The sequence below is a fragment of the Streptomyces sp. NPDC007901 genome (assembly GCF_042959465.1).
Lineage (GTDB): Bacteria > Actinomycetota > Actinomycetes > Streptomycetales > Streptomycetaceae > Streptomyces.
In genome coordinates, this window is sequence record NZ_JBIBKW010000004.1 from 157,034 (window position 1) to 212,793 (window position 55,760).

Here is a 55,760-nt window from a genome sequence, read left to right on the forward strand (position 1 = left end):
AAGCGGGAGGTGGCCACCCGGTCGCGAGAGGTCTGGACGGCCGCGGAGAGGATGTTGACGTGCTGGTCGGACAGCACGCGGGTGACGTCCGACAGGAGCCGGGAGCGGTCCAGCGCCTCGACCTGGATGGCGACCAGGAAGACCGAGGACTGGGTGGGCGCCCACTCGACCTCGAGGATGCGCTCGGGCTCACGGGACAGCGACTCGACGTTGACGCAGTCGCTGCGGTGCACCGACACACCGCTGCCGCGCGTGACGAAGCCGATGATCGGGTCGCCGGGGACCGGCGTGCAGCAGCGGGCCAGCTTGACCCAGACGTCGTCGACGCCCTTCACGACCACGCCGGGGTCCTGGTTGCTGCGCCGCTTGCGGCCGCGGGTGCGGGACGGCGGGACCGCCTCGTCGATCTCCTCGGTGGCCGCCTCCTCGCCGCCGAGCGCCTGCACCAGCTTCTGCACGACGTTCTGCGCGGCCACATGGCCCTCGCCGATCGCCGCGTACAGCGAGGAGATGTCCGGGTAGCGCATCTCGTGCGCGAGGGTGACCAGGGAGTCGCCGGTGAGGATGCGCTGGATCGGCAGGTTCTGCTTGCGCATGGCGCGGACGATGGCGTCCTTGCCCTGTTCGATCGCCTCGTCCCGGCGCTCCTTGGAGAACCAGGCGCGGATCTTGTTCCGGGCGCGCGGCGACTTGACGAAGCCGAGCCAGTCCCGGGAGGGGCCGGCGCCGGGCGCCTTGGAGGTGAAGACCTCCACCAGGTCGCCGTTGTCGAGCGTCGACTCCAGCGGGACGAGACGGCCGTTGACCCTCGCCCCTATCGTCCGGTGGCCGACCTCCGTGTGCACCGCGTACGCGAAGTCGACGGGGGTGGCACCGGCCGGGAGCGCTATGACGTCGCCCTTGGGGGTGAAGACGAAGACCTCGTTGCGGGACAGGTCGAAGCGCAGGGACTCCAGGAACTCGCTGGGGTCCTCGGTCTCCTTCTGCCAGTCCAGCAACTGGCGCAGCCACGCCATGTCGTTGAGGTGGTCGTCCTTGCCCTTGCCGGCCTTGGGCACGTCGGTGCGGACCTTGGAGGCGCCGGCGACGGCCTCCTGCTTGTACTTCCAGTGCGCGGCGATGCCGTACTCGGCGCGGCGGTGCATGTCGAACGTACGGATCTGGAGTTCGACGGGCTTGCCGTTGGGCCCGATGACCGTCGTGTGCAGCGACTGGTACATGTTGAACTTGGGCATCGCGATGTAGTCCTTGAAGCGCCCCGGAACCGGGTTCCAGCGCGCGTGGACGGTGCCCAGGGCCGCATAGCAGTCGCGGACGGTGTCCACCAGGACGCGGATGCCCACCAGGTCGTAGATCTCCGCGAAGTCCCGGCCGCGGACGATCATCTTCTGGTAGACGCTGTAGTAGTGCTTCGGCCGGCCGGTGACGGTCGCCTTGATGCGGGCGGCGCGCAGGTCGGACTGGACCTCGTCGGTCACTATGGCCAGGTACTCGTCGCGCTTGGGGGCGCGCTCGGCGACCAGCCGGACGATCTCGTCGTACATCTTGGGGTAGAGGATCGCGAAGGCGAGGTCCTCCAGCTCCCACTTGATGGTGTTCATGCCCAGGCGGTGGGCGAGCGGCGCGTAGATCTCCAGGGTCTCGCGCGCCTTCTTCTCCTGCTTCTCGCGCTTGAGGTAGCGCATGGTGCGCATGTTGTGCAGGCGGTCGGCGAGCTTGATGACCAGGACGCGCGGGTCCTTGGCCATGGCGACGACCATCTTGCGCACGGTCTCGGCCTGCGCGGCCTCGCCGAACTTGACCTTGTCCAGCTTGGTGACGCCGTCGACGAGCAGCGCGACCACATCACCGAAGTCGCGGCGCAGGTCCTCCAGGCCGTACTCGGTGTCCTCGACGGTGTCGTGCAGCAGGCCCGCCATCAGGGTCGCCGGGTCCATGCCGAGCTCGGCGAGGATCGTGGTGACCGCGAGCGGGTGGGTGATGTACGGGTCGCCGCTCTTGCGCTTCTGGCCGCGGTGCCAGCGCTCGGCGACCTGATAGGCGCGCTCGATCTGGCGCAGGGTGGCGTTCTCGATCTTGGGGTCGTTGCTGCGGACTATGCGCAGCAACGGCTCCAGGACCGGGTTGTACGGGTTCGCGCGCTGCACGCCGAGGCGGGCGAGACGGGCGCGGACGCGGTTGGAGGAGCCGGAGCGCGCGGGCTGGCCGGTGTTGGGGCGGGCGGCGGGGCGCTCGGGAGGGGCCGGTTTGGGGCGCGAGGTCTCGGCCGACTTCTCGGCGGGCGCGGACTGGGCATGCTCGACCGGCCCACGGGTGTCGTTCTTCGTCTGCGACACGTTCGGCGCGGGCTTGGCCGCGGGCGCCGAGGCGGGCTCGGGCTTGGCGGCTGTCAGTGGCTGGGCCTCGTCTGGCAAGAGGGCTCCTCGTGCGCGATCCGGGTCCCCCGGTCAGGTTCCGGAGACCCCATGGTAGCGATCCTGGGCCGTGTCATCTCCTGCAGGCCGGACCGGAAACCGTATACGGGAGAAACACGCGAGGCTGCAGCGGGATTCCACAGGGGTGTCCGCCGGGTGGCCGAGGGCCCTCCGAACACGCGAACGCCCGCCCCGGGGGGGCGGGCGTTCTGCCGGTCGTACGGTGTTCAGACCTGCAGGAGTGCCTCCAGCGGCGCTCCGTCCAGGGCCGGCTCCAGGCGGCCTCGGCCACCGAGGAAGCCCAGCTCCATCAGGACCGCGACCCCCGCGACCTCGGCGCCGGCCCGGTGGATCAGCTGGATCGCGGCCTCGGCGGTGCCGCCGGTGGCGAGCACGTCGTCGACGATCAGGATCCGGTCGTCCTTGCCGAGGTCCTCGGCGTGCACCTCGATCTCGGCCGAGCCGTACTCCAGCTCGTAGGACTGGCGCAGGGTGGCTCCGGGGAGCTTGCCCGCCTTGCGGACCGGGATGAAGCCGAGGCCGGCGCGGACGGCGACCGGGGCGCCCAGGATGAAGCCCCGGGCCTCCAGGCCGACGACCTTGGTGGCGCCGGTGGCCGCGGCGATCCCGGCCAGTTCGTCGGTGAGCGCGGTGAACGCGGCCGGGTCCGCGAGCAGCGGCGTGATGTCCTTGAACATCACGCCCTGCTCCGGGTAGTCCTCGACGTCCCGGATGCGGCTGAGCAGCAGCTCCTTGACGTCGGTCATCGGCGCTTCCCCGAGGGCCGGCCACGGCCGCCCCGGGTGCGGGACGCGGGCTGGTTGCGCGGGCCGACGACGGCCGCGGCGGCGTCCTCGGGCTCATCGACACCGCCCCGGGCCTCGGCCATCTCCTCCTCGGCGGCGGCCTGGGCCCGCTTGGCGAGGACGCGCTTCTTCAGGGCCTTCATCTGCGGCTCGGCCTCCTTGAGGTCGGCGACGAGCGGCGTGGCGATGAAGATCGAGGAGTAGGCACCGGCGGCGAGACCGACGAACAGCGACAGCGAGATGTCGTTGAGCGTGCCCGCGCCGAGGAAGCCGCCGCCGATGAACAGCAGGCCCGCGACCGGCAGCAGCGCGACGACCGTGGTGTTGATCGAACGGACCAGGGTGCCGTTGATCGACCGGTTGGCGATGTCGCTGTAGGTGAACCGGGTCTGCTTGGTGATGTCCTTCGTCTGCTCCTTGAGGCTGTCGAAGACGACGACCGTGTCGTAGAGCGAGTAACCGAGGATCGTCAGCAGACCGATGACCGTACCGGGCGTGACCTCGAAGCCGACCAGGGCGTAGATACCGGTCGTGATGGTGATGTCGTGGATCAACGCGACCAGGGCCGCGACCGCCATCCGCCACTCGAAGGCGATCGCCAGGTAGATCACCACGAGGACCATGAAGATGCCGAGGCCTTCCCAGGCCTTGTTGGCGATCTGGTCACCCCAGCTCGGGCCGACGAGGTCGGCGGCGATCGACTCGGTGGACATGTTCATGTCCTTGGCGAGCTCCGCCTTGGTCGCGTCGGACTTGGCGGTGTCCATGCCCGCGATCTGGATGCGCAGACCGCCCGTGCCGAGCTTCTGCACGACCGCGTCGTGGCCGGCGGCCTCCTTCGCGTAGGTCTCCGCCTGGGACACCGAGACGCTGGTCTTCGGGGTGGTGAAGACGGCACCGCCCTGGAAGTCGATGCCCATGTTCAGGCCGCGCACCGCCAGGCCGACGATGGCCGTGATGGTGATCAGGATGGAGATGCCGTACCAGATCTTGCGCTTGCCGACGAAGTCGTAGCTGATCTCGCCGCGGTGGAGTCGGGCGCCGAGGTTGCCGAGTTTCGACATCGCTCACGCTTCCTTCGGGTCGACAGGGCCGGCGACGGGACCGGCGGGACGGCGGGTGCGGCGCAGCGGGGGCTTGGCGCCCAGGCCCTTGGGGTCGAGCCCGGACCACTTGTGGCCACCCGCGAAGAACTGACGCCGGGCGAGGATCGTCATCAGCGGCTTGGTGAAGAAGAAGACGACGACGACGTCGAGCACGGTGGTCAGACCGAGGGTGAACGCGAAGCCCTGGACCTTGCCGACGGTCACGATGAACAGCACGGCGGCGGCCAGGAACGACACGAAGTCGGAGACCAGGATGGTGCGCCGGGCGCGCGGCCATGCCCGCTCGACGGCGGGGCGCAGCGTGCGGCCCTCGCGGATCTCGTCCCGGATGCGTTCGAAGAACACGATGAACGAGTCCGCTGTGATTCCGATCGCGACGATGGCACCACAGACGGCCGGCAGGTTCAGCGCGAAGCCGATGGCCGGGCCCAGCAGGGCCATGAGCACATAGGTCAGGACCGCGGAGACCAGCAGCGAGGCGATCGCGACGAGCGACAGACCCCGGTAGTAGACCACCAGGTAGATCACGACCAGCGCGAGGCCGATGGCACCGGCCAGCAGACCGGCGTGCAGCTGCTCACCGCCGAGCGCGGCGGTCACGGTGGTGACGCTCTGCTCCTTGAAGGAGAGCGGGAGCGCGCCGTACGACAGCACGTTGGCGAGGCTCTGGGCCTCCTCCTGGGTGAAGCTGCCGGAGATCTCCGCCTGGCCGCCGATGATGGACTGGCTCACGTACGGGCTGGAGACGACCTCGCCGTCCAGGACGATGCCGAACTCGTTCTGCGGCTGGGAGTTCTTGGCCAGCTCGCCGGTGACGTCCGCAAACTTCTTGGATCCGGTGCCGGTGAAGGTCATCTGGACCTGCCAGCCGGAGGCACCCTGCGTGTCATAGATGGCCTGGGCCTTCTTGACCTCGGTGCCGTCGACGGCGGCCGGGCCGAGCACGTACTTGTACCAGACGCCGGAGATCTTGCCGCAGGCGATGGTCGTGTCGGTCGGCTTGGCCGTCTTGCCGGCCGTGGCGCGCTGCGCGGCCTTGGAGCAGTCCAGCGCGGTGTACTGGGCCTCCAGCTTCGAGGCGGCGGCGGAGGCGCTCGCGGAAGCCGAGGCGTCGGCGGAAGGGCTCGCCGAGGCGGACGGCGTGGAGTCGGCCTTCAGGGCGTCGGTGACGGCCCGGCCCTGCGAGGTGGCGGAGGACGACGGGGACGCGGAGGATGATCCGGTCGCCTTCTCGGACGCCGACGCGCTGCTCGACGGGGACGCGCTGGGCGAGGCGCTGGAGCTGCCGCTGGAGGACGCGCTCGGGGAGGCGCTCGACGCGGCGCCGGCGCTGGCCTCGCTGGCCAGGACCGGGCGGAAGTACAGCTTCGCGGTGGTGCCGACCTGCTGACGGGCTTCCTCGGAGTTGGTGCCCTTGGGGATGTTGACGATGATGTTGCTCGTCCCCTGGGTCTGCACCTCCGCCTCGGAGACACCGAGGCCGTTGACACGGCGGTTCATGATGTCGACCGCGGTGTCCATGTTGGCCTTGTTGATCGCGGACCCTTGGTCGGCCTTCGCCTGCAGCGTGATGCTCGTGCCGCCGGCGAGGTCGATGCCCAGACGCGGAGTGGTGTGCCCCGAGGCGAACATCCCGCCGGTGAGCGCCACGATGGCGATCAGGATCAGGGCCAGCGAGCGCCCTGGCTTGCTCTGGGCGCTCGCGCTCCGGCCCCTCTTAGGTGCTGCCACCTTCTCGTACTCCCTCTCGGGCCGCCGCGCGCCTGGTCGGCGCGGTCGGCCATGACTGGTGTCGGGATCCCGTGCGAGAAACAGACGCGCCCGGGGTGCGGGGTGCGCGCAGGGCGCGCGCACCACCCCCCGGGTCGCGGCTACTTCGCGTCGGTCTCGCCGTCGGTCTTCTTCGGCTCTTCGCCGGCCTTCGCCTCGACGGTCCCGGCCTCCTCGACCTTGTCCTCGACCTTGTCCTCGGTCTTCGCCTCGGCGGTCTCCTCGGCCTCGTCCTTCTTGCCGAGGTCGACGGCCTTGTCGTCGGAGGCGGCGGCAGCGTCGGCCGACTCGTCGTCGGTCTCGGTGAGGGAGGAGGCGTCGTCCGGGACGACGGCGGCGTCGGACTTCAGGTCGTGCTCGACGCCGTGGACGATGCGGTTGTACTCGTCGTCGGTGAGGACGGAGCCGATCGCGTTCTTCGCGAAGAGAAGCTCGACGCCCGGGCCCGCGTCGAGCAGGACCGTGTCGTCGTTCACTTCCTTGACCGTCGCGTACATGCCGCCGATGGTGCGGACACCGCTGCCGGGCTGCACCTCGTTCCGCATGTTCTGGGCCTGCTGCTGCCTCTTCTTGTTCGACCGCGTCAGCAGGAACATGGCCGCGATGAGCACGATGAGCGGGAGGAGGGTCAAGGTATTCACGGGACGGAATTTCCTTCGCGCAGCCGCGGCGGTGAGCGGCCTGGATGATGGGGGCGTGGTCGGCGCCGCCCGCAAAGGCGGCATCGGCGGAGTCTAAGCGAGTCCGCGTGCATGGAACAACGCTCAGCATGGCACCTGGGTTCCTGCGCCCGCCAATACCCCGCCGTCACGAAGAGATCACGTCTGCCGCCGGGCCCTGGTGGGCGGGCGGCGACCCGTCCACCGGCCCCGCCGCAGGGGTGTCAGGTGCCGAACAGGTCCTGCTGGCCGGTTCCGCCCGCCGCACCGCGCGGGGCGGTCAGGCCCAGGTGGGCCCAGGCGGCGGGAGTGGCGACGCGGCCGCGCGGGGTGCGGGCGAGCAGGCCCTCGCGGACCAGGAAGGGCTCGGCGACCTCCTCGACCGTCTCGCGCTCCTCCCCCACCGCGACCGCCAGCGTCGACAGGCCCACCGGGCCGCCGCCGAACAGCTTGAGCAGGGCCTCCAGCACGGCGCGGTCGAGCCGGTCGAGGCCGCGCTCGTCCACCTCGTAGACGGCCAGCGCCGCGTGCGCGATCTCGCGGTTGATCAGCCCGTCCGCCTTGACCTGCGCGTAGTCGCGGACACGGCGCAGCAGACGGTTGGCGATACGGGGCGTGCCGCGCGAGCGGCCGGCGATCTCGGCGGCGCCGGCGGGGTCGATCTCGACGTCGAGGAGGTTGGCCGAGCGATGGACGACCCGCTTCAGCTCGGTGGGCTCGTAGAACTCCATGTGCGCGGTGAAGCCGAAGCGGTCGCGCAGCGGCGGCGGCAGCAGGCCCGCGCGCGTGGTGGCGCCGACCAGCGTGAACGGCGGCAGCTCCAGCGGGATCGCGGTGGCACCCGGGCCCTTGCCGACGATGACGTCGACGCGGAAGTCCTCCATCGCCATGTACAGCATCTCCTCGGCCGGCCGTGACATGCGGTGGATCTCGTCGAGGAAGAGGACCTCGCCCTCCTGGAGGGAGGAGAGGATCGCGGCCAGGTCGCCGGCGTGCTGGATGGCGGGGCCGGAGGTGATGCGGATGGGGGCGCCCATCTCGGCCGCGATGATCATCGAGAGGGTGGTCTTGCCCAGGCCGGGCGCGCCGGAGAGCAGCACGTGGTCGGCGGTGGCGCCCCGCGCGCGTGCGGCGCGCAGGACCAGGTCGAGTTGCTCGCGGACCTTCTCCTGCCCGATGAACTCGCCCAGGTCCTTGGGGCGCAGCGCGGCCTCGACGGCCTGGTCCTCACGGTCGGCGACGGCGCCCACCAGCCGCTCCGCGTCGACGCCGGTGTCGGTGTCGGTCGTGTCGTCCCAGTTCATAAGTGATGTGCCTCAGCGGTGGTGGGGTCAGCGGGCGCGGTTGAGGGTCTGGAGGGCGGCCTTCAGGAGCTGGCCGACCTGCGGGGTGCCGCCCGCCGCCTCGGCCTGCGGGGTCACGGCGGTCACGGCCTCCTCGGCCTCCCGGGTCGCGTAGCCGAGGCCGATCAGGGCCGCGTGCAGCTGGTCGCGCCAGCCCTGGCTGATCGGCGCGCCGATCGCGGGGGCGCCGACGGGCTCGCCCAGCCGGTCCTTCAGTTCCAGCAGCAGCTTCTGGGCGCCCTTCTTGCCGATACCGGGCACGGCGATGAGCGCCTTCTCGTCACCCGTGGCGACCGCGCGGCGCAGGGCGTCCGGGCTGTGCACGGCGAGCATCGCCTGGGCGAGTCGGGGGCCGACGCCGCTCGCCGTCTGCAGCAGCTCGAAGATCTGCTTCTCGTCGTCGTCGACGAAGCCGTACAGGGTGAGCGAGTCCTCCCGTACGACAAGGGAGGTGGCGAGTTTGGTCTGCCGGCCCATGCGCAGCCCGGACAGGGTGTTGGGCGTGCACTGGACGGCGATGCCGATCCCTCCGACCTCGACGACCGCGGAGTCCGGGGCGAGGGCGGCGACCGGGCCGCTGACGAAGGCGATCATGTCGTACGGCCTTTCGTTGCGTTGGCTGCGTGCAGGGCGACGGCCTGCTGGAGTCGGTTCTGGGCGGGGGCGCGCCAGATGTGGCAGATGGCGAGCGCGAGGGCGTCGGCGGCGTCGGCGGGCTTGGGCGGGGCGCTGAGCCGGAGCAGCCGGGTGACCATGGCGCCGACCTGGGCCTTGTCGGCGCGTCCGGAGCCGGTGACGGCGGCCTTGACCTCGCTGGGGGTGTGCAGGGCGACGGGGATGCCGCGGCGGGCGGCGCACAGCATGGCGACGGCGCTGGCCTGGGCGGTGCCCATCACGGTCCGTACGTTGTGCTGGCTGAACACCCGCTCCACGGCGACGCATTCGGGCCGGTGCTCGTCCAGCCACTGCTCGATGCCCTGCTCGATGGCGACGAGGCGATGGCCGAGTTCGGCATCCGCCGGCGTCCGCACGACCCCCACGCCGACCATGGTGAGCGGCCGCCCGGCGACGCCCTCGACGACCCCGACACCACAGCGGGTCAGCCCTGGGTCCACCCCCAAGACGCGCACGCGCCCCCTCCCTTCGGTCACCTGTTTGTGCAGGCTATCCGGTACCACCGACAACGGCCGACATGACGAAGGGCCGACGGGTGTGTCCCGTCGGCCCGTTCGGTCCGTTCAGCCTGGTGCGGCCCGATGCGGCCCGATGCGGCGTTACGCGTCGACCTTCTCCATGACCTCGTCGCTGACATCGAAGTTGGCGAAGACGTTCTGCACGTCGTCGCTGTCCTCGAGGGCGTCGATCAGCTTGAAGATCTTCTTGGCGCCCTCCTCGTCCAGCTCGACCTGCATGGTCGGGACGAAGTTGGCCTCGGCGGAGTCGTAGTCGATCCCGGCGTCCTGGAGGGCGGTGCGGACGGCGACCATGTCGGTGGCCTCGCTGAGCACCTCGAAGGACTCGCCCAGGTCGTTGACCTCCTCGGCACCCGCGTCCAGGACGGCGCCCAGGACGTCGTCCTCGGACAGCTCGCCCTTGGGGACGATCACGACGCCCTTGCGGTTGAAGAGGTACGACACCGAGCCCGGGTCGGCCATGGAGCCGCCGTTGCGGGTCATGGCGACGCGCACGTCGGAGGCGGCGCGGTTGCGGTTGTCGGTGAGGCACTCGATGAGCACCGCGACGCCGTTCGGGCCGTAGCCCTCGTACATGATCGTCTCGTAGTCGGCACCGCCGGCCTCGAGGCCGCCGCCGCGCTTGACCGCGGAGTCGATGTTCTTGTTCGGGACCGACTGCTTCTTCGCCTTCTGGATGGCGTCGTAGAGAGTCGGGTTGCCCTCGATGTCGACGCCGCCCATGCGGGCCGCGACCTCGATGTTCTTGATCAGCTTCGCGAAGAGCTTGCCGCGCTTGGCATCGATCACGGCCTTCTTGTGCTTCGTCGTAGCCCATTTAGAGTGGCCGGACATCTGCCTGTCTCCTTCGCGTAACCCATCCAAACAACGAACGCCAGAGATCCTACTAGGACTCCGTGGCCCGGTTGGCGTGCACCATGTCGACGAACAGGGAGTGCACACGGTGGTCGCCGGTCAGTTCCGGGTGGAACGACGTGGCGAGCGCGTTGCCCTGGCGGACCGCGACGATGTGGCCGTCGTGCTCGGCGAGCACCTCGACGTCGGCACCCACGGACTCGACCCAGGGGGCGCGGATGAACACGCCCTCTACAGGATCGCCGTCCACGCCGCGTACGTCGACCGCCGCCTCGAACGACTCGTTCTGGCGCCCGAAGGCGTTGCGGCGCACGATCATGTCGATGCCGCCGATCGTCTCCTGGCCCGAGCGCGGGTCGAGGATCTTGTCGGCGAGCATGATCATGCCCGCGCAGGTGCCGTAGACGGGCATTCCGGCCCGCACGCGCGCGCGGAGGGGCTCCATCACGCCGAACAGGACGGCCAGCTTGGAGATGGTGGTGGACTCGCCGCCGGGTATGACCAGGCCGTCCACCTCGGCGAGTTCCTCGGGGCGCCGGACCGGCCTGGCCACGGCGTCGGCCGCGGCCAGGGCGACGAGGTGTTCCCGTACGTCGCCCTGGAGCGCGAGCACTCCGACCACGGGAGTGGTCATCACCAGCCCCGGTTCGCGTAACGCTCGGCCTCGGGGAGGGTGTCGCAGTTGATGCCGACCATGGCCTCGCCGAGGTTGCGGGACGCGTCCGCGATGATCTTCGGGTCGTCGTAGAAGGTGGTCGCCTTGACGATGGCCGCGGCGCGCTTGGCCGGGTCGCCGGACTTGAAGATGCCGGAGCCGACGAAGACGCCCTCGGCGCCGAGCTGGCGCATCAGCGCGGCGTCGGCCGGGGTGGCGACACCACCGGCGGAGAACAGCACCACCGGCAGCTTGCCGAGCTCGGCGACCTCCTTGACCAGCTCGAAGGGGGCGCGCAGCTCCTTGGCGGCGGCGTAGATCTCGTTGTTGTCGCAGCCGCGCAGCTTGGCGATCTCGCCCTTGATCTGGCGCAGGTGGCGGACTGCCTCGACGACGTTGCCGGTGCCGGCCTCGCCCTTGGAGCGGATCATGGCCGCGCCCTCGGCGATCCGGCGCAGGGCCTCACCGAGGTTGGTGGCGCCGCAGACGAAGGGGGTGGTGAACGCCCACTTGTCGGAGTGGTTGACCTCGTCGGCCGGGGTGAGCACCTCGGACTCGTCGATGTAGTCGACGCCGAGGGACTGCAGGACCTGGGCCTCGACGAAGTGGCCGATCCGGGACTTGGCCATGACCGGGATGGAGACGGCCTCGATGATGCCCTCGATCATGTCCGGGTCGGACATCCGGGCGACCCCGCCGTCCTTGCGGATGTCGGCCGGGACCCGCTCCAGGGCCATGACGGCGACGGCGCCCGCGTCCTCCGCGATCTTCGCCTGCTCCGGCGTGACGACGTCCATGATCACGCCGCCCTTGAGCTGCTCGGCCATGCCGCGCTTCACGCGGGCGGTACCGGTCTCGGGGGCCTGGTTGTCGATGGTGGACACGGGTGACCTCGCTGAAGTGAAAGAGGGTTTCTGCGAACACCGAGGAAACGCGAGCGGACCAGTCCACAGCAAGGGCCAATGGGAAGCCGGTGGATCGTTTTGCCCCTAGGCGGCCCGCTCGACCAGTGCGGCCGGCGGCTCGTCGTCCATTTCGAAGGCCAGCGGGAAGGCGGCGTGTCCGGCCAGCCGGAACCACCTGACCTTGCGGTGCTCGCGGAGCCGGCGGGCCGCGCCGACGGCGTCGTTGTGGAAGCGGCGGGCCATCGGGACCCGGCGCACGGCCTCGGCCAGCTCGGTCGCCGCGGCCTCACCGCCGGGCGCCTCACGGACCTCCTCCACCTGCTGCGGGTCCTCGAAGACCACCCGCAGCGCCTGGCTCAGCTCGCTCTCCGCGACCTCCCGCTGCTCCTCCTCGGCCTGCCGGGCGGCGTGCGCGGCCTCGTACAGCACGATCGAGGAAGCAGGATCCAGCACCCCCGAGGTCGCCAGCTCCTGAGCCACCGAGGCACGCCGCAGCAACTGGGCGTCCAGGGCGGCGCGGGCCGCGTCGATGCGCGAGTGCAGCCGGTCGAGCCGACCTGCGGTCCAGCTCAGATAGAGGCCGATCACCACCAGGGCGGCGAGGATCCAGAGGGTCCAGATGAGTGTCGCGGTCACGAGCGGAACGCTATAGGAGACGCCAGCAGCAGCGCCCCGTCAGGGGCGCTGGGGGCACCCCCGGCCGAAGGCTGGGGGAGGAACTGCGCGACCAGCCACGACGGCGCCGCAGCCGTGAGACGGCCTACGCGGCCCTCCCAGCGCAGCGCCTAGTCCCGCGCCAGCCCGAACCGCGCCCGCAGCCCCGACCGCTCGTCCGCCGCCACCGCCGCCGCGCCCGCCGTCACCGTCTCGTAGACCGAGAGGATGTCGGCGCCCACCGTGGACCAGTCGAAGCGCCGCACATGGACGCTGCCGCGTTCCCGCAGCTCGGCCCGGCGCTCCGGGTTCTCCAGCAGCCGTACCGCCGCCTCGGCCAGCGCGTCCGCGTCCTCGTTGGCGAAGAGCTCGCCGGCCGCGCCCTGGTCCAGGACCTGGGCGAAGGCGTCGAGGCCGGAGGCGAGCACAGGGGCGCCCGCGGAGAGTGCCTCGACCAGGATGATGCCGAAGCTCTCGCCGCCCGTGTTGGGCGCGATGTACAGGTCGAGGCTGCGCAGGAAGCGGGCCTTGTCCTCGTCGCTGACCATGCCGAGGAACTCGACGCGGGAGCGCAGCTCGGCGGGGAGGGACTCGACCGCGGCCTCCTCGTCGCCCCGGCCGGCCACCAGCAGCCTGGTCTGCGGGCGGGCGGCGAAAATCTTGGGGAGTGCCTTCATCAGGACCGGCAGGCCCTTGCGGGGCTCGTCGATCCGGCCGATGAAGCCGATCGTGTCGCCCTGCCACTCGGGGCGCGGTTCGGCCTTGGCGAAGAAGTCGACATCGACACCGTTGGGGATGACCACCGCGTCCCCGCCGAGGTGCTCCACCAGCGTGCGGCGGGCGTACTCGCTGACCGCGATCCGGGCGCTGATCTTCTCCAGGGCGGCCTGGAGGATCGAGTACGCGGCGATCATCGCGCGGGAGCGCGGGTTGGAGGTGTGGAAGGTCGCCACCATCGGGCCCTGGGCCGCCCAGCAGGTCAGCAGGCCGAGGGACGGGGAGGTCGGCTCGTGGATGTGGACCACGTCGAACGCCCCGTCGTGCAGCCAGCGGCGCACCCGCGCGGCGGACAGGAACCCGAAGTTGAGGCGGGCCACCGAGCCGTTGTACGGCACCGGGACCGCACGCCCTGCCGAGACGACGTACGGCGGCAGCGGGGTGTCGTCGTCGGCGGGGGCGAGCACGGAGACGTCGTGGCCGAGGCGGATGAAGTACTCGGCGAGATCGCGGATGTGGAACTGGACGCCACCCGGGACGTCCCAGGAGTAAGGGCAGACGATGCCGATCCTCACGACGGTCCCTTCGCGGGGTCGAGGTCCGCGAGCCACAAGCGCTGCAGCATGTGCCAGTCCTCCGGATGGTCGGCGATCCCGGTGGCGAAGGCGTCGGCCAGCGCCTGTGTCATGACAGACGTCTTCGAGGCCCGGTCACCTGACTCGGGTACGTCGATCGGGGCGTGCACCCGGCCCTTCATGACGGGGGTGTCGTCGTACCAGAGCGTGACGGGCAGGAGGATCGCGCCGGTCTGCTGGGCCAGCAGGGCGGGTCCGGCGGGCATCCGCGCGGTGTCGCCGAAGAAGTCGACCTCCACCCCCGACGCGGACAGGTCGCGGTCGGCCACCAGGCAGATCAGGCCGCCGTCGCGCAGCCTGCGGGCCAGGGTGCCGAAGGCGGTGCCGCCGCTGTGCGGCAGGACCTCCATGCCGAGGCCCTCGCGGTAGGCGACGAACCGGTCGTACAGCGTCTCGGGCTTGAGGCGCTCGGCGACCGTGGTGAACGGGGTCTTCAGCTCGGTGGTGACCCAGGCGCCGGCCAGGTCCCAGTTGGCCAGGTGCGGCAGCGCGATGATCACGCCCCGGTCCGAGGCCAGGCCGTCGGTGAGGTGGTGGACGTCCTTGACGTCGAAGCCGCCCCGGACGCGCTCCTCGCTCCAGGCGGGGAGCCGGAAGGACTCCATCCAGTAGCGCAGGTACGAGCGCATGCCCGCGCGGGAGAGCTCGCGCAGCCGCTCGGCGCTCGCGTCGGGCACCACGCGCGCGTAGTTGGACTCGAGCCTCAGCACGCCCTTGCCGCGCTGCTTCCAGGCGAGGTCGGCGAGGGAGTTGCCCAGGCGCACCGCGACCGGCTCGGGGAGCTTCTTCACGGTGCCCCAGCCGAGTCCGTACAGGGCGTCGGTGAGCCGGTCGGCGGCGCTCACTGTGAGGCCTCGCTCCCGTGCGACGCCTTCTCGCGCTCGGCCGCCGCCTCCGCCTCGGCGGACTCGCGACGGACCGTGACGACCCGCTGGATCAGGGTGATCAGGCTGCCCACGGCGACCACCCACAGGGCGATCGGGAGCAGGATCTGGATGCCCGGCACGCCGAACTTGTGGAACCCGGCGAGACCGGCCGCCACCAGCGAGATCACCAGGCGCTCGGCACGCTCCACCAGACCGTTGACCGCCACCGGCAGCCCGATCGACTCGCCGCGCGCCTTGGTGTACGACACCACCTGGCCGCTGGCCAGGCAGAAGATGGAGACCGCGCACAGGACGTTGTCGTTCCCGTTGCCCGCGTACCAGAGGGCGAAGCCGCCGAAGATCGCGCCGTCGGCGACCCGGTCCAGGGTGGAGTCCAGGAAGGCGCCCCAGCGGCTGGTGCGGCCCAGCTGGCGGGCCATGTTGCCGTCGACCAGGTCCGAGAACACGAACAGCGTGATCACGATCGTGCCCCAGAAGAACTCGCCCCGGGGGAAGAACACCAGCGCGCCCGCGACCACTCCGGCCGTGCCGAGGAGCGTGACCGTGTCCGGGCTCACGCCCCGGCGGATGAGAAACGCGGCGAACGGTGTGAGGACACGCGTGAAGAATGCACGCGCGTACTTGTTCAGCATGGCCTTCCCGACGGTCGTAGCGCCGTGCGGCCCCTGCTGGCCACCCCGGCTGGCCCATCGTAGCCACGCGCGCGTGTGTGCGACGGGCGGGCACTCGCAGACGGCACCGGCGGCCCTCCGTGACGGGTCCCGCGGGGCACGATCGCGTCGTCCGTATGGACGCACCGTGACGGGAGTGGAAAGCTCGAATAACCGCGGGCGTCATCGGAGCCGCCACCGCACGCGGCCCGCCATGCTCGCCCGCGCCCACAGAGACCTCACCGTGCACGGGAGGCATAGCCATGGGCGACAAGACCAAGGAACACCCCGGAGCCGCCGGCAGGGCTACGGCGGCCGACCACCCCGCGTCCGTACGGAATGTGGTGCTGGTCGGCCACTCCGGATCGGGCAAGACCACCTTGGTGGAGGCTCTCGCGCTGACCGCGGGAGCCGTCAACCGGGCGGGCCGTGTGGAGGACGGCGGCACCGTATCGGACTACGACGACATCGAGCACCGGCAGCAGCGCTCCGTACAGCTGTCGCTGGTACCGGTCGACTGGAACGGAATCAAGATCAATATCCTGGACACCCCGGGATACGCCGACTTCGTCGGTGAGCTGAGGGCCGGTCTGCGCGCGGCGGACGCGGCCCTTTTCGTCGTCTCGGCCTCGGACGGGGTCGACGGCTCGACCCGGATGGTGTGGGAGGAGTGCGCGGCGGTCGGGATGCCGCGGGCGATCGTCGTCACGCACCTGGAGGCCGCCCGCGCGGACTTCGCGGAGATGACCCGGGTGTGCGCCGAGGCGTTCGGCGCCGACGACCCCGACGCCGTGCTCCCCCTCTACCTGCCGCTGCACGGCGCGGCGGGCCCGGACGGGCACGCGCCCGTGACCGGACTGGTCGGGCTGCTCACCCAGAAGCTGTTCGACTACTCCTCCGGGGAGCGCAAGGAGTCCGAGCCGGGCCCCGACCAGCTGCCCGACATCGAGGAGGCCCGCAACCGGCTCATCGAGGGAATCATCTCGGAGAGCGAGGACGAGACCCTCATGGACCGCTATCTGGGCGGCGAGGAGATCGATCTCAAGACCCTGATCGAGGACCTGGAGCGGGCCGTGGCCCGCGGGGCGTTCTTCCCCGTCCTGGCCGCCGCCCCGGCCGCCGACGGCGCCCGCCAGGGGCTCGGCACGGTGGAACTCCTCGAACTGGTCACGGGCGGGTTCCCGACCCCGTTCGAGCACCCCACACCGGGCGTCACCACCCTCGACGGCACACCCCGCGAGATCAAACCGTGCGACACCGGCGGTCCGCTGGTCGCGGAGGTCGTGAAGACCGCGTCCGACCCGTACGTCGGCCGCGTCTCACTGGTCCGGGTCTTCTCCGGCACCCTGCGTCCCGACGAGACCGTCCATGTCTCCGGGCACGGCCTCGCCGACCGCGGCCACGAGGACCACGACGTCGACGAGCGGGTCGGCGCCCTGTCCACCCCGTTCGGCAAACAGCAGCGCGCGGTCACCCATGTCATCGCCGGTGACCTCGCGTGCGTGGCGAAACTCGGCCGGGCGGAGACCGGGGACACCCTGTCCGGCAAGGACGACCCGCTGCTCATGGAGCCCTGGGAGATGCCCGACCCGCTGCTGCCGCTCGCCATCCAGGCGCACAGCAAGGCGGACGAGGACAAGCTCTCGCAGGGCCTGTCCCGCCTGGTCGCCGAGGACCCGACGATGCGGCTCGAACAGAACCAGGACACCCACCAGGTGGTGCTGTGGTGCCTCGGCGAGGCGCACGCGGACGTCGCCCTGGAGCGGCTGCGCAGCCGGTACGGCGTCCAGGTCGACGTCGTACCGCACCGGGTGTCCCTCCGGGAGACGTTCGCCGGCAAGTCCGGCGGACGCGGCCGGCACGTCAAACAGTCCGGCGGGCACGGACAGTTCGCGATCTGCGAGATCGAGGTGGAACCCCTGCCCGGCGGCTCGGGCATCGAGTTCGTCGACAAGGTGGTCGGCGGCGCGGTGCCCCGGCAGTTCATCCCCTCCGTCGAGAAGGGCATCCGGGCCCAGGCCGCCAAGGGGGTCGCCGCCGGCTACCCGCTGATCGACGTGCGGGTCACCCTGCTGGACGGCAAGGCGCACTCGGTGGACTCCTCCGACGCCGCCTTCCAGACGGCCGGGGCGCTCGCCCTGCGGGAGGCCGCGGCCGACGCGAGGATCCATCTCCTGGAGCCGGTGGCCGAAGTGTCCGTACTGGTCGGCGACGACTACGTGGGCGCGGTGATGAGCGACCTGTCCGGACGGCGCGGCCGGGTGCTGGGCACCGAGCAGACCAGCGGCGGGCGCACCCTCATCAAGGCCGAGGTGCCCGAGTTCGAGATCGGCCGGTACGCGGTGGACCTGCGCTCGCTGTCGCACGGGACGGCGCGTTTCAGCCGCTCCTACGCCCGGCACGAGCCGATGCCCCCGCAGATCGCCGACCGGATCCGTGAGCAGGCGAAGGAAGCCTCGTAGGTGCCCTCATAGTCGACAACAACGGTGTTCGGCGGGCGGCTTCGGCCGTCCGCCGACGGTTGTCGGTGGCTGGGGATACTCTGAGTACTTGATCAACAGGTGTGCGGAGTACGGAAGTCGGGAAAGCCGCAGAAGCGGGACGGCGGCAAGTGGGGGCGGGAATGAGCTTCGAGGACTTCTTCGGGCCGCAGGTGCCCAGGCCGGGCGGCGAGGCGCAGGCCCCGACCTACGCCCTGGCCTCGGCTGCCTATCGGGACACGCCGATGGAGGAGATCAAGAAGGCCGACAACGAGTGGCACCAGTCCGCGGTCAACGAAGGCCGCAAGTGGGCGAAGATCTTCCGGCCCAACTTCGGTGAGGCGTACTCCCAGGCCGTCATCGACCGCATGCTGGGCGTCGGCCGCAAGCCGCTCATCCAGTCCTTCGGCAGCGAGCCCCAGGTGGTCGTCGAGCACTGCCTCGCCGCCAACCGCATCCGCCGGGAACGCGACCAGCGGCTGACCGCCATCATGTTCCTGTGCGGGGTGCTCTTCCTGCCCGGCCTGCTGATCTGTCTGCTCGTCTTCCAGCTCCGGGCCACCATGCTGAAGGCCGACAACAAGCGGGTCTCCGGGCTCGGCAGCGCCCTGCTGGCCGCGGTCGGCGTGCTCGCGGTGATCTTCCTGATCCGGATGCCGCTCACCGGCCTCTGGGGCTGGTACGCGCGCGGCTGCATCGTGCTCCCGGTCGTCGGCTGGTACCTGGCCAAGCGGCTGTGCGAGAGCACCGCGACGAACCTGCGCGAGGCCTGGGGCGGTCTGCTCTCCGGCGGCAGCGTCGGCGCGAAGGTCCCCGAGGCGGTGCCGACCAGCCCCGACCAGGCCGCGGCCGAGCAGCTGCGCCAGTCCTTGGCCCGGCTCAGCGCCGAGCAGCAGTCCAACACGGTCTTCTACGCCGGCTCCAAGGGCATACTCGGCATGGGCACCCGCTGGGGCTCCTGGCACCTCGCGGAGGAGCTGGTCCCGCTCGACCCGGTCAAGGGCATCCACGAGTTCCGCGCCTGGACGGTGGTCCGGGAGATCGAGAAGGAGCTGAGCGTGCTGCACCGGCAGCACCTCAAGACCGGCGGCTTCCCCGAACCGCAGGTCAGGCACTGGATCGTCAGCCATGTCGGCGAGGGTGCCAAGGCGGTGTCCCGGCCCGAGGGAACCGACTACAAGGTGGGGCCCAAGGACGTCGAGGACATCTGCAACAACAACCACTTCGACAAGGGCGACCGGCACTACCTGGGCGTGCAGTGGCCGCACCTGTGGAACGGCGAACTGATCATCACGATGATGGCCACCGTGACCGTGCTCAAGGAGACCCTCCGTATCGAGGTCACCGGACACGCCCTGGGCCCGGTCAACGGCCTGTTCAGCGGCAAGCCCGAGGCGCCCACCAAGACGGTCGCCAAGACCGTGCGGTTCTGGGAGACCCGGACCGTCAAGCTGCCGCTGGTCACCCCGGACGAGGTGGTCCGGCTCGCCGCGCGGGCGACGGTCAGCTGGTACCCGCCGCTGCTGAAGTGGCTCGGCGGTTCCATAGGCCTGCCCGAGCCGTTCGGCCTGCGGCACGCCTGGGCCGACCAGCCCTGGAACCACCGCTTCATGGCCGACGACGCGCTGCGCGCGGCCACCCCGATACTCCGCGCGGTGCACCGGGCCGCGCTCAGCGTGCTCAGGGAACACGACGTCGACACCGACAAGTTCACCTCGCGGGCGGGCGCCCTCAGCGGCTCGGTCCAGGAGGCGTCACCCAAGAAGGCCGACAAGTACGACGCGTGAGCCTCCGGCGGTCCGGCCGAAGAGGTGGGTGCGGGCATCGGCCCCTGGGGGCTGCCGCCCCCAGACCCCCGCTTCGGCCTGGACGGCCTCGTCCTCAGACGCCGGACGGGCTGGTCGAGGTCACGCAGGCCAAGCCTCGGCCAGCATCTTCCTGGTGTCCGCCAGCAGCTGCGGCAGCACGCGCGTGTGGCCCACCACCGGCATGAAGTTGGTGTCGCCGCCCCAGCGGGGCACGATGTGCTGGTGCAGGTGGGCCGCGATGCCGGCGCCCGCCACCGTGCCCTGGTTCATGCCGATGTTGAAGCCGTGGGCGCCGGACGCGCTGCGCAGGGCCGTCATCGCCTGCTTGGTCAGCTCGGCCAGTTCGACGGTCTCCGGGCCGGTCAGGTCCGTGTAGTCGGCGACATGGCGGTACGGCACCGTCATCAGGTGGCCGCCGTTGTACGGGTAGAGGTTGAGCACCGCGTAGACATGCTCACCACGCCGGACGATCAGCCCGTCCTCGTCGGACTTGGCCGGGATCGAGCAGAAGGGACAGCCGTCGTCGGCCCCGGGGCCGGTCGGCTTGTTCTCACCCTGGATGTAGGCCATCCGGTGGGGCGTCCACAGGCGCTGGAACGCGTCCTGCGTCCCCACTCCGATCTGCTGCTCCGGCTCACTCGTCATGCTAGGAAGCATATGGCTTCGCCCGTTCGCGGCGTGTCGCCGGGGCCAGCACAAACCGCTCGGCGGCGAAGCTGGGCGGATGGACGACGACAGCCGGCTGAACCGCTGGGACCGACGGACCGACCTGCCGCTCGGCATCGCGTCGCTGGTCTTCCTGGGCTCGTACGCGGTCCATGTGCTGGAGCCGAACCTGCCCGATGCCGTACACGCCACCCTGCTGTCACTCACGTACCTGACCTGGGCGATGTTCGCCGTCGACTACGCGGTGCGCTGGCGGCTCAGCCGTGAGGGTCCGGGGTTCGTACGACGGCACTGGCTGGACACCGTCGTCCTGGTGCTGCCCCTGCTGCGGCCGGTCCGGGTCGTGCGGACGTACGAGGCGATGCAGCGCCGGCACGGTGAGCCCCGGATGGGGCTGCACGCGCGCGTGGCGGCCTACTCGACGCTGTCGATCTCGCTGCTGGGCTTCTCCGGCGCCCTCGCCGTCTACCAGGCCGAACGCTCCGCCCCGAACGCCGACATCCGGACCTTCGGCGACTCCCTCTGGTGGACCTGCTCGACCCTCTCCACGGTCGGTTACGGCGACTACGTCCCGGTGACGACCCTGGGGCGGTTCATCGCCGTGGGGCTGATGGCCTGCGGTCTGGCCCTGCTGGGCACGGTCACCGGATCCTTCTCGTCCTGGATGCTGCAGCGGTTCTCGGGGAGCGAGAACGACGGAAGGCCCCCGGAGCACTGATCTCCAGGGGCCCCGCGCGACCGAGTGCGATCAGACCTGGGCCCGCTCCTCGACCACCTTCACGATCTTGGCGATGGCCTCGTCGAACGGGATGCCGTTCTCCTGCGAGCCGTCGCGGTAGCGGAAGGAGACCGAACCGGCCGCCATGTCCTCGTCGCCCGCGATGACCATGAAGGGCACCTTCTGCTTCTGGGCGTTGCGGATCTTCTTCTGCATCCGGTCGGAGGAGCCGTCGACCTCGACCCGCAGGCCCTTCTTCTTGGCCTCGGCGGCGAACTTGTGCAGGTAGTCGACGTGCGCGTCCCCGATCGGGATGCCCACCGCCTGGACCGGCGCCAGCCAGGCCGGGAAGGCGCCCGCGTAGTGCTCCAGGAGCACCGCGAAGAACCGCTCGATGGAGCCGAACAGGGCGCGGTGGATCATCACCGGGCGCTGCTTGGAGCCGTCGGCGGAGGTGTACTCCAGGTCGAAGCGCTCGGGCAGGTTGAAGTCGAGCTGGACGGTCGACATCTGCCAGGTGCGGCCGATGGCGTCCTTGGTCTGCACGGAGATCTTCGGGCCGTAGAAGGCGGCGCCGCCCGGGTCGGGGACGAGCGGGAGGCCCTGCTTCTCGGCGACCGCGCGGAGCGTCTCGGTCGCCTCCTCCCAGACCTCGTCGGAGCCGACGAACTTCTCCGGGTCCTTGGTGGAGAGCTCCAGGTAGAAGTCGGTGAGGCCGTAGTCGCGCAGCAGGTTCAGGACGAAGGTGAGCGTCTTGTCGAGCTCCTCCGCCATCTGCTCCTTGGTGCAGTAGATGTGTGCGTCGTCCTGCGTGAAGCCGCGGGCCCGGGTCAGGCCGTGCACGACACCGGACTTCTCGTACCGGTACACGGTCCCGAACTCGAAGAGACGCAGCGGCAGTTCACGGTAGGAGCGGCCGCGCGCGTCGAAGATCAGGTTGTGCATCGGGCAGTTCATGGGCTTGAGGTAGTAGTCCACGCCCTCGTCGAGCTGCATGGGCGGGTACATGCCGTCGGCGTACCAGTCCAGGTGCCCGGACGTCTCGAAGAGCTTCCCCTTGGTGGCGTGCGGGGTGTAGACGAACTCGTAGCCCTCCTCCTCGTGCCGGCGGCGCGAGTAGTCCTCCATCACCCGGCGGACGATGCCGCCCTTGGGGTGGAAGACGGCGAGGCCGGAGCCGATCTGCTCCGGGATGGAGAACAGGTCCAGCTCGTTGCCCAGCTTGCGGTGGTCGCGCTTCTCGGCCTCGGCGAGGAAGTCCAGGTACTCCTTCAGCTCGTCCTTGGACGGCCAGGCGGTGCCGTAGATGCGCTGCAGCATCGGGTTCTTCTCGCTGCCGCGCCAGTAGGCGGCCGCGTTGCGCATCAGCTTGAACGCCGGGATGAGACGGGTGGAGGGCAGGTGGGGACCGCGGCAGAGGTCCTTCCAGCACAGCTCGCCGGTCTTGGCGTCCAGGTTGTCGTAGATCGTCAGCTCACCGGCGCCGACCTCGACGTCCGCGCCGTCGTCGCTCGACGCCGAGCCCTTGAGGCCGATCAGTTCGAGCTTGTACGGCTCGTTCGCCAGCTCCTCGCGGGCCGCCTCGTCGGTGACCACGCGGCGGGAGAACCGCTGCCCGCGCTTCTGGATCTCCTGCATCTTCTTCTCGACGGCCTTGAGGTCCTCGGGCGTGAACGGCTTCTCCACGTCGAAGTCGTAGTAGAAGCCGTCCTTGACCGGCGGGCCGATGCCCAGCTTGGCCTCCGGGAAGATCTCCTGGACGGCCTGCGCCATGACGTGCGCGGTGGAGTGGCGCAGGATGTTGAGGCCGTCCTCGGAGGAGATCTCGACGCCCTCGACGGTCTCGCCGTCCCGTACCTCGTAGGCGAGGTCCTTGAGCTCTCCGGCCACCCGGGCGGCGATGATCGAGCGCTCGCCGGCGAAGAGCTCGGCGGCCGTAGTGCCCGTCGTCACCACGCGCTCTTCCCGCTCGGAATCGCGTTGGATGATCACACGGACGTCTGACACCGGTCTCTCCTGACTGAAGGTGGATGCGGGCGCCGTACCGGAGCGCACGCCATACCGGATCGTACCGACCCGGCCCCACCGACTGCGAAACGGTTACCGACAGTCGGCCCTCAGTCGCAGTCGTCGCCGCTGCACGCCTCCTCGAAGAAGTCGAGGTTCTCCTGGAGCGACTTCATCAGCCGGTCCCGCTCCGCCTCCTCCACCTGCACCGGTACGACCCCGGAGGCGCCGGACAGCCGCCGGAAGCCGCCGCGGCTCTCCAGCCGCCCGTGCACCCGCACCGGGAGTCCGACGATGTGCGCCTGTCCGGCGATCCGGTAGTCCTCCTCGTCGAGGATGACCCGGACGTAGGGCACGTCGGCCCCGGCCAGCACCCGCAGCCGCACGGCTCCCTCGCCGCGCGGTTCGGAGCGGCGCATCCGGACCACGGTGCCGGTGACGCGGACGGCCACCGAGGGTTCGTCGCGCAGATAGCGGGCGCTCGCCTCGCGCAGCACGGGCAGGTCGCCGGGCGAGAACTCGACGGGCTCGGCGGTCGACGCGCAGTCGTCGGGAACCCCGGCGCCGGGCGCCCACTCGACGGAGACACGGGCGCCTTCGGTGCCGCGTACGAGCGTGACGAGGGCGTCGGTCAGTTCGCGGCTGACGCCGGCCTCGACGGCCCCGTCGAAGGCGTCCATGCCGCCGGTGGCCCGCTGGTAGTCGATGGCCTCGCGGGCCGCGTACAGCGCCTGGTGGAGGCGTACGGCGAGCGGCCGGCCGTTGCCCACGGGCACGAAGGCGGTCAGGCCGCGCCCGCCCTCCGCCGAGCCGACGAGGACGGAGTCCAGCAGCGCGGCGGCGGCACGCTTGTGCCGGGCGCCGTAGTAGCCGGCACGCGCGCGGGTGGCGAGCGCGCCGGCGAGGAGGGTCTGCCGGGCGGCGGTGCGCAACTGCTCCTCGGCCGTCCAGGACGCGGCGTCGGCGGGTCCGCTCGGCACGTCACGCCACCAGCGGATCTCGTCGCTGGGCACGGCGAGTCCGACCAGCACCTCCCGGGCGGCGGGCGTGCCGCTGCGCACGAGAGCGGTGAGCGCCTCCCCGAGCAGGTCGTCGCTGTCCGGGAAGGCGCGGCTCTCGGGTACCAGCAGGCTGGTGCCGGTGTTGCCCGGCCCGGGTGGGGTCCAGCGGCCGTACCGGCCCGGCGCTCCCCCGCGCCGCTGCCAGCCGTGCCGGCGCAGCAGGGCGCCGAGCACGACGGGGTCGACCTCGGCGGGCTCGGGGGGATGGTTCCAGTGGGGCCCGTGGAGATCGTCGGGATGCGGGCGGACCTCCCGCAGCTGCTCCTCGTACGGACGGTGCCTCATGGCCTGCCTCCCGTCCCGACCCGCGTCATGATCTCGCAGAGCGCCCGGTCGTCGAAGATGCGCGAAGTCGGGATCCGCACGGTGGTCCGGTGCCGGCCGGTGATCGGCTGCCCTGCCAGGTTGACCCAGTAGCAGCAGTGGCGCAGATCGAGCCGGTCGTGGCTGGCGCGCAGCCAGTCGTCCTGGGAGCGCGGCACCAGCATCACCACCAGGATCTTGTGCACCGACACCGGTGTGCGGGCGAGCTTGCGCAGGTGGTCGTTGTCCAGCGTGAAGGAGAAGAAACGCCCCGGCGGGTTGGGCGCGATCTGGTACGTGCACTTGAGCTGCACCTTTATGGTCACCTCGTCGTCGACGGTGTGCCCGGGCGAGCCGTGGCTGACGTGCCAGTCGATGCCGTTGTCCGGAAACGGCTGCGACAGCGAGCAGCCGGCCGCCGCCGCGACGGCATGCAGATAGCCCACCTGCAGTGTCTCCATGCAGGCGGTGGTCGCGAGTGTGCCGCGATGGGGGCCCGTGCGTTCGGGCAGCAGCCCGCCCCGCTCGGGCTGCGCTATCGCCATGACCAACAGCCTTCCCAGCCAAAGAGTTTCCCGTGGCGGGCCGCTGAACTGCAAAGACCCGCACTCCTGTTGTGTCCTTCCGGCGTACGCCGCAAACGGCCCGGGTATCACCAAACAGGCAGAAGACGGAACGTCACCTGCCGTGGGTGAACGAGGAGTTGTGTAGGCATGACGTGCTGGTACGAGGGGCCCCTGGCCGCTTTCGACACGGAGACCACGGGCGTTGACGTCGAGACCGACCGCATCGTGTCGGCCGCCGTCGTCGTCCAGGACGCCCCGGGCACCCGGCCGAGGGTGACCCGCTGGCTGGTGAACCCGGGCGTGCCGGTGCCGGAAGCAGCGACGGCGGTGCACGGGCTCACGGAGGAACACCTGCAGCGCAACGGCCGTTGGCCGGCGCCGGTGATGCATGAGATAGCCGAGGAACTGGCCGAGCACGCGGCGATGCACCGCCCGCTGGTGGTGATGAACGCGCCGTTCGATCTGACCCTGCTGGACCGCGAGTTGCGCCGCCATCGGGCGTCCTCGCTGGACCGCTGGTTCGAGGCGAGCCCGCTGCTCGTCCTCGACCCCCGGGTCCTGGACAAGCATCTGGACCGCTACCGCAAGGGCCGCCGCACCCTGACCGACCTGTGCGCGCACTACGAGGTCACCCTCGAGGGCGCGCACGACGCGGGCGCCGACGCGCTCGCGTCACTGGAGGTCGTACGGGCCCTGGGCCGCCGTTTCGCGACCCGCCTGGAGCGTCTCTCCCCCGCCGAGCTGCACACCCTGCAGACGACGTGGCACGCGGCGCAGGCGCGTGGCCTCCAGGCGTGGTTCACGCGCAGCGGCACACCGGAGACGGTGAACCAGGACTGGCCGCTCAGGCCGGACCTGCCGACGGCGGCGTGACCGGCGACGCGAAAAAGGCCGGTCTGCGCAGGCAGACCGGCCTTCCCGGTGGTGGGCGATACTGGGTTCGAACCAGTGACCTCTTCGGTGTGAACGAAGCGCTCTTCCACTGAGCTAATCGCCCGGGAACGCAGTGAACAATACAGGGACCGGCGCGTTTCGTTCAAACCGCTTCCAGGTGCCCGAGCAGTCCGCGCCGCCCGGCCCCCATCATCAGCCGGTGGTTGGCGCGGAAGAACGGCCGTCCGGGCACGGCCAGTCGCCGCAGCAGCGGCTTGTTGACGTCGACGACCTGGTCGTAGCGGGCGAGCGTGCCGGTGCCGTCGGCGGCGACCGTCCAGCGGGCCCAGCCCTCGATGTCCCCGGTCATGGCGATCTCCAGCAGGCCGGCCTCGGGATCGCGCCGCGTCTCGCGCGCGGTGAAGGTCATGTCGTACGGCAGGACCGAGCGGATGGTGATGACGCCCGTGGTGTCGTTCAGACGGCTCACCGAACGCACCTGGGGCCACCAGTCCGGATAGTCCTCGACGCGTTCGAGTGCCCGGTAGACGGCCGCGACCCCGTAGGGCAGCTGCCACAGGCTGAGAAAACGGTAGTGGGTCCAGTCCATGGGCGGAGTCTGCCCGGGCAGGCGATCTGAGTACGCGTACTCATGCCCCTATGGAGTGACCTGGACCACACTCACCGTACGAGCGCCGCCGCCCGTGCGACGGCGCTCGCCCTCTCACCTGCTACGAGGGCATCCTGTCGCCGAGCAGCGCCAGGTTCTCGATGGCGGCGAGCCCGTAGAGCGCGGTGTCGTTGGAGGACACCCAGCTCGCCTCGCTGCCCGCGACGAGGGTGACCGGCCCGGAGAGCGGCTCGGTCTTCCACGGCGAGGACTCCAGGTACCCGTCGGAGCTGTAGAACTTCGTCCACGCGCGCTTGGCCAGCGTCTCGTCGCCGGTCTGTACGGCGGCGTAGGCGTCGAGCCGCGAGTGGCCCTGGAAGAGCAGCAGGGTGCCGAAGTTGGAGCCGTAGCGTGCCGCCTGTTCGGCCTTGGTGGCGTTGAAGTAGCGGCAGTAGTCGAAGTAGACCTCGTTGAACTTCGGCATGTCGACCAGGTGGATGAGTTCCGCGCAGAGTTCGTTGAGGCCGAAGACCGCGGAGAGGTGGGAGACCGAGACGACCGGGGTGGCCGCGGTGGCGAACTTGCCGGTGTCGAGGTCGTAGAGGCCACTGCCCTGGACGAAGCCGTTGGGCTGGGCGGCGATGCCCTCCATGGTGGACAGGACGCGTGCCTTGGCCTTCTCCCACTTGGGGCCCTTGCGTTCCCACTCGGTGAGCCAGGCCGACACCAGGCCGCTCCAGTCGGTGCCGAAGCCGATGGACAGGGCGTGCCGGTCGGGGGTGTAGGGGTCGGTGCGGACCTTGCGCAGGGGGTCGAGGACGAGGAAGGTCTCGTCGGAGTCGACGTTGGCGGCCATGAGGTCGCCGACGCGTTCGTCGGCGGTGAGGAAGTAGTAGAAGCGCCGGTAGGTGGTGTTGGAGATGCGCTGCTGTTTGGCGCTGTCCGCGAAGTGCTGCACGCCGTGCCGGGTGCCGAGGCCCGCCCACTGGCCGATGTGGTAGACGTCGACCTCGCCGGTGTGCCGGGTGAGCGCCTCGGCGAACCGGAAGATGTCCGAGCGGCCGCTTCTCAGGTACGCGTACCAGAGCCACAGGTCCGGCGAGAGCTCGGAGTTGTCCCAGGCGTAGCCGCCGACGTCGTACCGCCACTGGTGACGCACGGTGTCGTAGGTGTGCATGAAGTCGCCGTAGTCCCAGAAGCCGTACCAACGGCGTTGCTCCACCTGGTCCTTGTAGTAGGTGAAGAGGAAGTCCAGGTGGTCCTCGATCTTCGCCTTGGCGGCGGTGGTGCGGTCGGGCTCGGAGAACAGGCCCGGGCCGAAGACCTTGGCCTTGATCAACTGCTTGGGCGGGGCGGCGAGTTGCGGGAGCACCCGGACCGCGTCGACCTGGTCGGCGAGCGCCTCCGGTGTCGGTGTCGTCTCGTTGGCCCAGAACAGCAGTTCCGAGGTACGGGCGATGCCGTAGGGGGTGCCGAACTCCGGCTCGTAGTCCTCGTAGGTGATGTTGAGGCCTTCGAGCTGCTCGGCGTAGGTGTCCTGGCCCATGCCGTCGTGGTAGAAGCGCAGGTCCATCGGCTGGGCCTCGGGCGACCAGAGCCAGAGGGTGACCTCGGCCGCGTCGGTGTGGGCGTCGCGGATGTCGAGCTGGGCCGGGAACTTCTCCCAGAAGTCCCTGAGCCCGAAGGAGAATCCGCCGCTCGCCCCGCCGACGTACCCGAATCCGGAGGCCCGCCTGCCGCCGCCGGCCGCGATCCAGCCGTACCCCTTCCTGGTGCGCTTGCGCAGGGTGAAGCCGTCGGCGGAGAGCTGGGAGAGGGTGTAGTCGCCCCAGTGCGGGATGTACTGGAGGCGGGTGGTGACGCGCTGGTCCCAGGTGGCCGGGTCGGGCAGCTTCTGGCCCGCGTACTGGGCCGCCTGCACGGCCGCGCCCGGGTCGCGGCGCAGTCCGGTGATGCCCTGGACGGCCTCCCGCAGCAGGCCGGTTCCCTCACCGCCGATCCGGATGTGCCGGTCGTAGGCCTCGTCGCGCATCGGCACGCTGAAGCGGACGCCGAGACCGCGGATGAAGTCGCCGCTGGCCTTGCCCGGCTCCTGGGTGCCGTCGTAGGTGATCGTGTGGACCATGCGGAAGGAGTCGGCACCCGCGTAGAAGTAGAGGCGGATCGAGAACGGCAGCCAACTGCGGCTTCCCTTGCGGTGCTTGCCGTCGATGCGGACGACCGCGCGGACCGGGCCGTCCCCTTCGACGGTGACGGAGTCGATGGCGCCGTCGAAGCGCTCGGTCTTGACGGTGCCCTGGTCCTCGTCCTCGACCTCGGGCTGCCGGATGAGGACCAGCCGCCCGTTCCTGGCGATCTCCGTGGAGCCCCGGGTGACGGACTTGATGATCGTGGAGCCGTTCTTGCCGATCTTCACGGCGATCACGCCGGTCGACACGTCGATGGTGCCGCCACTCTTGTCGACGGTGACCTTCTTGTCCGGTACCACCGCGTCGCCCGCCGCGAGCGTGAGCTTTCCGCTCCCCGAACTCACCGCGTGGGCCGTCCACTTGAGGGAGCCGTCAGGCCAGTAGGCGATCGGCCAGGACTGGACGGGCACGTCCTTGCCGTCCGCGTCCGTCAGCGCGAAGGTCTGGTCCTCCTGGAACGCGCCCATCGGCCAGGGCACGCCGACGGTCGAGCCGGGCGCGGCGCCGAGACCGCCGTCCTCCAGCCAGTCCAGGGTCACCGGGTCCGCGTCGGCGGCCTCGGTTCTCGGCGCGGCCTGCGCGCCCTTCGCCCCCAGCGCCCAGCTGAACTGGGCGGCGGCGCCGGCGACCGCGGCCGCCTTGAGGAGGGACCTGCGAGGGATGGGAGACATAGTCCGCCTTTCCTTTCCGTGCACATGCGGGTGTGGTCAGGGGCATGACAGAGCGAGGCGCGGCGCCGGCCGGGCGCCGCCCCTGGTGCGGGGCCGGTCAGTGGCGGCGCCGGTGGCGCTCCTCCACGGCGACGGCCGCCGCCGCGACGGCACCGAGCACGGGTACCGCCAGCGGCGCGACGAGCAGGGCGGAACAGATCACGAGGACCGCTCCCCCGACGAGCAGGAACGATCCGCCGGGGTCGAGGACGGTACGGCGGCCGGCCGCCGCGAGCAGGGTGCGCCAGCGGTCGCCGGGCGCCCAGACGGCCGCCGCGCGCAACCCCGCGACCGCGAGGCCGATCACCGCGAACAGGCCGACGGCCCCCATGAGCGGCCCGCCGGGCAGCCCGGCGCGCACCGCCTGGATGTCCACCCAGGCGACCGCGACCGCGCCCCAGCCGGCGAGCCCGACGAGCGCGCCGCCGGGCAGCGCGGCCCGGAAGTCGCTCACGAACTCCCGCCAGCCACCGCCCACCTGGCCGGTGCGGCGGCGCAGATGCCGGGCACCGGCGGCGAAGGCGGCCGGGTAGGTGACGACCCCCAGGGAGGCGACGGCGATCCACACCCCGGTGAGCAGACACTCGGCGAAGACGCCGAACCGGTCCGAGAGGGGCGTCGGCTTCACTCGCGCGTCGTCGGCCATGGCTTCAGCCCTTCAGTCCGGAGGTCGCCATTCCGTCGATCAGATAGCGCTGGAAGGCGAGGAAGAACAGCAGCACGGGCAGCAGCGCGACCAGGGACATGGCGATCATCCCGCCGTAGTTGGCGGCCACGCCGTCGGAGTCGCGGAACATCATCAGGCCAAGGGAGACCGTGTACTTGCCGGGCTCGTTGAGGTAGATCAGCGGGCCCATGAAGTCGTTCCAGGCGTTGATGAAGGTGAAGATCGCGCTGGTGATGAGGGCGGGCCGGCACAGCGGCAGCACGATCGACCAGTAGATACGGAAGTGCCCGCAGCCGTCGAGCCGGGCGGCCTCGTCGAGCTCCCGGGGCAGGTTCCGCATGAACTGCACCATCAGGAAGACGAAGAAGGCCTCGGTGGCGAGGTACTTGCCGATCAGCAGCGGGACGTAGGTGTTGATCCAGCCCAGCTTCTGGAACATCACGTACTGCGGGATCAGCAGCACGTGATACGGCAGCAGCAGCGTGCCGATCATCAGGGAGAAGAGCAGGTTGCGGCCGGCGAACCGGATGCGGGCGAAGGCGTAGGCGGTGAGCGAGCAGGAGACGAGCACGCCGACGACGGCGCCGACGGCGTAGAACAGCGAGTTCTGGAAGAAGGTCCAGATCGAGACGTCCGCGATGCCGTCGGCGAGCCCCTTGAAGTTGTCCAGGATCGGGTGGGACGGGAACAGCGTGAGGCTGTTGATGATGTTCTTGCTGGGCTTGAAGGACGCCCCGACGACCCAGACGACCGGGTAGAGGATGACGGCGAGGATCAGCAGGGCGCCGAGATGCCAGCCCAGGGAACCGCTCCGACGGCGGCTCAGCAGGGACGGTTTGGTGGTGGTCGCGCTCATCGGGCGTCCTCCTCGTAGTGCACCCACTTCTTCTGGGACCAGAAGAGGACGGCCGTCACCAGGGCCACCGCGAGCAGCAGCATCCACGCCATCGCGGAGGCGAAGCCCATCTGCGCGTTCTTGAAGCCCTGCTGGTAGAGGTAACAGGTGTAGACGAGCGTGGCGTCGGCCGGGCCGCACTGGGTGTTGGAGACGACGTACGCCGAGCCGAAGATCTGGAAGGAGTGGATGGTCTCCAGGAGCACGTTGAAGAAGAGCACCGGGGAGATCATCGGCAGGGTGATGTTCCAGAACTTCCGCAGCGGCCCGGCCCCGTCCATCTCGGCGGCCTCGTACAGCTCCTTGGGGACCTGCTTGAGTCCGGCGAGGAAGATGACCATGGGGGCGCCGAACTGCCACGCCGTCAGGGCGACCAGGCAGTAGAGGATCCAGTCGGGGTTGCCGACCCAGCCGCCGACATGGAAGCCGAGGAAGGACTGCGTACGGTCCACGACGGCGCCGTCGGAGAAGAGCGACCGCCAGACGAACCCGACCGAGACACTCGCGCCGATCAGCGACGGCGCGTAGAAGGCGGCCCGGTAGAAGGCCTGGCCCCGGCGGTTCTGGGCGAGCAGCAGGGCGACGCCGAGGGCGAGCAGCAGCTTGATCGGGGTGCCGATGATCACGTACTTCGCGGTGACCTCGACCGACTTCTGCCACCGCGGGTCGTCGAACATCCGGGTGAAGTTGTCGAGGCCGACCCACTTCGGCGTGTTGAAGAGGTTGTAGTCGGTGAAGGCGAAGTACAGCGAGGCCACCATGGGACCCGCGGTCAGCAGGAGGAAGCCCGCGATCCACGGGGACATGAAGAGGTAGCCGGCGAGGTTCTCCCGGCGGCCCCGCCGCCGCGCGGTGGCGGGGGCGGCGGGGTGTGCCCGGCGGGCGGCGGGAGCGGTGTCCTTGACGAGCGTCACGGCGGTTCCCATCGGACTGGTCAGGCCTGGAAGGCGGCCTCGGACTCGGAGAAGAACTGCTTCACCGCATCGGAGACCTTGGTCTTGCCCTGCGACATGTCGCCGCCGATGCGCAGGAATGCGGCTTCGATGGTGTCGGCGCCGGAGGGGTGCGGGGTGATCGTGCCGAGGACACCGGCCTTGGCGGTGTCGTCCTCGTACTGGGCGATCTCCTTGCTGACCGTGTCGGTCGGCTTGAACGCCGCGTACTGCTCGGTGCTGGCCAGGATGCCCCGGTCGTAGCCCATGATCGTGCCGACCTCGGGGTCGTGGACCATGAAGTCGATGAACTGGGCGACCTCCTTCGGGTGCGCGGTGCGGGCGGAGGCGCTCAGCATCAGGGAGGCGAGGTACTGGCCGGTGTGCGTGCCGTCGGTGGTGGGGATCGGGCCGAGGCCGTAGGTGCTGGTGCCCTCCGCCGAGTAGCGGACCGTGAAGTTGTCCCAGGTGAACTCGGAGGCCGCGTGGCCGGCGGAGAGGGAGGACTTGGGCTGGTCCTGGGCGACGATCTTCGGGTCGGTGACGATGCCCGCCTTGACCCTGCCGTAGCCGTCCTGCCACCACTCCGTCAGGTCGGCCTGGTCGAAACCGAGTCCCTCCTTGGTGAAGAAGGCCTTGCCGTTCTGGCGGAGGTACAGGTCGTACAGGTACATGATGGAGAAGTAGCCCGTGTCACCCGCGATCTTCGTCTTGTCGTGGATGGTCTTCAGGGCCTTGAAGTACTCGTCCCAGGTCCAGCCGATCTGCGGGTCCACGCCCGCCTTCTCGAACACCTTCTTGTCGATGACCAGCGCCATGGTGTTCGAACCGACCGGGACACCGAGTTGCTTGCCGTCGACCTCGCCGACCTTGGTGACGCCCGCCCGGAAGTGATCCAGGCTCAGGTTGCCTGCCTTTACCTGGGAGTTGAGGTCGAGCAGAATTCCTCTCTTGTCGTATTTCCGAAGAAATCCGACGGCATTCTGGAAAACGTCCGGGGGATTTCCGCCGGCGGCCTGCGTCTGGAACTTCTCCCAGAACGATTGGTAGTCCTGGAAGTCCGTCTTCACCTTGATCTTCGGGTACTTCTTCTCGAAGAGCGCGATGGTCTGGTTGATCTTCTTGGCGCGTTCGTCGGCACCCCACCACGAGTAACGGATCGTCACCGTGCCATCCCCGGAGCCGCTGCCGCCACCGCACGCGGTCGTCGCTCCCAGGCCGAGCGCGGCCGCCGAGACACCGGCCGCCTTCAGGATGGTCCGCCGCTCCACATTCCTGCTGGTTCCCACAGTCGGGCCCCTCCCCGCAGCGTCGCCGCCGCCTGCATGAATCGTTTCAAGTAAGCGCTTGCTGGCACAAGTTACGGAGGGCCCGGTGAGGCGTCAATGATTCGGACAGGATTTTCTTGCGGGCGGGGGCGGCGGAGCGGTGCGGCGCCGCATCGGCGCGGCGACCGGGAGGCCCGTGACGTCGCAGGTGAGGGCAGCACGGTCGGGTGACCGAACGTCAGGCGGCCGGGCCGGAGCCGGGGTTACGGCTTGGCTTCGTCGAGCGGTTCACGCCGGGGTGGGCCGACGGCAGGGTGCGGGAAAGATCCGACGCGAGGCGGCCGAGGGGGTTCCGGCAGACCGCACGGATCCACGACCGCGGCGAAGATCCGTCAGCTCGTCACGACGAAGATCCGTCAGCCCGGTGCGGGCCGGCGCCGACGATCTCGGCGACTCCGGAACGGACGAGAGACGGACACCTCCGACCACTACAGCCGGTACACCCCGCCCCGCTCGCCGAACCCCGACGGCAGCCACCCCTCGACCACGGACCGTGTCCGCGCCCCCTCCCCCAAGGTCCCGGAAACGACTGCGGCCCACCCGCTGTCTCGCAGGTGGGCCGCAGTTCCGGGTGGGCGATACTGGGTTCGAACCAGTGACCTCTTCGGTGTGAACGAAGCGCTCTTCCACTGAGCTAATCGCCCGGACGCAGGAAGAACATTACCCCATGTCAGGGGGTGCTCCCGACCGGTCGCCGGGGCCCGCGACCGACGGCCGGGTCACTCCTCGATCTTCCACGGCATCACGACGCCGAACTTGGACAGGTAGACCCCGACCAGGCCGGCCACGACCACCAGGCCGATCGTCGTCAGCGTGATGTTGCGGCGGCGCACCTTGGGGTCGAGGGCCTTCTGGGCCGCCTCCGTGACCTTGCGTTTCGTCCAGCGGAGCACCAGCTGCGCCCAGACGAACTCGGTCGCCCAGATCGCCATGCCGCCGAAGATGACCACCCAGCCCGGTCCGGGCAGCGGCAGCAGGACGATGCCCACGGCCACGACCGCCAGGCCGACCGCGAAGACCCCGACCTGCCAGCTCAGGTGCAGCACCCGGCGCGCCTTGATGAAGCCGGGCGCCCTGGAACCGAGCCCCCGCTCGTCGCGTGCCCCGTCCGTCGTCGTCCCGTCCACCTCGCTCCCGTCCGAGGCCACGGCGACCTCGCCCGGTTCGTTACTCCCCGTATTCATACGACCAAACCCTACCTGAGCGATTCCGGTCACCGGAATGGTCGTAGATCATGCTCAGCTTCTCGGCCGGAAGAGTTACGTAAACACACGCAAAACACTCAGAGGGGTTTACAACGGCACCGTAGGTGGCATGTCGATTTCGCCGACGTGCGAATCCCCGAGCGCACACTGAGCGAAAGGCCCTGGCGCTTATGAACACCACGGTCAGCTGCGAGCTGCACCTGCGCCTCGTTGTGTCGAGCGAGTCCTCCCTGCCTGTCCCCGCAGGCCTGCGGTACGACACGGCCGACCCCTACGCCGTGCACGCCACCTTCCACACCGGAGCCGAGGAGACCGTCGAGTGGGTGTTCGCCCGCGACCTCCTCGCCGAGGGGCTGCACCGCCCCACCGGCACCGGCGACGTCCGCGTCTGGCCGTCCCGCAGCCACGGTCAGGGCGTCGTGTGCATCGCCCTGAGCTCCCCGGAGGGGGAAGCTCTGCTCGAGGCCCCGGCGCGGGCCCTGGAGTCCTTCCTGAAGCGAACAGACGCCGCCGTGCCGCCCGGCACAGAACACCGGCACTTCGATCTCGATCAGGAGCTGTCGCACATTCTGGCGGAGAGCTAGGCCGCCGCCCCTGAAAGCCGCCCGGCGCCGTCCACTCGGGGAGACGGCTCGGGCCTAGACAACCGCATACGGCAGCACCGGCGCCGCCACCGTGTTCGGTCACGGGGCGGCGCCGGTGTGTCCATGTGCCCCGGGAACCTCCGCGGGGCCCTGGCCGTTCTACGGGACAGCCATCAGTGGGGCAGGGCACGGCGCGGGGCCGCCGTATGTCGCTACCATCGGCCACCATCGGCGGGCGCCCGCCCGACCCCCAGGCCAGGGAGCGAAACGTGCTGATCACCCACGACACCCGGTGTTCCCTCGACGCTGTGGTGGATCTGGTGAACACCGCGCCGGAGGACGACACGGCGGTGGACGGGCTGCCCGATGTCCCGGCCCTCCAGGATTTCGTACGAAGCCACGACATGAGCGATGTCGGTGTGCTGTCGGAGTTCGATCTGTCGGCGGTGCGCAAGATCCGCGGACGGTTCGCGGGGATCTTCGCCGCCCCGGACGCCCGGACCGCGGCCGGGATGATCAACGAGCTGGTCGCGGCCGCCGGCACCACCCCCCAGCTCACGGACCACGACGGCTACGACTGGCATGTGCACTACTTCGCGCCCGGCGCCTCGGTGGCCGACCACCTCGCCGCCGACTGCGGGATGGCACTCGCGTTCTTCGTCGTCGCCGGGGAGCAGGAGCGGCTGCGGCGCTGCGAGGCCCCGGACTGCCGGCGCGCCTTCGTCGATCTCTCCCGCAACCGTTCGCGCCGCTACTGCGACAGCCGGACCTGCGGAAACCGCCTGCATGTCGCCGCGTACCGGGCGCGCCGCAAGGAGGCGGCGGGCTGATCGGCGGGATGCCGACGCCTGCCCCGGCGGATGGCGCCGGGACGGGCGGGTACGGCTCACAGCCACAGCAGGTCGTGCAGCGCAGCCATGAGGAGCAGACACCCGATCACCGCAAGGAAGATCATCAGCGGTGGCTGGGAAAGGGCGAAGAGGCACCCGCGCGGCTCGTCCTTCGGCGGCGCGGCCTCGCTCTGTTTCGTGTCCAGCATCTCGCGGCGATGATGACCTAGAAGGCGCCCGCCGCGCGATCAACACGCCCGCAATGGGCGGTAGTTCGCCGAATTCCGCGATGTCCGTTTCGCTTCCGCTCGCCCGCTGAACGGTTACGTGCGTGCCGCGGGCGCACTGTGTCGTTTCAATGCCTTATGTGAATGTCATATGCCGTGCTTCTTGAGGATGGCCTCGATGTCGCTGAAGTCGTCACCCGAGGTGCCCCCGCGGGGCGCCGCCGCGGGCTTGGCCGCCGGACGGGTGGCAGGGCTCAGCGAGGGGGCCGAGGCGGTGGGGGCGACGGCGTCACGCTGCGCACCCCGGGCGGCCGCCTTGCGCTCGGCACGGGTGCCACCGCGCCGGCGCTCCACGGCACGGGTCGTGGAGAACAGGGCCCAGGCCACGCCGAGCACACCGAAGCCCGCCCAGGCGGTGGGGCTGAACGCGGTGTCGGCGAGCCAGCCGACGACTCCGGTCATGACCAGGCCGACGGGCACGAGCGAGTAGGCGGCGATACGGGCGGCCGCCAGATACCGCTTGCGGTACGCGGTGACCACGGCGATGCCCAGGCCGGCCGCGGACACGGCGGAACAGACTGTCTCGGCGATCATCCGGTCCTCCTGGCGGGCTGGGTCGGGCATGCGGAGCCTCGGGCGCGGCACGCGTGGTGCTTCGCCCCTTCCATCGTGCACCGCCCGGCCCGTGCGATCCATGCCCAGGCCCGACAATCAGGGCGATCTCGGGGTCCTCTCCGGGTCGTCTCCACCCCAGGTACGAGCCCCCGCCCCATCGGCCGTCGGCCGCCGCCCACCGTCTCGATTGGGTGGCCGGAGCCCGGCCTGGAAGACTGGCGTTCATGAACGACTCCTCCCCCGCCCCCGGCACCGCCGGCGCCCCCGTCCTGGACGTCTGGTGCGAACTCCAGTGCCCCGACTGCCGCAGCGCCCTGGACGACGTCCGTGCCCTGCGGGCCCGGTACGGCGACCGGCTGGAGCTGCGGCTGCGCCACTTCCCGCTGGAGAAGCACAAGCACGCGTTCGCCGCCGCGCAGGCCGCCGAGGAGGCGCTGGAGCAGGGGAAGGGCTGGGAGTACGTCGAGGCGGTCCTCGGCCGGGTCGAGGAGCTGGACCGCCGGGGCGAGCCGTTCCTGGTCGAGGTCTCCCGTGAACTCGGCCTGGACGCCGAGGAGTTCGACACCGCGCTGATCGACGGCCGGCACATCCTGATCGTCGACGCCGACCAGGCCGAGGGCAAGGCCATCGGCGTGACCGGCACCCCGACCTATGTCATCGGCGGCGAGCGCCTCGACGGCGGCAAGAGCCAGCAGGGCCTGCGGGAGCGCGTCGAGGAGATCGCGGACCGGCTGCTGGCCGGGCAGGACTGACCGGAGCCCGGGATCAGGCCTCGTTGCCGGTTCAGGTCTTCGTAGCCGGCGCAAGCCCTCGTACCCGGCCCACGCCCTCGTACCCGGCGCACGCCCTCGTACCCGGCTCAAGCCCGCGCAGCCGGCTCAGTTCCTCGCGGCCGGCTCACGTCCTGGTGGTCAGATCAGGTCCTTGTAGAAGGAGTGCGACGTGGTGACGTACCCCAGCGAGTCGTAGAGCCGCTCGGCCGGGGTGTTGCCCGCGAAGACGTTGAGACCGAGGACGCTCCCGCCGGAGGCGATCACCTGGTTCTCGGCGAGCAGCATGAGGGTGCGGCCGTGCCCATGGCCACGGTGGGCGGCGTCGGCCTCGACGTCGTACACCCACGCGCCGTTCTCCCGGAAGGCCACCCACAGGACGCCGACGCGGGTTCCCTCGTGTTCGAGGACGCTGAACCGCATGCCCTCGGTGGCGTGCCCCCGGGGCAGCAGCTTCTCGTGGCCGATCCGGGAGTTCTCGTAGGCCTCGGCCTCGGGCACGCCGTATCCAATCCACATGCGCGCGTAGTGCTCGGACTCGTAGGCGAGCCATGCCTCGAACTCGGCCTGGGTCATGTCCCGGCCCCGGCTGCCCGCCGGCAGCGCGTGCGGGGTCTCGCCGAGCTGCTTCTCCATGCCGCGGTTGCGCAGGACGTAGCCGAGCGCCTGCACGAGACGCAGGGCAGGCTCCGCGGCGGCGGGCACGTACGCCTCGATCTGCCGGCAGCCCCAGCCGCGCGCCACCTCCTCGGCGGCGAGCGCGGCCACCGTGCCCCGGCCCCGGCGGCGGTCGGGCTCCTCGACCCGCAGGTCGACGATGCGGGCCACCCGGGCACCGAGGTTCGGCGAGGTGCCGAGGTGGAGGGTGCCGACGGGCCGGCTGTTCACACATACCTGGAAACGGCGGGAGGGCGCCCCGTCGGCGTCGCGCTGGAGCGGCTCGGTCGGCCGCAGGGTCGTGGTCATCAGGGGTGTTCTACCCGTGGAGGGGCCGCGCAGCAGCCCATTTTCACGGCAGCCCCTACGGCTCCAGGTCCTCGCCCGACCGCTCGTCGAAGATGCGCATCGCCTTGGCGGTCACCGGGCCCGGGGTACCGGGGAGTTCACGGTCGTCGACGCGGTGCACGGCCTGGATGTCGCGCAGGGTGGAGGTGAGGAAGATCTCGTCGGCCCGCTCCAGGACGTCCAGCGGCAGATCGGTCTCCTTGGCGCCGGTCCACTCGACGGCCAGGGCGCGGGTGATGCCGGCCAGGCATCCGGAGGCGACCGGCGGGGTGTGGATCTCACCGTCGAGTACGACGAAGACGTTGGAGCCGGTGCCTTCGCAGAGCTGCCCGACCGTGTTGGCGAACAGGGCCTCGGAGGCGCCGTGTCGGTTCGCGCGGGCCAGGGCGACGACGTTCTCGGCGTACGAGGTGGTCTTCAGGCCGGTGAGGGCGCCCCGCTCGTTGCGGGTCCAGGGGACCGTGATCACGGCGGTGGAGTCGGCACGGCGGCTGGTCTCGCCGAGGGCGACCACCAGGGTGGGCCCGCGGTCGCCGCGGTCGGAGCCGAGGGGCCCGTGGCCGCCGGTGTAGGTGATGCGCAGCCGGCCCAGCGGCATCGGGTTGGCGGCGAGGACCGCCGCGCAGGCCCGGCGCACCTCGTCGTGGTCGGGGTCGGGCAGGCCGAGGCCCCGCGCCGAGCGGGTCAGCCGGTCGAGATGGCGGGTGAGCGCGAACGGCTTGCCGTCCGTCGCCTTCACCGTCTCGAAGATGCCGTCCCCCACGGTCAGCCCGTGGTCGAAGACGGAGACACGCGCGGACTCGGCGTCCTGCAGCTCGCCGTCCAGCCAGATCCTCACCCGAGGCCCCCTTCGTTCACGTCGTACGTACCCGACGCTACCGCGAGCAGCCGGGCGGCCTTCAGTTCGGTCTCCCGCCATTCACCCTCCGGGTGGGAACCCCAGGTGATCCCGGCGCCGGTGCCGAACCGGAGCATGCCCTCGTCCCGGTCGATCCAGAAGGTACGGATCCCCACGGCCAGCTCGCCGACACCCCGGTCCGCGTCGACCCAGCCGATACCGCCGCAGTACGGGCCGCGCGGCGCGGTCTCCAGGGCCTCGATGATCCGCAGCGCGCTGGACTTCGGCGCGCCGGTGACCGAGCCGGGCGGGAACGCGGCGGCGAGCAGCTCGAGCCAGCCGGCGTCCGCGCGGAGCTCGCCGCGGACCGTGGAGACCAGATGGACGAGCCCCGGGTGCTTCTCCACGGCGCACAGGTCGGGGACGGTCACCGTGCCGGTGGCGCAGACCCGCCCGATGTCGTTGCGGACCAGGTCCACGATCATCACGTTCTCGGCGTAGTCCTTCTCCAGGAGGTCCGCCTCGGTGCGGCCGGTGCCCTTGATGGGTCCGCTCTCGACGGTCCGTCCCGTCCGGCGCAGGAAGAGTTCGGGTGAGGCGGTCGCTATCTCCACGCCGTGTCCGGGCAGGCGAATCGTTCCGGCATACGGCGCCGGGTTGCCGCGGGCCAGCAGTGCGGTCAGGGCGTCCACGTCCGCGTCCGGGGCGACCGGCGCGGACAGCACCCGGCAGAGGTTGGCCTGGTAGACCTCGCCGGCCGCGATGTGCGCCCGGATCCGGGCCACGGCCGCCTGGTACGCGGCACGGTCCAGGGACGATGCCCAGTCACCGGCCGCCGGGCCCCGCCACTCCCCCGCCACCGGCGCGGGCACCGGCTCCTGCCGTACGTCGGCGAAGCGGGCACAGGTCAGCCGGCCCTCGAAGTCCGCGCACACGGCCCAGAACCCGGTGGAGTCGAGGGCCGCGGGATCGTCGGTGACGTCGAGGAGACCGGTGGCGACCTGGTCGCCGAACCGGGCGAGGGGAGGGAGACGGAGCACGTCGTCGAGTCTATGGCGGGTGTCCTGGGGGTGGCCCGGGCATGTCGCCGAGGGGGTCCCGGCCACGTAGTCGGCCGGGTCCGGCGCAGCACGCTGCGTAAACGCGTTTTTGTGCTGGCCGGGGAATCCGCTAGAGTTCAACACGTCGCCGGGACGCGAGAGCGGACCGAAACGACAGGCGGACGTAGCTCAGTTGGTAGAGCGCAACCTTGCCAAGGTTGAGGTCGCGAGTTCGAGCCTCGTCGTCCGCTCGAAGGAAACAGGGGTCTTCCCGATCCCCTACACTCCTGGTGGAGTGGCCGAGAGGCGAGGCAACGGCCTGCAAAGCCGTCTACACGGGTTCAAATCCCGTCTCCACCTCCAAGGACGATTAGCTCAGCGGGAGAGCGCTTCCCTGACACGGAAGAGGTCACTGGTTCAATCCCAGTATCGTCCACTGGATCTTGGTCTGACGATCGAGCATCCGACCCCGCGCGATTAGCTCAGCGGGAGAGCGCTTCCCTGACACGGAAGAGGTCACTGGTTCAATCCCAGTATCGCGCACGCAGTGCCCGTGATCTTCGGATCATGGTCCCGAGGACGATTAGCTCAGCGGGAGAGCGCTTCCCTGACACGGAAGAGGTCACTGGTTCAATCCCAGTATCGTCCACACGATGAAGAAGCCCCGGCCGTCTCGAACGGCCGGGGCTTCTTCGTGCGCCGTGGCGGCGGGTGGGCGGGCGGACCGGTGCGCCCGCCCGCTCGCGACGGGCCTGCCGGGCGCACCGGGCTCAGACCGGACTCAGCTGGAGAAGAGCATGTGCGCCCAGCTCTTGTTGTGGTGCCCGCCGTGGTGACCATGACCGCCGTGGTGGCCGCCGTGGTGCGGGGCGCCCCAGGCCGGCGCGGGCGGCGCCGGGTAGGCCTGCGGGGCCGGCGGGACGGGCTGCGCCCACTGGGCCTCCATCTGGGTCAGCGCCTCCAGCTCGCCGTAGTCGAGGAAGATGCCCCGGCAGCCGCTGCACTGCTCGATCTGGACGCCACTGCGGTTGTAGGTGTGCATCGGCGCATGACACTTCGGACACTGCATGGTCGGCTCAACTCCTCGCCGGTCAAAACTTCTTCGCGGTTCTCCCAGGACAGACTCCGTCCGCGCCCGGTCGGTTGCACCCTACTTCGGGAATTCGAGGGTCAACCGGGCGGGGATCAAGGTCATTCGGCGGAGTGGTACGGGATCACCGTGGGTCATTCCGGGGCCATCCGGGCACAAGCATCGATCAGGGACTGCTCGACCTCGTCCAGCGGGCGGTCCGCCGCGATCGCCTTCGCGAGATAGCGGGCGGACGTCTGGACGGTGAGGGCACGGGCCGGGACGTCCAGGGCGGGCCAGGGGTCGCCGTCCCCCGGTACGGCCGGGCCGCCGGCCGCGCGGTAGGCGGCGAGGAAGCGGATCCAGTCCTCGGGCGGGAGCAGGCCGCAGGCGTACCAGGAAGCGGGACGCGCGAGGTCCCAGGCGGGGACGCCGACGCCGAGGTCGTCGACGTCGATGAGCCGCCAGGGTCCGTCGGGCGCCGGGTGCCGGACCAGCTGGCCGAGGTGCAGATCGCCGTGGCACAGGGCGGGGGTGCCGGGCATCGGAGCCTCGGCACGGGCCCAGTCGGGCAGGGCGGACCAGGCGCGCAGGACGGGCGGGGCCGCGGGGTGCGGGGGTGAGGCGGCCAGCGTCTCGCGCAGGCGGGCCATCGCGTGGGCGGCCTTGGCGGGGCCGCGCATGGGGGGTGTGCCGGGAGTGGGCGTTGTGCGGTGGAGACGGGCGAGGAGGGTGGCGGCGGCTTCCCAGGGGGCCTCGGCCGGGTCGCCCTCCGGGTCGACCGGGGCGCCGTACGGCCAGAGGGTGACCGGGCGGGCGCCGGCCAGGGTGGCCGGGGTGGGCGCGAGCGGGGCGAGGAAGACGCCGGGGAGGAGGGAGGCGGTGGCGAGGCGGAGAGCGAGGGCGGCGGGGTCGGTGCCGGGGGCGTGGGCCTTGGCGACGGTTTCCGCGTGGCGCAGGACCGTGGTGTCGGGGCGGTGGGCGAGGGTGGTGGTGCCGCAGGCACAGGGGGTCGCCGGGCCGGGGTGGGCGGCGGCTCTGATCTTGGCGGTCAGTTGGGGGAGTACGTCTGCGGTCGTCACGGGGCCTCGGGGTGCGGTTCGCTGCGGTGGTGAGGTGAGCGTACGTGGGTGTCGTGGACCGGGGTGGGGGCTGGGGCGGGGGGCGCTTACCGGCGCCGGCAGGGTGCCGCCCTGGGGGCACCTCCCAGGCCCTTAAGGCACTGGGGGAGGCACGACTGCCCGCGGCTGGACAGGAGAGACGGCTGTGGAGCGCCCCTTCAGGGGCGCTGGGGGTTCCCCCCGGCCGAAGGCTGGGGGAGGAACTGCGCGACCAGCCCCCACCCGCCCGCGGCCGAACATCCACGCGGCCCTCGTTCACACCGCCCCGCGCACGCAAAAAGCAATGCCGGCGCAGCTCCCCAGCTGCGCCGGCATTTGTGCCGTCCGCCGCACCCCCGTCCCCACGGGGTTTCATGGGTGGATGTCCCCGCCCGGACCGCTCTTCCGGGCCTGGGGTCGCCGCTCAGCGCCCCAGCATCACTCCCACGGACGACGCCTGTGTGGCCACCGTCTCCCAGCCGTCGAAGACGAGGAGGAGCAGGGCCGCCAGGGGGAGGGCCATGAGCGTCGCCACCAGTGGGTGGCGACGGCCCTGTCGGCGGGGGCGGGTGGTGTGTGTCCGCTGTGCCGTAAGGGCCATGGTCCCTCTCCTGACCGTTCTCAGTTGTCTTGGCAGCGGCGGGTGTCTGACCTCGGGGGACGAGTGCTGCACCCGCCGCTTGACCTCAAATCTAGGCGCGCGGCGCCCGGCGGACGTCATGCCCTCGTATCGAATCGCGGGCCTCCGAGAGGATGAGCCATGACCTGCGGTCTACTCCCCTGGGTGGAGACGGTGGCCCGGTCTCGTCCTACGTCTCGGGGTCTTCCCCGAGGGGGTGCCCGGTCCTTCCCTGTTTTTCCGAGCTGTCCTCACGGGGCACCGGCTGCTCGACGAGGGCCAGGACCCGGGTGGCCATGAAGCGGGCGGTACGGACGACGGTCCCGTTTCGCGTGACTTCGCTCACTTCCACCACCCCTCGCCGTACCGCCGTCTCCACCCGGCGGCCCGCCCTGCTCGCCACCACCTCGTACGTGCGGGTCGTGTCACCGGCGTCGACGACTATCTCCACTCGGTCACCCTTCACAGCTTCAATCCCCCTTCTGTGACGGCTTGTTGGAGCAGACGGGTGCTCAAAGGCGCCGAATACGGCGCCTTCCTGACCACTCCTCAAGTCTCGCACCCGGCACTGACAATCCATCGGGCCGAGAGGGCGCGGCCTCTGCGCACGGGCGGCCCGGTAAACGTAAGCTGTGCCACGTCAAACGGACCGGGCAGCGGGGATGAACATGGCGATGATGCGCCTGAGGCGCGAGGACCCGCGCGTCGTCGGCTCGTTCAGGCTTCACAGAAGGCTCGGCGCCGGTGGCATGGGCGTGGTCTACCTCGGCTCCGACAAGAAGGGGCAGCGGGTCGCGCTGAAGGTGATCCGGCCCGATCTGGCGGAGGACCAGGAGTTCCGGTCGCGTTTCGCCCGCGAGGTCTCGGCGGCCCGCCGGATCAGGGGTGGTTGCACGGCACGGCTGGTCGCGGCGGACCTGGAGGCCGAGCGGCCGTGGTTCGCCACCCAGTACGTGCCCGGGCCCTCGCTGCACGACAAGGTCGCCGACGAGGGCCCGCTGCACGCGGCCGAGGCCGCGGCGGTCGGGGCCGCGTTGTCCGAGGGGCTGGTCGCGGTGCACGAGGCCGGGGTCGTCCACCGGGATCTCAAGCCGTCCAACATCCTGCTGTCCCCCAAGGGCCCGCGGATCATCGACTTCGGCATCGCCTGGGCCACCGGGGCCTCCACGCTCACCCACGTCGGTACGGCGGTGGGCTCCCCCGGCTTCCTCGCCCCCGAGCAGGTGCGCGGGGCCGCGGTCACGCCGGCCACGGACGTGTTCTCGCTCGGCGCGACCCTGGCGTACGCCTCGACCGGTGACTCGCCCTTCGGGCACGGCAGTTCCGAGGTGATGCTCTACCGCGTGGTCCACGAGGAGCCGCACCTGCACGGCGTACCGGACGCGCTCGCGCCGCTGGTGCGGGCCTGCCTGGCGAAGGACCCGGAGGAGCGGCCGAGCACGCTGCAGCTCTCGCTCCGGCTGAAGGAGATCGCCGCGCGCGAGGCGCAGGGGCTGCCCGCCGTGCGGCCGCCGGCGCCGCGGGCCGCGGAGGCGGACCGACCCACCGGGCGGCTCGCCGAGACCTACCCCGAGCCGCAGCGCACCCAGCGGCGGACGCAGGGCACGCCGGTACGCGGCACCAACCCGCCCTCGCGGGGCGGCAGCGGTCCGCGGGTGAACGGCGGTGTGCCGTCACGGCCGGGCGGTGTACGCCCCACGCCCGCTCCGCACGGCAACGGCAACCGGACCGGGAACGGCAACCGGACCGCCTCGCGCGCTGGTGGCGGGCGTCCGGCGCCGCGTCCCACGGGTACCGGACGGCGGCCTGCCAATCCGCGGCTGCTGCGCCAGCGGCTGTTCGTGTTCGTCGTGGTGACCCTGCTGGTGGCGCTGGGCATCGCGCTGGCCCAGGGCTGTTCCGGACCGGCGCACGGGATGGGTGTCGAACCCGGTGGCGCCGTGTCCGGTGGTGCCGCACCCGCGAAGACCGTGGCCCTGCGGGAGTAGCGGGCCCTACGCCTCGGGGCGGCCGGCGGTCACCGCGTAGAAGGCGACCGCGGCGGCCGCGCCCACGTTGAGGGAGTCGACGCCGTGGGACATCGGGATGCGCACCCATTCGTCGGCGGCGACCAGGGCCTGGGTGGAGAGGCCGTCGCCCTCCGCGCCGAGCATGAGCGCCACCCTGTCCATCCGGTGCGGGGCGGCCTCGTCGAGGCTGCGGGCCTTCTCGTCCGGGGTGAGGGCGAGCAGCGTGAACCCGGCCTCGCGGACCGAGTCCAGCCCCTTGGGCCAGGTGTCGAGACGGGCGTACGGCACGGAGAAGACCGCGCCCATCGAGACCTTCACGCTGCGGCGGTAGAGCGGGTCGGCGCAGTCGGGTGAGAGCAGCACCGCGTCCATGCCGAGAGCGGCGGCCGAGCGGAAGATCGCGCCGATGTTGGTGTGGTCGTTGACCGACTCCATGACGACGACCCGGCGGGTGGTGCGCAGCAGTTCGGTCGCCGTGGGCAGCGGCTTGCGCTGCATGGAGGCGAGCGCGCCGCGGTGCACGTGGTAGCCGGTGACCTTCTCGGCGAGCTCCGGGCTGACCGCGTAGACGGGGGCCGGGAGTTCGTCGATGACATCGCGCATGACGTCGACCCACTTGGCGGACAGCAGCATCGAACGCATCTCGTAGCCCGCGTCCTTCGCCCTGCGGATGACCTTCTCGCCCTCGGCGATGAACAGGCCCTCGGCCGGTTCGCGCTTGCGGCGCAACTCGACGTCGGTCAGGCCCGTGTAGTCACGGAGGCGCGGGTCGTCGGGATCCTCAACGGTGATGAGATCGGCCACAGGGTGATACTGCCTTGTCCTGGGTGGGGTGCCAATGGTCTGGAACGGGTTGTGTTACCCGGGGTTACGTCGATGCCCGAGCCGGTGCCCTTTCAGGCCGCCGGGTGCGGGCCGACGTTCACGACCTCGCCGATCACGATGACCGCCGGAGGCTTCACCTCCTGTGCGCGGACCACCTCCGCCACGGTGGCGAGGGTCGCGTCGACCCGGCGTTGAGCGGCCGTCGTGCCCTCCTGGACGAGGGCGACGGGCGTCTCCGGGGACTTGCCGTGGGCGACGAGCGTCTCGGCGATCTTCCCGATCTTGTCGACGCCCATGAGGACGACGAGGGTCCCGGTGAGTTTCGCGAGGGACGGCCAGTCGGCCAGCGAGCGCTCGTCGTCCGGTGCTACATGGCCGCTGACCACGGTGAACTCGTGTGCGACCCCCCGGTGGGTGACCGGGATACCGGCGGCGGACGGTACCGAGATCGAGCTGGAGATGCCGGGCACGACCGTGCAGGGGATCCCGGCCTCGGCGAGCGCCTGGACCTCCTCCATGCCCCGGCCGAAGACGTAGGGGTCGCCGCCCTTCAGTCGTACGACCGACTTGCCCTGCTTCGCGTGCTCGATCAGGGCGTTGTTGATGGCCTCCTGGGCCATGTAGCGGCCGTACGGGATCTTCGCCGCGTCGATCACCTCGACGTGCGGCGGGAGTTCGGCGAGGAGGTCGCGGGGGCCGAGGCGGTCGGCGATGACGACGTCGGCCTCGGCCAGCAGGCGACGGCCGCGGACCGTGATCAGGTCGGGGTCGCCGGGGCCGCCGCCGACCAGGGCGACGCCGGGGGTGCGGGTGCGGTGGTGCGGGGCGACGAGGGTGCCGTCACGGAGGCCCTCGACGACCGCGTCCCGGATGGCGGCGGTGTGACGGGGGTCGCGGCCCCGCGCGTCAGTGGTGAGGACGGCGACCGTGACGCCCTCGCTGTGGCCGGTCGCGGGGGTCCAGGCGGTGGCCTGGTCCGCGTCGTCGGAGCGCACGCACCAGACGCGGTGCCGGTCCGCTTCCGCGGAGGCGGCGGTGTTGGCGTCGGGGTCGCTGGTGGCGATGAGGGCGTACCAGGCGTCGGTGAGGTCGCCGTCCTGGTACGGCCGCCTGGTCCAGGTGATCTCTCCGGTGTCCGCCATCGCCTCGACCGAGGGGGTCGCTTCGGGCGATACGAGGGTGATCTCGGCGCCCGCCGCGATGAGGGCGGGGAGACGGCGCTGGGCTACCTGGCCGCCGCCGAGGACGACCACCTTGCGGCCGGTGAGGCGGAGGCCTACGGGGTAGGCGGGGTGTTCGGCCATGAGGTGCGGCTCCTCTTGAGGCGGCGGTGCGATAGCCCTGACGTGGGCATTTTAAGCGGGGCGGGGTTTCGGCGGGTCAGGTGCCCGGTGGCTGGGCGTTGCCTGCCGGGTGCACGGCGGTGGGTGGTTGTGCCCACCCGTTCCGCCATGGGGGTCCCCCAGGCCCTTAAGGCACCGGGGGCGGAACGCCTGCCCACAACCACCGGCCAGCTGCCGTAGGAACCCGGAGCTGTAGTCCCCTTGCCTCTCCGTGGCTCCCGCTACTTCTCTGTCGACTCGCGCTACTTCTCCGTCACGCCCGCCGAGTCGAACGTGGCCACCTCGTGCATGGCCCTCGCCGTGCTCTGGACCAGCGGGAGGGCCAGCAGGGCGCCCGTGCCCTCGCCCAGGCGGAGGTCGAGGTCGACCAGGGGGCGCAGGCCCAGCTTGTTGAGGGCTGCCACATGGCCCGGTTCCGCGCTGCGGTGGCCGGCGATGCAGGCGGCGAGGACCTCGGGGGCGATGGCGCGGGCCACCAGGGCGGCGGCGCCGGCGCTGACGCCGTCCAGGATCACCGGGGTACGCAGGGACGCGCCGCCCAGCAACAGGCCCACCATCGCCGCGTGTTCGAAGCCGCCGACGGCCGCGAGGACACCGATCGGGTCGGCCGGGTCGGGCTGGTGGAGTTCCAGGGCGCGGCGGACGACCTCGGTCTTGCGGGCGAGGGTCTCGTCGTTGATGCCGGTGCCGCGGCCGGTGACCTCGGAGGGGTCGGCGCCGGTGAAGACGGAGATGAGCGCGGCGGACGCCGTCGTGTTCGCGATGCCCATCTCGCCGGTCAGCAGCGCCTTGTTGCCGGCCGCCACCAGGTCGCGGGCGGTCTCGATGCCGACCTCGATGGCCTGCTTGGCCTCCTCGCGGGTCATCGCGGGACCGGTCGTCATGTCGGACGTACCGGCACGGACCTTGCGCGGGAGGAGACCCGGCGTGGCCGGGAGGTCGGTCGCCACGCCGACGTCCACCACGCACACCTCGGCGCCCACCTGGCCGGCGAACGCGTTGCAGACCGCTCCCCCGCCGAGGAAGTTGGCCACCATCTGGGCGGTGACCTCCTGCGGCCAGGGGGTGACGCCCTGGGCGTGCACCCCGTGGTCGCCGGCGAAGATCGCGACGGCCGCGGGCTCCGGGATCGGCGGCGGGCACTGCCGGGACAGGCCGGACAGCTGGGCGGAGATGATCTCCAGCATGCCGAGCGCACCGGCGGGCTTGGTCATCCGCTTCTGGCGCTCCCAGGCCTCGCCGAGCGCCTTGGCGTCCAGCGGGCGGACGCTGGCGACGGTCTCGGCGAGCAGGTCGTGCGGGTCCTCGCCGGGCAGCGCGCGGCGGCCGTACGTCTCCTCGTGGACGACCCAGGACAGCGGGCGGCGCTTGGACCAGCCGGCCTGCATCAGCTCGGGCTCGTCCGGGAACTCGTCGACGTAGCCGACGCACAGGTAGGCGATGACTTCGAGGTGCTCGGGCAGCCCGAGTGCGCGGACCATCTCCCGCTCGTCGAAGAAGCTGACCCAGCCGACGCCGAGGCCCTCGGCGCGGGCGGCGAGCCAGAGGTTCTCGACGGCGAGCGCGGCCGAGTAGGGCGCCATCTGCGGCTGGGTGTGCCGGCCGAGGGTGTGGCGGCCGCCGCGGGTGGGGTCGGCGGTGACGACGATGTTGACCGGGGTGTCGAGGATGGCCTCGATCTTCAGTTCCTTGAACTGCTTCGCGCGGCCCTTGGGAAGGGACTTGGCGTAGGCGTCACGCTGGCGCATGGCCAGTTCGTGCATCGAGCGGCGGGTGTCGGCCGAGCGGATGACGACGAAGTCCCAGGGCTGGGAGTGACCGACGGAGGGCGCGGTGTGGGCGGCCTCCAGGACGCGCAGCAGCACCTCGTGCGGGATGGGGTCGCTGCGGAAGCCGTTGCGGATGTCACGGCGTTCGCGCATGACCTTGAGGACGGCCTCGCGCTCGGCGTCGTCGTAGGCGGGCGCGGCCGGGCCGGTGGACTGTCGTGCTTCTGCCACGGGGGCCGTGCTCTCTTCCTGGTCGGCGACCCTGGTCTCCAGGTCCTCCGCTTGCTGTACGACGTCGGGGTGGGGCTCCGCCACGGGTCCGGGCTCGGCCTCGCGGGGGGCGGGGACGGTCGCGGCCGGTTCCGGCGCCGGCTCGCCCTGGTCCTGCGCGGGGAGGACCAGGGGGTGCGGCGGGGTCGGGGCGAGGTGCGGGGTGGTCGGCACCTGGCCGTCGACGGCGACGAACTCGCCGAGGGGCTGGTCCGGCACCGGCTCCGCCGGGACGGCCGCGGCCTGCGGCTCCGGGGCCGCCGGGGCCTCCTCGGCCGGGGCGCCCTGCGTCTGGGGACCGGCGAGGGGCACCTCGACCTGCGGGACGGGCTGCGCCTCGGCAAGGGGTACGACGACCTCGGCGGGGGCCTCGGTGCCCACCGGCTCCGGGGCGAACGGCACGGGTTCCTCGGCCTCCTGGGCCACGGGAGCGACGGGAGCGACGGGCTCCGGCGGCTGCGGGGCCTCGGCGACGGGCTCGGGGACCGGCGGGGCGGATTCCTCGATGACGGCCCCCTCGGACGGCACCGGCGCGGGCGGTGCGGCCACCACCGGCCGGGCGGGCTCGGCCACGACGGCCTCCGGGACCGGGACGGGCGTTGCTGCCACGGTCTCCGGCGCCGGGACGGGCGTTGCTGCCACGGTCTCCGGCGCCGGGACGGGCTCAACGGCCTGCTCGGGTACGACGGGCTCCTCGACCTGCGGCTCCGGCGCAACCGGCAGCTCCGGCGCAACCGGCGGCACGGGCTGCGGCGGCTCGGCGGCGACGGCCTCGGCGGCCACGGACACCGTTTCGGCGACCGGCTCCGGAACCACGGGCTCCATGAGCTGACCGGTCTCCTCCACCACGGCCACGGCTTCCGGCACGACGGGCTCAACGGCAGCCGCCCCGTCACCGGGCACCTGTACGGGTACCGGCGCCTGCGGAATCGGGGGAACGACCGCGGCCGGTACCGGCTCCGGTGCGGCCACGGCCTGCGGCGCCACCGGCTCGGCCACGGGAACCGGAACGCTCCCGTCGACCGGCTGGGCCGCGCCCTCCGGGCCGTACCCGCTCTCGGGCGGCGCACCGGCGGCGGCCGACACCTCGGCCGCGCCCGCCGCCATCTGCGGCTCCGCCGCCACACCCGCGTCGCCCGCCTCCGCGGCGAGCCGGGCGACGGTCGCGTGGGCGACGCCGGACGGGGCGGGAGTCAGGACCTGCTGGGCCACCGCGGGCTCCGGCACCAGAACGGCGGGAGCTGCCGGGACGGCAGGGGCGGCCGGCACGGCAGGAGCGACGGGAGCGACGGAGGACACGGTCTCCGCCACTGGAACAACCGTTTCGGCAGCCGGGGCCTGCGCGCCCACCTGTGCCACCGGAGCGGCCTGCGGGACGGCTTGCGGGACCGTCTGCGCCGCGCCCCAGGGCGCGGCGGCCTGCGGTACGGCCTCGCGCAGCGGCTGGGCGTCGAGGTACTCGGGGCCGCCGGACGTCGGCGGGCCCGGCTGCCGTACCGGTACGCCCGCCGGGCCGCGGTCGGCCAGGGAGCGGACCGGGCTGGTGGAGGTGTCCGGGATCGGCGGGCCGAGATGGAGCGGGCGGCGCGGGGCCGGGGCGGCTGCCGGGTCGTGCGGCACCGAGAGGATCGGGGACGCGGGGACCGAGCTGGGCAGCCGGACGCCGGTGAGGTCGACCGAGCCGCTGTCGCGGCCCGCCGTCTCGTGCGGGCCGGGCTCGTGGACGGCCTCCACGACCGGTTCCGGCGGCGGCGGCGGCACTTCGTTGCCCCAGGCGCCCTGGGCGCCCGGGAGCAGCAGTTCTTCGTCCTCGGCGGGCGACTCGGAGAGGTAGGTGTACGCGCCGTGCGCGGAAACGCCCGGCTGTTCCACCATGCCTGCGCTCTCCGGCAGTCCCTCGCCCGGGACCTGGCCGGTGTCCGTCATGCGTACCCCTCGCCCATCGGTTAGTGCCTTCTACGACCAGCTCACCCGGGGCGGCGCACCGACCGCCCCACAGTGAAGAACGAGCGTGCGTGCCCAGCGGCACGAACGACCCGCCGGAAAAGGCGACAAAGCCACTCAGTGGCATTGTCCCGGCCGTTCGACCGTCGCGACAGCGTGATCCGCGACAGCCCGCTGTGGACTGCGCCACGTTGCGCGTCCCCGGTTCTGCCGTACCACACCCGCCCCAAAAGGGGCGTGTTTTCCGGACATTGACGAACGAATTTCCGGGCCACCGGTGCGGTGCAGCGATCGGCCAGCCTACCGCGCGCAGTATGACAACAGGATCACGGGGCACGCTCAGGAAGGACGCCGCTGAGCAGGAACGCGACGTTCCGTTCCGTCTCCGTCCAGGCCCGGGTGTCGAGTTCGACGGACTGCAGCAGGGCGCACTCGACCTGGTATCCGTGCTCGGTCAGGTCGCGGCCGATGCGTTCGGCCGCGTCGCGGGTCGCGGCGTGGGTGACGATGCGCTGCGGGCGCCGGTCGGCGACCGCGGTGACGACGGCCGCTCCCCCGCCGCCGACCCGGACCACGTCGGGTTCGGGCAGGTTCTCCAGCACGTGGGGCGCGCCGCCGTGCACGATCTGGAGCTGGACGCCGAACTTCCGGGCGGCCGTCTCGCTGCGGACGCAGGCCGCGAGGTCCCGGTCGACGGCGATGACGGCGGCTCCGGCGCGCGCGGCCTCGGTGGCGAACGCCCCGCTGCCGCAGCCGATGTCCCAGACGAGGTCGCCGACCCGGGGCCCCAGCCGGGCGAGTTGGGCGGCCCGGAGCAGATCCGTTTCCCCTTCGCCGAGCGCGACTCCGTCGCCGTACTCCGTGTCGGGCTGCACCCAGCCGCGCGGGCCGGCCGACGGGTCCCGGCCGGCGATCCACCCGCCGCCCTCGGCCGCCGCCACCGGTCCGGCCGGTCCGCCGATGACGATGACGACGTTGGGGTCGCGCCAGGCGCGGTCGGCGGCCTTGTCGGAGCTGACGATGTGGACCTGCTCGCGGTCGGTGCCGAGTTCCTCGCAGATGACGAAGGTGCGGTGGACGCCCTCCATCAGCAGGCCGAGTTCGGCGGGTCCGGCGCCGGGCGAGGTGAGGACGGCGACCTTGGTGTGGGCGCGGCACACATTCACCGCGCGTCGCAGGGTGCGCCGGTGTGCGACGACCACCTGTGCGTCGTCCCAGGGCATGCCGGCGCGGGCGAAGGCGGCGGCCACCGAGGAGACGGCGGGGACGACCTCGACCTCCAGGCCGAACTCGGGCGCGCGCAGGGTCCGTACGACACCGAAGAAGCCGGGGTCGCCGTCGGCGAGCACCACGGCGGTGCCGCGGTGGCCGGCGATGCGGCGGGCGGCGAGGGCGACGCTGCCGAGGCGGATGCGTTCGGCGCGGGGCGGCACCTCGGGCAGGGCGAGATGGTGGGCGGCGCCCGCGACGAGGGTGGCGGCTCCCAGGGCGCCGCGTGCCGCCGCGGTCAGGGGCGAGCCGTCCCAGCCGATCACCGTGACCCGGTCGGCCATCGTCGTCAGTCTCCAGGGTTTTCGCAGGCCGTCAGGGTCGGGGCCCAGGGGGCGGGCTCCGTGAGAGTACCTGGTGGAGGTGTCCGGAGCGCGGCGGGCGAGTCCCGTCGCGTCAGTTCCAGGAGGTGAAGCCGCCGCTCTCGGCGAGTTCCTCGCCCGCGCCGTCCAGGTCCTCGGGCAGCAGGCTCCACACGATGTAGTCGGTGCGCGCGTCCGCCCAGGTGCCGTCCTCGGTGCGGACGTGGACTATGCAGGCGTTGCGCAGCACGCCCTCGCTGATACAGCCGATCTTCTGGGCGACCTGCTGTGAGGCGGTGTTGTCGGCGGCGGTGCGGATCTCGATGCGTTCCAGCTTCTGGTCGCCGAAGAGCCACCGGGCGGTGGCGAGCGCGGCCTCGGAGGCGTAGCCCTCGCCGCGGGCCCAGGGGGCGACGATGTACGACAACTCGGTCGAGCGGACGTGCCAGTTGGTCTTGGTGAGCTGGATGATGCCGACCAGCCGCTGGGTGAGGAACTCGGTGACCGCGAGGTCGAGGCCCCGGCCGGCGGTGCGTTCGGCGGGCGCGTACTCGCCGATCCAGCGCCGGGCGCCGTCCTCGGTGAACGGCTGCGGTACGTCGGTCCAGGCCCCGACCTGCTCGTCGTTCATCATCTCGGCCAGGGCGGGCACGTCGTCCTCGTCGAGGGGACGCAGCACCAACCGCTCCGTGCTGATGGAGATGTTGGGGAAGGTGCTAGTCATGCGCCGCTCCGTAACCTTCGGAAATCCTTCTGGGCCCAGACCTTATGGACCCGCGAACTGCCCAGCATGCAGCATGAAACCACCGAACCGCACGACGGGGTCCACCCGTGGTGACCGAGTGGACCCCGTGCGTGGCGATACGCCGTATACGTGCCGCCGGAAGGATCAGAGGGATCAGAAGGACGGGATGACCGAGCCCTGGTACTTGTCCTCGATGAACTTCTTGACCTCGGGCGAGGTGAGGAGCTTCGCGAGCTTCTTGACGCGCGGGTCCTTCTCGTTGCCCTTCTTCACCGCGAGGAAGTTGCCGTAGGGGCTGTTCTTCGCGGACTCCAGGACGAGGGCGTCCTTGGCGGGCTTGATGCCGGCCGAGATGGCGTAGTTGCCGTTGATCACCGCGGCGTCCACGTCGTCCAGGGAGCGCGCGGTCTGGGCCGCCTCGACCTCCTTGAACGTGAGGTTCTTCGGGTTCTTGGCGATGTCCTGCGGGGTCGCCTCGCTGCCGGCGCCGTCCTTGAGGGTGATGAGGCCGCCCTCGGCGAGCAGCTTGAGGGCACGCGCCTCGTTCACGGCGTCGTTGGGGACGGCGATCGTCGCACCGCTCTTCAGCGCGTCGGCGCTCTTCACCTTGTGGGAGTAGAGGCCGAGCGGCTCCAGGTGCACCGTGACGACGGGCACGATGTGGGTGCCGCGCTTCTTGTTGAAGTCGTCGAGGTACGGCTGGTTCTGGAAGTAGTTGGCGTCCACCGAGCCGTCCTCGGTCGCCGTGTTGGGCGTGATGTAGTCGGTGAACTCCTTGACCTCCAGGTCGAGTCCGGCCTTCTTCGCCAGGTTGTCCTTGACGTAGTCCAGGATCTCGGCGTGCGGGGTCGGGCTCGCGGCGACGACCAGCGGGCCGCTGTAGTCGGCCGAGCCGGAGGCGGAGTCCTTGTCCGAGCCGCAGGCGGTGAGCCCGAAGGTGAGGGCTCCGGCGGCGAGGACGGCGGTGGTGAGCTTGGCGGTGTTACGCACGAAAAGTGCCTTTCCTTAAGGGTGGAGCGACCCCGCGATGGGTGGTGCGGGGGAGTTCTCGGGAGCGTGGCTCAGACGGTCTTGCTCGTCGCGGTGGATGCCTTGAGCAGCCGCAGCCTCGGGGCCGGACCGGACTGTCCGCCCCGGCGGTGCAGCGAGCGGGCGGCGTAGTCGCCGGCGAACTGGATGACCGAGATGACGACGGCGAGGATGGCCACCGTGATCCACATCAGTTCGGTCTCGAAGCGCTGGTAGCCGTAGCGGATGGCGATGTCGCCGAGGCCGCCGGCGCCGACCGTGCCGGCCATGGCGGAGTAGCCGATGAGCGCGACGACCGTGGTCGTGGTGGAGGAGATGAGCGAGGGCAGCGATTCGGGGACGAGGACCTTGCGTACGACGGTCCAGGTGTTGCCGCCCATCGACTGCACGGCCTCGACGAGCCCGCCGTCCACTTCGCGGACAGCCGTCTCGACCAGACGCGCGAAGAACGGGATGGCGCCGATCGCGAGCGGCACGATGGCGGCCTCACGGCCGATGGTCGTCCCGGTGATCCAGCGGGTGAAGCTCATCAGCGCCACCATCAGGATGATGAACGGCATCGAGCGGGCGATGTTCACGATCTGCCCGATGACCTTGTTGGCCAGCACGTTCTGCAGCAGGCCGCCGCGGTCGGTGAGGACGAGCAGGACGCCGAGCGGGAGTCCGGCGACGACGGCGATCAGCGTGGACCAGCCGACCATGTAGAGGGTGTCCCAACACGCCTGGGACAGCAGCGGCTGCATCGCAGACCAATCAGTCCGGCTCACTTGGCACCTTCCTTCACCAGCACGGGCTCCTGGCCCAGGACGTCGATCTGCAGGCCCTGTTCGCGCAGGAAGCCGATGGGCACCACGTTGTCCTCGTAGCAGCCGGGCAGTTCGATGCGCATCCGGCCGATCTGCAGGCCACCGACGGTGTCGATGGCCGCGCCGAGGATCGATATGTCGATGTTGTAGGTGCGGGAGAGCTGGGAGACGACCGGCTGGGTGGCGGCCTCGCCGTGGAAGGTGACGTCGAGGACGGTGCGGTCCGCGCCGGAGGCCTCGCCGCCGACCGGGAAGAGCGCGGCGGCCAGCTCGGAGCCCGGGGTCGCGAGCAGCTCGCTGACGGTCCCGGACTCGACGATGCGCCCCTTCTCCATGAGGGCCGCCGAGTCGCAGATGGTCTTCACGACGTCCATCTCGTGCGTGATGAGCAGGACGGTGAGGCCCAGCTGCCGGTTCAGGTCGCGCAGCAGCTGGAGGATGGAGCGGGTGGTCTCCGGGTCGAGGGCGCTGGTGGCCTCGTCGGA

At 71.0% G+C, this 55,760-nt stretch carries 51 protein-coding genes and 7 tRNA genes (2 of these 58 running past the window's edge); 13 read left to right on the top strand and 45 right to left on the bottom strand.

Annotation, left to right across the window (positions count from 1 at the left end; all coding sequences use genetic code 11):
* From ACFZDK_RS15345 to pgsA, 15 genes are all read right to left on the bottom strand, one after another.
* Nucleotides 1–2,414: the 5' portion of a bifunctional (p)ppGpp synthetase/guanosine-3',5'-bis(diphosphate) 3'-pyrophosphohydrolase gene (locus tag ACFZDK_RS15345; RefSeq protein ID WP_355729281.1), read on the bottom strand. 112 nt of this gene lie to the left of the window's left edge; the window shows 2,414 of its 2,526 coding nt (coding positions 1–2,414); it begins with the start codon at nt 2,412–2,414; its stop codon lies beyond the left edge, outside the window.
* A gap of 227 nt (nt 2,415–2,641) precedes the next feature.
* Entirely contained in the window at nt 2,642–3,181 is a 540-nt protein-coding gene (locus tag ACFZDK_RS15350) for an adenine phosphoribosyltransferase (protein WP_390972735.1), read from the bottom strand.
* Nucleotides 3,178–4,284 carry a protein translocase subunit SecF gene (gene secF, locus ACFZDK_RS15355; protein ID WP_390972736.1) on the bottom strand — a complete coding sequence of 369 codons (1,107 nt, stop codon included), beginning with the start codon at nt 4,282–4,284 and terminating at the stop codon, nt 3,178–3,180. The genes ACFZDK_RS15350 and secF overlap by 4 nt, the downstream gene beginning before the upstream one ends.
* A 3-nt stretch (nt 4,285–4,287) precedes the next feature.
* Nucleotides 4,288–6,057 (bottom strand): protein translocase subunit SecD, encoded by a 1,770-nt coding sequence (secD, locus tag ACFZDK_RS15360; RefSeq protein WP_390972738.1) that lies wholly within the window; start codon nt 6,055–6,057, stop codon nt 4,288–4,290.
* A 140-nt stretch (nt 6,058–6,197) separates the two neighbouring features.
* Nucleotides 6,198–6,737 (bottom strand): preprotein translocase subunit YajC, encoded by a 540-nt coding sequence (yajC, locus tag ACFZDK_RS15365; protein ID WP_390972740.1) that lies wholly within the window; start codon nt 6,735–6,737, stop codon nt 6,198–6,200.
* A gap of 242 nt (nt 6,738–6,979) precedes the next feature.
* A complete protein-coding gene (gene ruvB, locus ACFZDK_RS15370) occupies nt 6,980–8,059 on the bottom strand; it encodes a Holliday junction branch migration DNA helicase RuvB (protein ID WP_390972742.1) in 1,080 nt (359 codons plus the stop codon).
* Between the two features lie 27 nt (nt 8,060–8,086).
* Complete coding sequence (gene ruvA, locus ACFZDK_RS15375) at nt 8,087–8,692, bottom strand: Holliday junction branch migration protein RuvA (protein WP_390972743.1); 606 nt, start codon at nt 8,690–8,692, stop codon at nt 8,087–8,089.
* Entirely contained in the window at nt 8,689–9,228 is a 540-nt protein-coding gene (ruvC, locus tag ACFZDK_RS15380; protein WP_390972745.1) for a crossover junction endodeoxyribonuclease RuvC, read from the bottom strand. The genes ruvA and ruvC overlap by 4 nt, the downstream gene beginning before the upstream one ends.
* 144 nt (nt 9,229–9,372) lie before the next feature.
* On the bottom strand, nt 9,373–10,125 hold the full coding sequence (locus tag ACFZDK_RS15385) for a YebC/PmpR family DNA-binding transcriptional regulator (RefSeq protein ID WP_123978499.1): 753 nt from the start codon (nt 10,123–10,125) through the stop codon (nt 9,373–9,375).
* Between the two features lie 52 nt (nt 10,126–10,177).
* Entirely contained in the window at nt 10,178–10,780 is a 603-nt protein-coding gene (gene pdxT / locus ACFZDK_RS15390) for a pyridoxal 5'-phosphate synthase glutaminase subunit PdxT (protein WP_390972748.1), read from the bottom strand.
* Nucleotides 10,780–11,685 (bottom strand): pyridoxal 5'-phosphate synthase lyase subunit PdxS, encoded by a 906-nt coding sequence (gene pdxS / locus ACFZDK_RS15395; protein WP_355711042.1) that lies wholly within the window; start codon nt 11,683–11,685, stop codon nt 10,780–10,782. The genes pdxT and pdxS overlap by 1 nt, the downstream gene beginning before the upstream one ends.
* 105 nt (nt 11,686–11,790) lie before the next feature.
* Nucleotides 11,791–12,342 carry a hypothetical protein gene (locus ACFZDK_RS15400; protein WP_390972750.1) on the bottom strand — a complete coding sequence of 184 codons (552 nt, stop codon included), beginning with the start codon at nt 12,340–12,342 and terminating at the stop codon, nt 11,791–11,793.
* A 149-nt stretch (nt 12,343–12,491) separates the two neighbouring features.
* Nucleotides 12,492–13,652, bottom strand: a complete 1,161-nt coding sequence (locus ACFZDK_RS15405; protein ID WP_390972752.1) for a glycosyltransferase — start codon at nt 13,650–13,652, stop codon at nt 12,492–12,494.
* Nucleotides 13,649–14,557 (bottom strand): phosphatidylinositol mannoside acyltransferase, encoded by a 909-nt coding sequence (locus tag ACFZDK_RS15410; RefSeq protein ID WP_390972753.1) that lies wholly within the window; start codon nt 14,555–14,557, stop codon nt 13,649–13,651. Before ACFZDK_RS15410 ends, ACFZDK_RS15405 begins: the two co-directional genes overlap by 4 nt.
* Nucleotides 14,554–15,231 (bottom strand): phosphatidylinositol phosphate synthase, encoded by a 678-nt coding sequence (pgsA, locus tag ACFZDK_RS15415; protein WP_390972755.1) that lies wholly within the window; start codon nt 15,229–15,231, stop codon nt 14,554–14,556. Before pgsA ends, ACFZDK_RS15410 begins: the two co-directional genes overlap by 4 nt.
* A 281-nt stretch (nt 15,232–15,512) precedes the next feature.
* Between pgsA and ACFZDK_RS15420 the strand changes: the two genes are divergently transcribed.
* On the top strand, nt 15,513–17,711 hold the full coding sequence (locus tag ACFZDK_RS15420) for an elongation factor G-like protein EF-G2 (RefSeq protein ID WP_390972757.1): 2,199 nt from the start codon (nt 15,513–15,515) through the stop codon (nt 17,709–17,711).
* Nucleotides 17,712–17,872: 161 nt separating this feature from the next.
* Nucleotides 17,873–19,516 carry a hypothetical protein gene (locus tag ACFZDK_RS15425; protein ID WP_390972759.1) on the top strand — a complete coding sequence of 548 codons (1,644 nt, stop codon included), beginning with the start codon at nt 17,873–17,875 and terminating at the stop codon, nt 19,514–19,516.
* A gap of 120 nt (nt 19,517–19,636) precedes the next feature.
* Here ACFZDK_RS15425 and ACFZDK_RS15430 read toward each other — a convergent pair whose 3' ends face one another.
* A complete protein-coding gene (locus ACFZDK_RS15430) occupies nt 19,637–20,194 on the bottom strand; it encodes an HIT domain-containing protein (protein WP_390972760.1) in 558 nt (185 codons plus the stop codon).
* Between the two features lie 67 nt (nt 20,195–20,261).
* Here ACFZDK_RS15430 and ACFZDK_RS15435 point away from each other — a divergent pair, with 67 nt between their 5' ends.
* Nucleotides 20,262–20,921 carry an ion channel gene (locus ACFZDK_RS15435; RefSeq protein ID WP_390972762.1) on the top strand — a complete coding sequence of 220 codons (660 nt, stop codon included), beginning with the start codon at nt 20,262–20,264 and terminating at the stop codon, nt 20,919–20,921.
* A gap of 30 nt (nt 20,922–20,951) precedes the next feature.
* Here the strand turns inward: ACFZDK_RS15435 and thrS are convergent, their stop codons facing one another.
* The 3 genes from thrS to ACFZDK_RS15450 form a co-directional block, all read right to left on the bottom strand.
* Nucleotides 20,952–22,928 (bottom strand): threonine--tRNA ligase, encoded by a 1,977-nt coding sequence (thrS, locus tag ACFZDK_RS15440; protein WP_390972764.1) that lies wholly within the window; start codon nt 22,926–22,928, stop codon nt 20,952–20,954.
* A 110-nt stretch (nt 22,929–23,038) separates the two neighbouring features.
* The gene (locus tag ACFZDK_RS15445) at nt 23,039–24,274 is read right to left on the bottom strand and encodes a hypothetical protein (protein ID WP_390972766.1); all 1,236 of its coding nucleotides are present in this window, start codon (nt 24,272–24,274) and stop codon (nt 23,039–23,041) included.
* Nucleotides 24,271–24,837 carry a DUF4365 domain-containing protein gene (locus ACFZDK_RS15450; protein ID WP_355711031.1) on the bottom strand — a complete coding sequence of 189 codons (567 nt, stop codon included), beginning with the start codon at nt 24,835–24,837 and terminating at the stop codon, nt 24,271–24,273. The genes ACFZDK_RS15445 and ACFZDK_RS15450 overlap by 4 nt, the downstream gene beginning before the upstream one ends.
* Nucleotides 24,838–25,005: 168 nt before the next feature.
* On the opposite strand from ACFZDK_RS15450, the gene ACFZDK_RS15455 reads away from it, so the two are divergent.
* Entirely contained in the window at nt 25,006–25,731 is a 726-nt protein-coding gene (locus tag ACFZDK_RS15455; RefSeq protein ID WP_355711030.1) for a 3'-5' exonuclease, read from the top strand.
* Nucleotides 25,732–25,780: 49 nt separating this feature from the next.
* Here the strand turns inward: ACFZDK_RS15455 and ACFZDK_RS15460 are convergent.
* The 9 genes from ACFZDK_RS15460 to ACFZDK_RS15500 all read right to left on the bottom strand — a co-directional run bounded on the left by ACFZDK_RS15460 (nt 25,781) and on the right by ACFZDK_RS15500 (nt 34,246).
* A tRNA-Val gene (locus ACFZDK_RS15460) sits at nt 25,781–25,855 on the bottom strand.
* Between the two features lie 39 nt (nt 25,856–25,894).
* A complete protein-coding gene (locus ACFZDK_RS15465) occupies nt 25,895–26,341 on the bottom strand; it encodes an SRPBCC family protein (RefSeq protein WP_390972769.1) in 447 nt (148 codons plus the stop codon).
* Between the two features lie 121 nt (nt 26,342–26,462).
* The gene (locus tag ACFZDK_RS15470; RefSeq protein ID WP_390972771.1) at nt 26,463–29,201 is read right to left on the bottom strand and encodes a Tat pathway signal sequence domain protein; all 2,739 of its coding nucleotides are present in this window, start codon (nt 29,199–29,201) and stop codon (nt 26,463–26,465) included.
* 97 nt (nt 29,202–29,298) lie between these two features.
* Entirely contained in the window at nt 29,299–29,886 is a 588-nt protein-coding gene (locus ACFZDK_RS15475; protein ID WP_390972773.1) for a hypothetical protein, read from the bottom strand.
* Nucleotides 29,887–29,890: 4 nt separating this feature from the next.
* A complete protein-coding gene (locus tag ACFZDK_RS15480) occupies nt 29,891–30,763 on the bottom strand; it encodes an ABC transporter permease subunit (RefSeq protein WP_390972775.1) in 873 nt (290 codons plus the stop codon).
* Nucleotides 30,760–31,728 (bottom strand): ABC transporter permease subunit, encoded by a 969-nt coding sequence (locus ACFZDK_RS15485; RefSeq protein WP_390972777.1) that lies wholly within the window; start codon nt 31,726–31,728, stop codon nt 30,760–30,762. The genes ACFZDK_RS15480 and ACFZDK_RS15485 overlap by 4 nt, the downstream gene beginning before the upstream one ends.
* Before the next feature lie 8 nt (nt 31,729–31,736).
* Nucleotides 31,737–33,023, bottom strand: a complete 1,287-nt coding sequence (locus ACFZDK_RS15490) for an extracellular solute-binding protein (RefSeq protein ID WP_390972779.1) — start codon at nt 33,021–33,023, stop codon at nt 31,737–31,739.
* Nucleotides 33,024–33,634: 611 nt separating this feature from the next.
* A tRNA-Val gene (locus ACFZDK_RS15495) sits at nt 33,635–33,706 on the bottom strand.
* 75 nt (nt 33,707–33,781) lie between these two features.
* Nucleotides 33,782–34,246 carry a TIGR02611 family protein gene (locus tag ACFZDK_RS15500; protein WP_390972781.1) on the bottom strand — a complete coding sequence of 155 codons (465 nt, stop codon included), beginning with the start codon at nt 34,244–34,246 and terminating at the stop codon, nt 33,782–33,784.
* A gap of 191 nt (nt 34,247–34,437) precedes the next feature.
* Here ACFZDK_RS15500 and ACFZDK_RS15505 point away from each other — a divergent pair, with 191 nt between their 5' ends.
* Both ACFZDK_RS15505 and ACFZDK_RS15510 read left to right on the top strand, forming a co-directional pair.
* On the top strand, nt 34,438–34,851 hold the full coding sequence (locus ACFZDK_RS15505; protein WP_004002642.1) for an SsgA family sporulation/cell division regulator: 414 nt from the start codon (nt 34,438–34,440) through the stop codon (nt 34,849–34,851).
* 269 nt (nt 34,852–35,120) lie between these two features.
* Nucleotides 35,121–35,681: a CGNR zinc finger domain-containing protein gene (locus ACFZDK_RS15510; protein WP_390972782.1), complete on the top strand. Its 561-nt coding sequence runs from the start codon at nt 35,121–35,123 to the stop codon at nt 35,679–35,681.
* Between the two features lie 56 nt (nt 35,682–35,737).
* On the opposite strand, the gene ACFZDK_RS15515 is transcribed toward ACFZDK_RS15510, so the two are convergent.
* On the bottom strand, nt 35,738–35,890 hold the full coding sequence (locus ACFZDK_RS15515; RefSeq protein WP_167450005.1) for a hypothetical protein: 153 nt from the start codon (nt 35,888–35,890) through the stop codon (nt 35,738–35,740).
* Nucleotides 35,891–36,055: 165 nt separating this feature from the next.
* Nucleotides 36,056–36,502 (bottom strand): hypothetical protein, encoded by a 447-nt coding sequence (locus tag ACFZDK_RS15520; RefSeq protein ID WP_390972784.1) that lies wholly within the window; start codon nt 36,500–36,502, stop codon nt 36,056–36,058.
* A gap of 245 nt (nt 36,503–36,747) precedes the next feature.
* On the opposite strand from ACFZDK_RS15520, the gene ACFZDK_RS15525 reads away from it, so the two are divergent.
* On the top strand, nt 36,748–37,275 hold the full coding sequence (locus ACFZDK_RS15525) for a DsbA family protein (RefSeq protein ID WP_390972785.1): 528 nt from the start codon (nt 36,748–36,750) through the stop codon (nt 37,273–37,275).
* 159 nt (nt 37,276–37,434) lie between these two features.
* Here the strand turns inward: ACFZDK_RS15525 and ACFZDK_RS15530 are convergent, their stop codons facing one another.
* Genes ACFZDK_RS15530 through ACFZDK_RS15540 form a run of 3 tightly spaced genes read right to left on the bottom strand, consistent with a single transcriptional unit; the run spans nt 37,435 to nt 40,176 of the window.
* Nucleotides 37,435–38,259: a GNAT family N-acetyltransferase gene (locus ACFZDK_RS15530; protein WP_390972787.1), complete on the bottom strand. Its 825-nt coding sequence runs from the start codon at nt 38,257–38,259 to the stop codon at nt 37,435–37,437.
* A gap of 55 nt (nt 38,260–38,314) precedes the next feature.
* Complete coding sequence (locus ACFZDK_RS15535) at nt 38,315–39,136, bottom strand: aminotransferase class IV (protein WP_390972789.1); 822 nt, start codon at nt 39,134–39,136, stop codon at nt 38,315–38,317.
* The gene (locus ACFZDK_RS15540; protein WP_390972791.1) at nt 39,133–40,176 is read right to left on the bottom strand and encodes a chorismate-binding protein; all 1,044 of its coding nucleotides are present in this window, start codon (nt 40,174–40,176) and stop codon (nt 39,133–39,135) included. The genes ACFZDK_RS15535 and ACFZDK_RS15540 overlap by 4 nt, the downstream gene beginning before the upstream one ends.
* Nucleotides 40,177–40,354: 178 nt before the next feature.
* On the opposite strand from ACFZDK_RS15540, the gene ACFZDK_RS15545 reads away from it, so the two are divergent.
* The 5 genes from ACFZDK_RS15545 to ACFZDK_RS15565 all read left to right on the top strand — a co-directional run bounded on the left by ACFZDK_RS15545 (nt 40,355) and on the right by ACFZDK_RS15565 (nt 40,825).
* Nucleotides 40,355–40,427, top strand: a tRNA-Gly gene (locus tag ACFZDK_RS15545).
* Between the two features lie 38 nt (nt 40,428–40,465).
* Nucleotides 40,466–40,539: transfer RNA gene (locus ACFZDK_RS15550), tRNA-Cys, on the top strand.
* Nucleotide 40,540: 1 nt separating this feature from the next.
* A tRNA-Val gene (locus tag ACFZDK_RS15555) sits at nt 40,541–40,612 on the top strand.
* A gap of 35 nt (nt 40,613–40,647) precedes the next feature.
* Nucleotides 40,648–40,719: transfer RNA gene (locus ACFZDK_RS15560), tRNA-Val, on the top strand.
* Between the two features lie 34 nt (nt 40,720–40,753).
* Nucleotides 40,754–40,825 (top strand) — tRNA-Val (locus tag ACFZDK_RS15565).
* Nucleotides 40,826–40,957: 132 nt separating this feature from the next.
* Here the strand turns inward: ACFZDK_RS15565 and ACFZDK_RS15570 are convergent.
* From ACFZDK_RS15570 to ACFZDK_RS15585, 4 genes are all read right to left on the bottom strand, one after another.
* On the bottom strand, nt 40,958–41,245 hold the full coding sequence (locus ACFZDK_RS15570) for a zf-TFIIB domain-containing protein (RefSeq protein ID WP_390972792.1): 288 nt from the start codon (nt 41,243–41,245) through the stop codon (nt 40,958–40,960).
* A 155-nt stretch (nt 41,246–41,400) separates the two neighbouring features.
* Nucleotides 41,401–42,327: a phosphotransferase gene (locus tag ACFZDK_RS15575; RefSeq protein WP_390972794.1), complete on the bottom strand. Its 927-nt coding sequence runs from the start codon at nt 42,325–42,327 to the stop codon at nt 41,401–41,403.
* A 442-nt stretch (nt 42,328–42,769) separates the two neighbouring features.
* Nucleotides 42,770–42,946 (bottom strand): hypothetical protein, encoded by a 177-nt coding sequence (locus ACFZDK_RS15580; RefSeq protein ID WP_046726640.1) that lies wholly within the window; start codon nt 42,944–42,946, stop codon nt 42,770–42,772.
* A gap of 208 nt (nt 42,947–43,154) precedes the next feature.
* Entirely contained in the window at nt 43,155–43,430 is a 276-nt protein-coding gene (locus ACFZDK_RS15585) for a hypothetical protein (RefSeq protein ID WP_355711013.1), read from the bottom strand.
* A 196-nt stretch (nt 43,431–43,626) separates the two neighbouring features.
* On the opposite strand from ACFZDK_RS15585, the gene ACFZDK_RS15590 reads away from it, so the two are divergent.
* Entirely contained in the window at nt 43,627–44,952 is a 1,326-nt protein-coding gene (locus ACFZDK_RS15590; RefSeq protein WP_390973407.1) for a protein kinase, read from the top strand.
* Nucleotides 44,953–44,958: 6 nt separating this feature from the next.
* On the opposite strand, the gene ACFZDK_RS15595 is transcribed toward ACFZDK_RS15590, so the two are convergent.
* From ACFZDK_RS15595 to ACFZDK_RS15630, 8 genes are all read right to left on the bottom strand, one after another.
* Nucleotides 44,959–45,777 carry an RNA methyltransferase gene (locus ACFZDK_RS15595; protein WP_093505269.1) on the bottom strand — a complete coding sequence of 273 codons (819 nt, stop codon included), beginning with the start codon at nt 45,775–45,777 and terminating at the stop codon, nt 44,959–44,961.
* 92 nt (nt 45,778–45,869) lie between these two features.
* Nucleotides 45,870–47,102, bottom strand: coding sequence for a uroporphyrinogen-III C-methyltransferase (cobA, locus tag ACFZDK_RS15600; protein WP_390972797.1), 1,233 nt, complete (start codon nt 47,100–47,102; stop codon nt 45,870–45,872).
* A gap of 281 nt (nt 47,103–47,383) precedes the next feature.
* Entirely contained in the window at nt 47,384–51,106 is a 3,723-nt protein-coding gene (gene cobT / locus ACFZDK_RS15605) for a nicotinate-nucleotide--dimethylbenzimidazole phosphoribosyltransferase (protein WP_390972799.1), read from the bottom strand.
* A gap of 344 nt (nt 51,107–51,450) precedes the next feature.
* Nucleotides 51,451–52,677 (bottom strand): precorrin-6y C5,15-methyltransferase (decarboxylating) subunit CbiE, encoded by a 1,227-nt coding sequence (gene cbiE / locus ACFZDK_RS15610; RefSeq protein WP_390972800.1) that lies wholly within the window; start codon nt 52,675–52,677, stop codon nt 51,451–51,453.
* 112 nt (nt 52,678–52,789) lie between these two features.
* Nucleotides 52,790–53,419, bottom strand: coding sequence for a GNAT family N-acetyltransferase (locus tag ACFZDK_RS15615; protein WP_390972802.1), 630 nt, complete (start codon nt 53,417–53,419; stop codon nt 52,790–52,792).
* Nucleotides 53,420–53,593: 174 nt separating this feature from the next.
* Nucleotides 53,594–54,430: a MetQ/NlpA family ABC transporter substrate-binding protein gene (locus ACFZDK_RS15620; RefSeq protein WP_390972804.1), complete on the bottom strand. Its 837-nt coding sequence runs from the start codon at nt 54,428–54,430 to the stop codon at nt 53,594–53,596.
* 71 nt (nt 54,431–54,501) lie between these two features.
* Nucleotides 54,502–55,212, bottom strand: coding sequence for a methionine ABC transporter permease MetI (locus ACFZDK_RS15625; protein WP_390973409.1), 711 nt, complete (start codon nt 55,210–55,212; stop codon nt 54,502–54,504).
* Between the two features lie 20 nt (nt 55,213–55,232).
* A protein-coding gene (locus ACFZDK_RS15630; protein ID WP_390972805.1) for an ATP-binding cassette domain-containing protein crosses the window boundary here: on the bottom strand, nt 55,233–55,760 show its 3' portion. Its footprint extends 516 nt past the window's final position; the window shows 528 of its 1,044 coding nt (coding positions 517–1,044); its start codon lies beyond the right edge, outside the window — the gene reads right to left on this strand; the stop codon is at nt 55,233–55,235.

Excerpts from the sequence above, each read along its gene's own strand:
- ACFZDK_RS15350 (WP_390972735.1), bottom strand. The coding sequence starts at position 3,181 with ATGACCGACGTCAAGGAGCTGCTGCTCAGCCGCATCCGGGACGTCGAG.
- secF (WP_390972736.1), bottom strand. The coding sequence starts at position 4,284 with ATGTCGAAACTCGGCAACCTCGGCGCCCGACTCCACCGCGGCGAGATC.
- ruvB (WP_390972742.1), bottom strand. The coding sequence starts at position 8,059 with ATGAACTGGGACGACACGACCGACACCGACACCGGCGTCGACGCGGAG.
- ruvA (WP_390972743.1), bottom strand. The coding sequence starts at position 8,692 with ATGATCGCCTTCGTCAGCGGCCCGGTCGCCGCCCTCGCCCCGGACTCC.
- ACFZDK_RS15385 (WP_123978499.1), bottom strand. The coding sequence starts at position 10,125 with ATGTCCGGCCACTCTAAATGGGCTACGACGAAGCACAAGAAGGCCGTG.
- pdxT (WP_390972748.1), bottom strand. The coding sequence starts at position 10,780 with ATGACCACTCCCGTGGTCGGAGTGCTCGCGCTCCAGGGCGACGTACGG.
- pgsA (WP_390972755.1), bottom strand. The coding sequence starts at position 15,231 with ATGCTGAACAAGTACGCGCGTGCATTCTTCACGCGTGTCCTCACACCG.
- ACFZDK_RS15420 (WP_390972757.1), top strand. The coding sequence starts at position 15,513 with ATGGGCGACAAGACCAAGGAACACCCCGGAGCCGCCGGCAGGGCTACG.
- ACFZDK_RS15425 (WP_390972759.1), top strand. The coding sequence starts at position 17,873 with ATGAGCTTCGAGGACTTCTTCGGGCCGCAGGTGCCCAGGCCGGGCGGC.
- ACFZDK_RS15430 (WP_390972760.1), bottom strand. The coding sequence starts at position 20,194 with ATGCTTCCTAGCATGACGAGTGAGCCGGAGCAGCAGATCGGAGTGGGG.
- ACFZDK_RS15435 (WP_390972762.1), top strand. The coding sequence starts at position 20,262 with ATGGACGACGACAGCCGGCTGAACCGCTGGGACCGACGGACCGACCTG.
- ACFZDK_RS15445 (WP_390972766.1), bottom strand. The coding sequence starts at position 24,274 with ATGAGGCACCGTCCGTACGAGGAGCAGCTGCGGGAGGTCCGCCCGCAT.
- ACFZDK_RS15450 (WP_355711031.1), bottom strand. The coding sequence starts at position 24,837 with ATGGCGATAGCGCAGCCCGAGCGGGGCGGGCTGCTGCCCGAACGCACG.
- ACFZDK_RS15455 (WP_355711030.1), top strand. The coding sequence starts at position 25,006 with ATGACGTGCTGGTACGAGGGGCCCCTGGCCGCTTTCGACACGGAGACC.
- ACFZDK_RS15465 (WP_390972769.1), bottom strand. The coding sequence starts at position 26,341 with ATGGACTGGACCCACTACCGTTTTCTCAGCCTGTGGCAGCTGCCCTAC.
- ACFZDK_RS15470 (WP_390972771.1), bottom strand. The coding sequence starts at position 29,201 with ATGTCTCCCATCCCTCGCAGGTCCCTCCTCAAGGCGGCCGCGGTCGCC.
- ACFZDK_RS15475 (WP_390972773.1), bottom strand. The coding sequence starts at position 29,886 with ATGGCCGACGACGCGCGAGTGAAGCCGACGCCCCTCTCGGACCGGTTC.
- ACFZDK_RS15480 (WP_390972775.1), bottom strand. The coding sequence starts at position 30,763 with ATGAGCGCGACCACCACCAAACCGTCCCTGCTGAGCCGCCGTCGGAGC.
- ACFZDK_RS15485 (WP_390972777.1), bottom strand. The coding sequence starts at position 31,728 with ATGGGAACCGCCGTGACGCTCGTCAAGGACACCGCTCCCGCCGCCCGC.
- ACFZDK_RS15500 (WP_390972781.1), bottom strand. The coding sequence starts at position 34,246 with ATGAATACGGGGAGTAACGAACCGGGCGAGGTCGCCGTGGCCTCGGAC.
- ACFZDK_RS15505 (WP_004002642.1), top strand. The coding sequence starts at position 34,438 with ATGAACACCACGGTCAGCTGCGAGCTGCACCTGCGCCTCGTTGTGTCG.
- ACFZDK_RS15515 (WP_167450005.1), bottom strand. The coding sequence starts at position 35,890 with ATGCTGGACACGAAACAGAGCGAGGCCGCGCCGCCGAAGGACGAGCCG.
- ACFZDK_RS15520 (WP_390972784.1), bottom strand. The coding sequence starts at position 36,502 with ATGATCGCCGAGACAGTCTGTTCCGCCGTGTCCGCGGCCGGCCTGGGC.
- ACFZDK_RS15525 (WP_390972785.1), top strand. The coding sequence starts at position 36,748 with ATGAACGACTCCTCCCCCGCCCCCGGCACCGCCGGCGCCCCCGTCCTG.
- ACFZDK_RS15530 (WP_390972787.1), bottom strand. The coding sequence starts at position 38,259 with ATGACCACGACCCTGCGGCCGACCGAGCCGCTCCAGCGCGACGCCGAC.
- ACFZDK_RS15570 (WP_390972792.1), bottom strand. The coding sequence starts at position 41,245 with ATGCAGTGTCCGAAGTGTCATGCGCCGATGCACACCTACAACCGCAGT.
- ACFZDK_RS15580 (WP_046726640.1), bottom strand. The coding sequence starts at position 42,946 with ATGGCCCTTACGGCACAGCGGACACACACCACCCGCCCCCGCCGACAG.
- ACFZDK_RS15590 (WP_390973407.1), top strand. The coding sequence starts at position 43,627 with ATGAACATGGCGATGATGCGCCTGAGGCGCGAGGACCCGCGCGTCGTC.
- cobA (WP_390972797.1), bottom strand. The coding sequence starts at position 47,102 with ATGGCCGAACACCCCGCCTACCCCGTAGGCCTCCGCCTCACCGGCCGC.
- cobT (WP_390972799.1), bottom strand. The coding sequence starts at position 51,106 with ATGACGGACACCGGCCAGGTCCCGGGCGAGGGACTGCCGGAGAGCGCA.
- cbiE (WP_390972800.1), bottom strand. The coding sequence starts at position 52,677 with ATGGCCGACCGGGTCACGGTGATCGGCTGGGACGGCTCGCCCCTGACC.
- ACFZDK_RS15615 (WP_390972802.1), bottom strand. The coding sequence starts at position 53,419 with ATGACTAGCACCTTCCCCAACATCTCCATCAGCACGGAGCGGTTGGTG.
- ACFZDK_RS15625 (WP_390973409.1), bottom strand. The coding sequence starts at position 55,212 with ATGCAGCCGCTGCTGTCCCAGGCGTGTTGGGACACCCTCTACATGGTC.